At 35.0% G+C, this 56509-nt stretch carries 60 protein-coding genes and 2 pseudogenes (2 of these 62 cut by a window edge); 41 read left to right on the top strand and 21 right to left on the bottom strand.

Translation table 11 applies throughout. The features are described 5' to 3' along the window. The 3 genes in view from secF to yajC are tightly spaced (each overlapping or abutting the next) and all read right to left on the bottom strand, a layout consistent with a single transcriptional unit that may run on beyond the window. Nucleotides 1-222, bottom strand: the 5' portion of a protein-coding gene (gene secF / locus CQA38_RS01425) for a protein translocase subunit SecF (RefSeq protein ID WP_137632224.1). The gene continues 750 nt to the left of window position 1, outside the view; only the first 222 of its 972 coding nucleotides appear in the window; it begins with the start codon at nucleotides 220-222; the stop codon falls past the left edge of the window. After that, nucleotides 222-1805: a protein translocase subunit SecD gene (gene secD / locus CQA38_RS01420; protein WP_137632223.1), complete on the bottom strand. Its 1584-nt coding sequence runs from the start codon at nucleotides 1803-1805 to the stop codon at nucleotides 222-224. The genes secF and secD overlap by 1 nt, the downstream gene beginning before the upstream one ends. Continuing rightward, on the bottom strand, nucleotides 1798-2070 hold the full coding sequence (gene yajC, locus CQA38_RS01415) for a preprotein translocase subunit YajC (RefSeq protein ID WP_137632222.1): 273 nt from the start codon (nucleotides 2068-2070) through the stop codon (nucleotides 1798-1800). The genes secD and yajC overlap by 8 nt, the downstream gene beginning before the upstream one ends. On the opposite strand from yajC, the pseudogene CQA38_RS01410 reads away from it, so the two are divergent. Beyond that, a pseudogene (locus CQA38_RS01410) lies at nucleotides 2043-3323 on the top strand (apolipoprotein N-acyltransferase); the annotation flags it as partial. The gene yajC and the pseudogene CQA38_RS01410 overlap by 28 nt on opposite strands. Before the next feature lie 241 nt (nucleotides 3324-3564). Here CQA38_RS01410 and rsfS read toward each other — a convergent pair. Beyond that, nucleotides 3565-3891, bottom strand: a complete 327-nt coding sequence (rsfS, locus tag CQA38_RS09350; protein ID WP_260604831.1) for a ribosome silencing factor — start codon at nucleotides 3889-3891, stop codon at nucleotides 3565-3567. Nucleotides 3892-3918: 27 nt separating this feature from the next. Further along, nucleotides 3919-4449: pseudogene (gene nadD, locus CQA38_RS09345) on the bottom strand (nicotinate (nicotinamide) nucleotide adenylyltransferase); the annotation flags it as partial. A gap of 59 nt (nucleotides 4450-4508) precedes the next feature. On the opposite strand from nadD, the gene gap reads away from it, so the two are divergent. Genes gap through CQA38_RS01370 form a run of 7 tightly spaced genes read left to right on the top strand, consistent with a single transcriptional unit; the run spans nucleotide 4509 to nucleotide 9707 of the window. Then, on the top strand, nucleotides 4509-5504 hold the full coding sequence (gene gap, locus CQA38_RS01400) for a type I glyceraldehyde-3-phosphate dehydrogenase (protein ID WP_137632219.1): 996 nt from the start codon (nucleotides 4509-4511) through the stop codon (nucleotides 5502-5504). Nucleotides 5505-5506: 2 nt separating this feature from the next. Beyond that, on the top strand, nucleotides 5507-6718 hold the full coding sequence (locus tag CQA38_RS01395; RefSeq protein WP_137632218.1) for a phosphoglycerate kinase: 1212 nt from the start codon (nucleotides 5507-5509) through the stop codon (nucleotides 6716-6718). Further along, a complete protein-coding gene (locus tag CQA38_RS01390) occupies nucleotides 6715-7392 on the top strand; it encodes a triose-phosphate isomerase (RefSeq protein ID WP_137632217.1) in 678 nt (225 codons plus the stop codon). The genes CQA38_RS01395 and CQA38_RS01390 overlap by 4 nt, the downstream gene beginning before the upstream one ends. A 3-nt stretch (nucleotides 7393-7395) precedes the next feature. Further along, a complete protein-coding gene (gene fabI / locus CQA38_RS01385) occupies nucleotides 7396-8217 on the top strand; it encodes an enoyl-ACP reductase FabI (RefSeq protein WP_137632216.1) in 822 nt (273 codons plus the stop codon). Nucleotides 8218-8222: 5 nt separating this feature from the next. Further along, a complete protein-coding gene (gene ribE / locus CQA38_RS01380) occupies nucleotides 8223-8849 on the top strand; it encodes a riboflavin synthase (protein ID WP_137632215.1) in 627 nt (208 codons plus the stop codon). Then, entirely contained in the window at nucleotides 8813-9490 is a 678-nt protein-coding gene (locus CQA38_RS01375) for a polyphenol oxidase family protein (protein WP_137632214.1), read from the top strand. The genes ribE and CQA38_RS01375 overlap by 37 nt, the downstream gene beginning before the upstream one ends. Nucleotides 9491-9497: 7 nt before the next feature. Further along, the gene (locus tag CQA38_RS01370) at nucleotides 9498-9707 is read left to right on the top strand and encodes a hypothetical protein (RefSeq protein WP_137632213.1); all 210 of its coding nucleotides are present in this window, start codon (nucleotides 9498-9500) and stop codon (nucleotides 9705-9707) included. A 37-nt stretch (nucleotides 9708-9744) separates the two neighbouring features. Here CQA38_RS01370 and CQA38_RS01365 read toward each other — a convergent pair whose 3' ends face one another. Both CQA38_RS01365 and CQA38_RS01360 read right to left on the bottom strand, forming a co-directional pair. After that, nucleotides 9745-10965: a HAMP domain-containing sensor histidine kinase gene (locus CQA38_RS01365; RefSeq protein ID WP_137632212.1), complete on the bottom strand. Its 1221-nt coding sequence runs from the start codon at nucleotides 10963-10965 to the stop codon at nucleotides 9745-9747. Continuing rightward, the gene (locus CQA38_RS01360) at nucleotides 10952-11623 is read right to left on the bottom strand and encodes a response regulator transcription factor (RefSeq protein ID WP_137632211.1); all 672 of its coding nucleotides are present in this window, start codon (nucleotides 11621-11623) and stop codon (nucleotides 10952-10954) included. The genes CQA38_RS01365 and CQA38_RS01360 overlap by 14 nt, the downstream gene beginning before the upstream one ends. A 122-nt stretch (nucleotides 11624-11745) precedes the next feature. On the opposite strand from CQA38_RS01360, the gene CQA38_RS01355 reads away from it, so the two are divergent. Continuing rightward, nucleotides 11746-12345, top strand: a complete 600-nt coding sequence (locus CQA38_RS01355) for a bacteriohemerythrin (protein WP_137632210.1) — start codon at nucleotides 11746-11748, stop codon at nucleotides 12343-12345. Nucleotides 12346-12354: 9 nt separating this feature from the next. After that, nucleotides 12355-12612, top strand: a complete 258-nt coding sequence (locus tag CQA38_RS01350) for a ribbon-helix-helix domain-containing protein (RefSeq protein ID WP_137632209.1) — start codon at nucleotides 12355-12357, stop codon at nucleotides 12610-12612. On the opposite strand, the gene CQA38_RS01345 is transcribed toward CQA38_RS01350, so the two are convergent. Further along, a complete protein-coding gene (locus tag CQA38_RS01345) occupies nucleotides 12613-12963 on the bottom strand; it encodes a transcriptional repressor (RefSeq protein WP_137632208.1) in 351 nt (116 codons plus the stop codon). A 193-nt stretch (nucleotides 12964-13156) separates the two neighbouring features. Here CQA38_RS01345 and CQA38_RS01340 point away from each other — a divergent pair, with 193 nt between their 5' ends. From CQA38_RS01340 to hisIE, 13 genes are all read left to right on the top strand, one after another. After that, on the top strand, nucleotides 13157-14551 hold the full coding sequence (locus tag CQA38_RS01340) for a ZinT/AdcA family metal-binding protein (RefSeq protein ID WP_137632207.1): 1395 nt from the start codon (nucleotides 13157-13159) through the stop codon (nucleotides 14549-14551). A gap of 9 nt (nucleotides 14552-14560) precedes the next feature. Then, a complete protein-coding gene (locus CQA38_RS01335; protein ID WP_137632206.1) occupies nucleotides 14561-15919 on the top strand; it encodes a DUF1007 family protein in 1359 nt (452 codons plus the stop codon). Then, a complete protein-coding gene (locus CQA38_RS01330; RefSeq protein WP_137632205.1) occupies nucleotides 15919-16674 on the top strand; it encodes an ABC transporter ATP-binding protein in 756 nt (251 codons plus the stop codon). Before CQA38_RS01335 ends, CQA38_RS01330 begins: the two co-directional genes overlap by 1 nt. Next, nucleotides 16667-17470, top strand: coding sequence for a metal ABC transporter permease (locus tag CQA38_RS01325; protein WP_137632204.1), 804 nt, complete (start codon nucleotides 16667-16669; stop codon nucleotides 17468-17470). The genes CQA38_RS01330 and CQA38_RS01325 overlap by 8 nt, the downstream gene beginning before the upstream one ends. Nucleotides 17471-17574: 104 nt before the next feature. Next, on the top strand, nucleotides 17575-18474 hold the full coding sequence (gene hisG / locus CQA38_RS01320) for an ATP phosphoribosyltransferase (protein ID WP_137632203.1): 900 nt from the start codon (nucleotides 17575-17577) through the stop codon (nucleotides 18472-18474). An 11-nt stretch (nucleotides 18475-18485) separates the two neighbouring features. Continuing rightward, a complete protein-coding gene (hisD, locus tag CQA38_RS01315; RefSeq protein WP_137632305.1) occupies nucleotides 18486-19772 on the top strand; it encodes a histidinol dehydrogenase in 1287 nt (428 codons plus the stop codon). Continuing rightward, nucleotides 19769-20833, top strand: coding sequence for a bifunctional histidinol-phosphatase/imidazoleglycerol-phosphate dehydratase HisB (gene hisB, locus CQA38_RS01310; RefSeq protein ID WP_137632202.1), 1065 nt, complete (start codon nucleotides 19769-19771; stop codon nucleotides 20831-20833). Before hisD ends, hisB begins: the two co-directional genes overlap by 4 nt. Before the next feature lie 289 nt (nucleotides 20834-21122). Continuing rightward, nucleotides 21123-21647, top strand: a complete 525-nt coding sequence (locus tag CQA38_RS01305; RefSeq protein WP_137632201.1) for a hypothetical protein — start codon at nucleotides 21123-21125, stop codon at nucleotides 21645-21647. Nucleotides 21648-21987: 340 nt separating this feature from the next. After that, nucleotides 21988-23721 (top strand): lactate permease LctP family transporter, encoded by a 1734-nt coding sequence (locus CQA38_RS01300; protein ID WP_137632200.1) that lies wholly within the window; start codon nucleotides 21988-21990, stop codon nucleotides 23719-23721. 102 nt (nucleotides 23722-23823) lie between these two features. Then, nucleotides 23824-24405: an imidazole glycerol phosphate synthase subunit HisH gene (gene hisH / locus CQA38_RS01295; RefSeq protein ID WP_137632199.1), complete on the top strand. Its 582-nt coding sequence runs from the start codon at nucleotides 23824-23826 to the stop codon at nucleotides 24403-24405. A gap of 29 nt (nucleotides 24406-24434) precedes the next feature. After that, nucleotides 24435-25178 (top strand): 1-(5-phosphoribosyl)-5-[(5-phosphoribosylamino)methylideneamino]imidazole-4-carboxamide isomerase, encoded by a 744-nt coding sequence (gene hisA, locus CQA38_RS01290; RefSeq protein ID WP_137632304.1) that lies wholly within the window; start codon nucleotides 24435-24437, stop codon nucleotides 25176-25178. After that, on the top strand, nucleotides 25160-25927 hold the full coding sequence (hisF, locus tag CQA38_RS01285) for an imidazole glycerol phosphate synthase subunit HisF (protein ID WP_137632198.1): 768 nt from the start codon (nucleotides 25160-25162) through the stop codon (nucleotides 25925-25927). The genes hisA and hisF overlap by 19 nt, the downstream gene beginning before the upstream one ends. 2 nt (nucleotides 25928-25929) lie before the next feature. Then, nucleotides 25930-26550 carry a bifunctional phosphoribosyl-AMP cyclohydrolase/phosphoribosyl-ATP diphosphatase HisIE gene (hisIE, locus tag CQA38_RS01280; protein WP_137632197.1) on the top strand — a complete coding sequence of 207 codons (621 nt, stop codon included), beginning with the start codon at nucleotides 25930-25932 and terminating at the stop codon, nucleotides 26548-26550. 64 nt (nucleotides 26551-26614) lie between these two features. Here the strand turns inward: hisIE and metK are convergent, their stop codons facing one another. The 10 genes from metK to CQA38_RS09175 all read right to left on the bottom strand — a co-directional run bounded on the left by metK (nucleotide 26615) and on the right by CQA38_RS09175 (nucleotide 37446). Next, nucleotides 26615-27814: a methionine adenosyltransferase gene (metK, locus tag CQA38_RS01275; protein WP_137632196.1), complete on the bottom strand. Its 1200-nt coding sequence runs from the start codon at nucleotides 27812-27814 to the stop codon at nucleotides 26615-26617. 72 nt (nucleotides 27815-27886) lie between these two features. Next, entirely contained in the window at nucleotides 27887-29287 is a 1401-nt protein-coding gene (locus CQA38_RS01270) for a DUF2972 domain-containing protein (protein WP_137632195.1), read from the bottom strand. 12 nt (nucleotides 29288-29299) lie between these two features. After that, nucleotides 29300-29827 carry an adenylyl-sulfate kinase gene (locus tag CQA38_RS01265; RefSeq protein WP_137632194.1) on the bottom strand — a complete coding sequence of 176 codons (528 nt, stop codon included), beginning with the start codon at nucleotides 29825-29827 and terminating at the stop codon, nucleotides 29300-29302. Then, complete coding sequence (locus CQA38_RS01260) at nucleotides 29821-30594, bottom strand: phosphocholine cytidylyltransferase family protein (protein WP_137632193.1); 774 nt, start codon at nucleotides 30592-30594, stop codon at nucleotides 29821-29823. The genes CQA38_RS01265 and CQA38_RS01260 overlap by 7 nt, the downstream gene beginning before the upstream one ends. Nucleotides 30595-30613: 19 nt before the next feature. Next, complete coding sequence (locus CQA38_RS01255; protein WP_137632192.1) at nucleotides 30614-31231, bottom strand: gamma-glutamyl-CDP-amidate hydrolase; 618 nt, start codon at nucleotides 31229-31231, stop codon at nucleotides 30614-30616. Beyond that, a complete protein-coding gene (locus CQA38_RS01250; RefSeq protein ID WP_137632303.1) occupies nucleotides 31222-33558 on the bottom strand; it encodes a PEP-utilizing enzyme in 2337 nt (778 codons plus the stop codon). The genes CQA38_RS01255 and CQA38_RS01250 overlap by 10 nt, the downstream gene beginning before the upstream one ends. 35 nt (nucleotides 33559-33593) lie before the next feature. Next, nucleotides 33594-34364, bottom strand: a complete 771-nt coding sequence (locus CQA38_RS01245) for a class I SAM-dependent methyltransferase (RefSeq protein WP_137632191.1) — start codon at nucleotides 34362-34364, stop codon at nucleotides 33594-33596. A 64-nt stretch (nucleotides 34365-34428) separates the two neighbouring features. Continuing rightward, nucleotides 34429-35205, bottom strand: coding sequence for a class I SAM-dependent methyltransferase (locus CQA38_RS01240; RefSeq protein WP_137632190.1), 777 nt, complete (start codon nucleotides 35203-35205; stop codon nucleotides 34429-34431). Between the two features lie 134 nt (nucleotides 35206-35339). Continuing rightward, nucleotides 35340-37058: a DUF2972 domain-containing protein gene (locus CQA38_RS01235; protein WP_137632189.1), complete on the bottom strand. Its 1719-nt coding sequence runs from the start codon at nucleotides 37056-37058 to the stop codon at nucleotides 35340-35342. 235 nt (nucleotides 37059-37293) lie between these two features. Next, entirely contained in the window at nucleotides 37294-37446 is a 153-nt protein-coding gene (locus tag CQA38_RS09175) for a hypothetical protein (protein WP_170999456.1), read from the bottom strand. A 256-nt stretch (nucleotides 37447-37702) separates the two neighbouring features. On the opposite strand from CQA38_RS09175, the gene sstT reads away from it, so the two are divergent. Genes sstT through aat form a run of 13 tightly spaced genes read left to right on the top strand, consistent with a single transcriptional unit; the run spans nucleotide 37703 to nucleotide 49928 of the window. Beyond that, nucleotides 37703-38923 (top strand): serine/threonine transporter SstT, encoded by a 1221-nt coding sequence (sstT, locus tag CQA38_RS01230; protein ID WP_137632188.1) that lies wholly within the window; start codon nucleotides 37703-37705, stop codon nucleotides 38921-38923. 8 nt (nucleotides 38924-38931) lie between these two features. After that, nucleotides 38932-39813 (top strand): aspartate carbamoyltransferase catalytic subunit, encoded by an 882-nt coding sequence (locus tag CQA38_RS01225; RefSeq protein WP_137632187.1) that lies wholly within the window; start codon nucleotides 38932-38934, stop codon nucleotides 39811-39813. Between the two features lie 11 nt (nucleotides 39814-39824). Beyond that, the gene (locus tag CQA38_RS01220) at nucleotides 39825-41543 is read left to right on the top strand and encodes a M3 family oligoendopeptidase (protein ID WP_137632186.1); all 1719 of its coding nucleotides are present in this window, start codon (nucleotides 39825-39827) and stop codon (nucleotides 41541-41543) included. Beyond that, nucleotides 41540-41986: a hypothetical protein gene (locus tag CQA38_RS01215; RefSeq protein ID WP_170999455.1), complete on the top strand. Its 447-nt coding sequence runs from the start codon at nucleotides 41540-41542 to the stop codon at nucleotides 41984-41986. The genes CQA38_RS01220 and CQA38_RS01215 overlap by 4 nt, the downstream gene beginning before the upstream one ends. Then, nucleotides 41983-44055 (top strand): UvrD-helicase domain-containing protein, encoded by a 2073-nt coding sequence (locus CQA38_RS01210; protein WP_137632185.1) that lies wholly within the window; start codon nucleotides 41983-41985, stop codon nucleotides 44053-44055. The genes CQA38_RS01215 and CQA38_RS01210 overlap by 4 nt, the downstream gene beginning before the upstream one ends. Beyond that, entirely contained in the window at nucleotides 44052-44864 is an 813-nt protein-coding gene (truB, locus tag CQA38_RS01205) for a tRNA pseudouridine(55) synthase TruB (RefSeq protein ID WP_137632184.1), read from the top strand. Before CQA38_RS01210 ends, truB begins: the two co-directional genes overlap by 4 nt. Next, on the top strand, nucleotides 44858-45091 hold the full coding sequence (gene csrA / locus CQA38_RS01200; RefSeq protein ID WP_137632183.1) for a carbon storage regulator CsrA: 234 nt from the start codon (nucleotides 44858-44860) through the stop codon (nucleotides 45089-45091). Before truB ends, csrA begins: the two co-directional genes overlap by 7 nt. Then, nucleotides 45088-45846 carry a 4-(cytidine 5'-diphospho)-2-C-methyl-D-erythritol kinase gene (locus tag CQA38_RS01195; RefSeq protein ID WP_137632182.1) on the top strand — a complete coding sequence of 253 codons (759 nt, stop codon included), beginning with the start codon at nucleotides 45088-45090 and terminating at the stop codon, nucleotides 45844-45846. The genes csrA and CQA38_RS01195 overlap by 4 nt, the downstream gene beginning before the upstream one ends. Beyond that, a complete protein-coding gene (smpB, locus tag CQA38_RS01190) occupies nucleotides 45846-46295 on the top strand; it encodes an SsrA-binding protein SmpB (protein WP_137632181.1) in 450 nt (149 codons plus the stop codon). The genes CQA38_RS01195 and smpB overlap by 1 nt, the downstream gene beginning before the upstream one ends. Nucleotides 46296-46297: 2 nt before the next feature. Further along, the gene (locus tag CQA38_RS01185) at nucleotides 46298-46915 is read left to right on the top strand and encodes a TlpA disulfide reductase family protein (RefSeq protein ID WP_137632180.1); all 618 of its coding nucleotides are present in this window, start codon (nucleotides 46298-46300) and stop codon (nucleotides 46913-46915) included. Beyond that, on the top strand, nucleotides 46902-47192 hold the full coding sequence (locus CQA38_RS01180) for an ATP-dependent Clp protease adaptor ClpS (protein ID WP_137632179.1): 291 nt from the start codon (nucleotides 46902-46904) through the stop codon (nucleotides 47190-47192). Before CQA38_RS01185 ends, CQA38_RS01180 begins: the two co-directional genes overlap by 14 nt. Continuing rightward, on the top strand, nucleotides 47189-49309 hold the full coding sequence (locus CQA38_RS01175) for an AAA family ATPase (protein ID WP_137632178.1): 2121 nt from the start codon (nucleotides 47189-47191) through the stop codon (nucleotides 49307-49309). The genes CQA38_RS01180 and CQA38_RS01175 overlap by 4 nt, the downstream gene beginning before the upstream one ends. Continuing rightward, nucleotides 49284-49928 carry a leucyl/phenylalanyl-tRNA--protein transferase gene (gene aat / locus CQA38_RS01170; RefSeq protein ID WP_137632177.1) on the top strand — a complete coding sequence of 215 codons (645 nt, stop codon included), beginning with the start codon at nucleotides 49284-49286 and terminating at the stop codon, nucleotides 49926-49928. The genes CQA38_RS01175 and aat overlap by 26 nt, the downstream gene beginning before the upstream one ends. Before the next feature lie 120 nt (nucleotides 49929-50048). Here the strand turns inward: aat and CQA38_RS01165 are convergent, their stop codons facing one another. Then, on the bottom strand, nucleotides 50049-51716 hold the full coding sequence (locus tag CQA38_RS01165; protein WP_137632176.1) for a hydrogenase small subunit: 1668 nt from the start codon (nucleotides 51714-51716) through the stop codon (nucleotides 50049-50051). 621 nt (nucleotides 51717-52337) lie between these two features. On the opposite strand from CQA38_RS01165, the gene CQA38_RS01160 reads away from it, so the two are divergent. The 5 genes from CQA38_RS01160 (at nucleotide 52338) to CQA38_RS01140 (ending at nucleotide 55630) form a co-directional block, all read left to right on the top strand. After that, nucleotides 52338-53486, top strand: a complete 1149-nt coding sequence (locus CQA38_RS01160) for a DUF697 domain-containing protein (protein ID WP_137632175.1) — start codon at nucleotides 52338-52340, stop codon at nucleotides 53484-53486. A gap of 54 nt (nucleotides 53487-53540) precedes the next feature. After that, a complete protein-coding gene (locus tag CQA38_RS01155) occupies nucleotides 53541-53885 on the top strand; it encodes a hypothetical protein (protein WP_137632174.1) in 345 nt (114 codons plus the stop codon). A gap of 2 nt (nucleotides 53886-53887) precedes the next feature. Beyond that, nucleotides 53888-54208 carry a hypothetical protein gene (locus tag CQA38_RS01150; RefSeq protein WP_137632173.1) on the top strand — a complete coding sequence of 107 codons (321 nt, stop codon included), beginning with the start codon at nucleotides 53888-53890 and terminating at the stop codon, nucleotides 54206-54208. 1 nt (nucleotide 54209) lies between these two features. Beyond that, complete coding sequence (locus CQA38_RS01145; RefSeq protein WP_137632172.1) at nucleotides 54210-54422, top strand: hypothetical protein; 213 nt, start codon at nucleotides 54210-54212, stop codon at nucleotides 54420-54422. 101 nt (nucleotides 54423-54523) lie between these two features. Next, nucleotides 54524-55630, top strand: a complete 1107-nt coding sequence (locus CQA38_RS01140) for an HP0729 family protein (protein ID WP_137632171.1) — start codon at nucleotides 54524-54526, stop codon at nucleotides 55628-55630. A gap of 29 nt (nucleotides 55631-55659) precedes the next feature. Here CQA38_RS01140 and CQA38_RS01135 read toward each other — a convergent pair whose 3' ends face one another. Beyond that, the gene (locus tag CQA38_RS01135; RefSeq protein WP_137632170.1) at nucleotides 55660-56298 is read right to left on the bottom strand and encodes a uroporphyrinogen-III synthase; all 639 of its coding nucleotides are present in this window, start codon (nucleotides 56296-56298) and stop codon (nucleotides 55660-55662) included. Continuing rightward, nucleotides 56292-56509: the 3' portion of a thiamine-binding protein gene (locus CQA38_RS01130; RefSeq protein ID WP_137632169.1), read on the bottom strand. Its footprint extends 73 nt past the window's final position; only the last 218 of its 291 coding nucleotides appear in the window; its start codon lies beyond the right edge, outside the window; its stop codon occupies nucleotides 56292-56294. Before CQA38_RS01130 ends, CQA38_RS01135 begins: the two co-directional genes overlap by 7 nt.

Raw genomic sequence — 56509 nt, 5'->3', positions numbered from 1 at the left:
AAAATCTCCACCGGCCTCAAGTTTAGCCCTAATATCTGCAATGGGCGCTTTTTGTTCGTATTTAAGCTGTATGAGTGTGCCCCCACTAAAATCAATGCCATATTGTAAGCCTCTATCAAATAAAAGCCAAAGTGAGCCAAGCACCAAAAAACCAGATAAAAAATAAGCACCAAAGCGCATACGCATAAAATCATAAATTTTCTTTTCGCTAAAAAACTGCATTATTTTTTTCTCCTATATCCAAACCAAAGCCTTGTATTATTGCTTTTTTCCATTTGTTTCATAAACAAATCAAACATACCATGCGTGCCAATGATAGCTGTAATCATACTGACTAAAATACCTATACCAGTAGTTACAGCAAAGCCTTTAACCGGACCAGTGCCATAAGCGTATAAAGCAATTGAAGTAACTAAAGAAGTGATATTTGAGTCCATGATCGCACTCATAGCGTGTTTATACCCATCTTCTACACTTTTTTTGATACTTGCTCCCTCACGCAAAAGCTCTCGTATGCGTTCATTGATAATCACATTTGCATCAACTGCCATACCCACAGTTAAAACCAATCCAGCCATACCAGGCAGGGTTAAAGTCGCTCCAAAAATCGCCATCACAGCCACAACCACAAGTATATTAGCAATCAAAGCAATATTTGCAAAAACTCCAGCTATACCATAATACGCCATCATAAATACCACTATAGCAATACTTGCACCGATTAAAGCTATCATTGACATTTGTATGCTATCACTTCCTAAAGATGGACCTATACTTCTTTGTTCTAAAACCTTAACAGGAGCAAGCAAAGCCCCACTTCTTAAAGCCACAGCCACATCTCTAGCCTCTTCTTGAGTGAAATTTCCGCTAATTTGCCCGCTCCCTCCGCCTATACGCTCATTAATCACAGGGGCTGAATACACTTTATTATCAAGCACTATAGCAAGACGTTTTCCAACACTTTTTTCAGTATAATCAGCAAAGATTCTCGCTCCTTGTGAATTTAAGGTAAAATTAATAATAGGAGCATTTGAATCTTGAGAAAAGCCTACCCTTGCATCAGTTAAGGTTGATCCATCAAGCACAGGGATAGCTTTTAAGGCGTATTTAATATTTTCATTTTTAGCATCAGCTAGGACAATATCACCATAACTTGCCGCTTCATTTTCGCTCAAAAGATGAGCTTGGGGCATTCTTGCATCATCTACTTCCATGAGTTGTAAATGAGCTGCTGTGGTGATTCGCTCTTTTGCTCTTTGTTCATCCTCGCTTGTCTTAATGCCAGCAAGTTCAACTAAAATCTGATCCTCGCCTTGCTTAGCAACGGTTGGTTCAGCCAAACCAAACTCATCAAGGCGGTTTCGTATGGTTTCAACTGCTTGAAGCAAAGCATAATCAAGGGTTGATTGAATTTCTTCAGCACTTAAGCTTAAGGTGTAGTGCATATTTGCAAAGCTTACATTTAAGCCAGCAATATCCTTTAAAATCGCATCAATTTTAGCCACATCGCCTTCATCATAAAGCTTAAACTCGATACTGGTATCATTTATTTTTATATCATCACTAATGATATTTTGTTTGTTAATCTCATAACTTAAAGCCGAAGCTATACTTTTAATCTTTGATTTTACGGCTTCTTCACTATCCACGCCCAAAAGCAAATAAAGTCCGCCTTGCAAATCAAGCCCTAAATTGATCTTTGCTCCCTTTTGACTTTGCAAAAAAGAAGGCAAGGAAAACGCTATACCAAAAAGCAATACTGCTACAAAAATAAAAAGCTTATAATTGACTTTTGAATTAGACATCAATTTTCTTTGCTATAAATTCTTTTGAAATTTTTGCAATAGTGTTCTCATCATTAAGCTTAACTTTGATAAAATCATCTTCTGGTTTTATCACTTCGCAGATCAAGCCACCATTTGTGATGATTTTATCGCCTTTAGCAAGCTCTGAAATCATTTGTTTATGGGCTTTTGCTTGTTTTTGCTGAGGGCGGATAACCAAAAAATAAAAAATCGCAAAAAGCACGAGTAGAGGTAACAATGAAGTTAGCAAAGAGTTTTGTTCCATATTATTTTCCTTTTGTGAAAAAATTAAATCCTAATTCTAGCATTTTAAAAATAATAAAATCCTTTTTTATTGCAATTTTACTTTCAAATTCAATCTACTTATCTTTTTTTGAAAGCTTGGCTCTTGAAATTTTTTCTCCATTTTTGGCTATTTATGGACTTGTTTTGCTTTTGCGATCTGATAAAATTGGCTATTTTTGGGCTGGATTTTTTCTTGGAATTTTATGGTTTTTTTGGCTTTCTTTTTCTTCTATTTATTTTGGACTAAGTTATTTAATCCCTTTTGAAATTCTTGGTATTGGCTTGTTTTATGGGATTTTGTTTCGAATTTGTTTTATACTTAAATTTGACTTTTTGAGGTTGTGTGGGGTATTTTTAATCAGCTTTATCCACCCTTTAGGCTTTGACTGGCTGAATTGGGGCGTTTTAAGCGTATATGGTTTTTTTGAAAGCTCGACAAAAGGCGTAATTTGTATGTTTTTAATCGCGTATTTTTACTATGAAAGATACATTTCAAGGTATTACAAAATCGCCATTATTTTAGCTTTATTTTTTATAGGTATGCAGTATAAGGATACTGAATTTAAAAGCTTAAATACAAATATTGCTTTGATACAAACACATATCTCTCAAGATCAAAAATACCTCAGCGAAAATCAAGCCAATGAAGCAGAAAGACTCATCAATGAAATATTTCAGGCTATAGAAGCTAAAAAAGAAGTCGTTGTTTTGCCAGAAAGTGCTTTTGCTTTTGAGCTTAAGCAGGCTTTTTCAGGGCTTTATTATGAGCTTTTAAAAGAATTATCTAAAGATATTGTTATCATTGCAGGAGCCTTTAATGAAGAAAATAAAGGCTTTTATAATAGCACCTATGTTTTTCAAAATGGCGAGGTAAAAATCCTTAACAAGCATTATCTTGTACCTTTTGGCGAAGAATTACCTATCTTTAAAGAATTTGTGCGAACATATCTTTTGCCAGATATGGGCGAGTTTTCAAGAGGCGAAAAGCTTAATCACTATGAACTTTTTGGAGAAAAAATCACAAATGCGATTTGTTATGAAGCCACAAAAGAAGCCTTATACAAAGAAAGTAAGATCATCATCGCCATATCAAACAACGCTTGGTTTGATGGCTTTATAGAACCAAGCTTGCAAAGACTTTTAATCAAATTTTATGCAAGCAAATACGGCGTAAGCGTATATCATGCAACAAATGGAGAAATTACAACCATCATCACACCAAAAAAATCGCTTTTTGCCTATCTTAAAAATGAGCTTTTTGCGTATTTTGATCAGTTTAAAAATATAGAAAAAGTAAAAAATAAAACAACCAAAGATGAAAATTCAAGCAAAAAAGAACCCGCAAAAGACAATGTGCTTGATGATAACAACTTAACTCAAGATAATAATCTTAGCCAAACGCAAGAATAAGTCGATGTATCAATTTTTATCATTGAGCTTAAGTCGTTTTAAACTTTGATCCCTAAAATCAAACTTAAGCTTTTTGTTTGCCAAGCTCTTTTAAAAACTCTTCTAAATTGTATTTTGCCCTATAATCCTCGCTTAAAAGATGAATGAGTATATCGCCTAAATCAAGCACACTCCAATCCTCAGAGCTTTCTATACCCAAAAACTGCTCCCCTTTTTCTTTAAGCTTTATTTTAAGCTCATCGATGAGTGAAAGGGCATGCCTTTGCCCTAAAGTGCTTGCAAGCACCACAAAGCTTACAAAATAATCCTTATCTCGCATATCAAAAACTTCGATTTGCTCGGCTTTTTTATCATCTAAAATATCCGTAATAGCTTTGATTCTTTCTTGCATTTTTATCCTTTGAGTTTTACTTATAAATTTAGCATAATATTCTTTAACTTCATCTTTTATGCTCTCACAAACCTCGCTGACATCTAAAGTATCGCGGATAAATGATGAGGCTATATCAAAATCAATGTCAAGCTTTTTAAATTCCTTTGGTATGGTAATTTTAAGCCTACTTGCAACGACAAATTCAACCATTTTATTTAAGGTATCAAATTCATGCCAAGAGTGCAAACTCGCTAAATGATCAGCCCCTATGATAAGATAAATTTTACTTGGCTTAAAACGTTTTTGAAGGTATAAAACGCTTTCTATGCTCGGCACAGGTCTTTCTTGCTTGATCTCAAAATCACAAATTTCAACCTTTTCTAAGTTTCCCCATAGTTTTTTCGCCCATAAAAATCTTTGCTCTTTACTTGCCACAAAGCCTTGTTTAAAGGGGTTTATAAAGGTTGGCATAATGATAAGCTTATCTATATCAAGTGTGTTTAAAGCTGCTTTTACCACAGCATCGTGTCCTAAGTGTGGCGGATCAAAACTTCCGCCAAAAAATGCAATTTTCATTAAACTTTTAACCTTTTTTTTGTAGAATTCTAGCATTTTATTTTGCAAAAGGAAATTAAATGGCGATTAAAATTGCGATAAATGGCTTTGGGCGTATTGGAAGGTGTGTTGCGCGTATCGCGTTAAAACGCGATGATGTGGAGCTTGTAGCGATTAATGATACTTCTGATTTGGAGATCACAAAATACCTTTTTAAATATGACAGCGTGCATAGAACCTATGAAGGCGAAGTTTCAAGCCAAGATGATATGCTTATCATTGATGGCAAAAAAATTAAAGTCTTTAAAAGTCGTGATATCAAAGAACTTGACTTTGCAAAATACGGCGCTGATGTCGTGCTTGAATGCACAGGAGCGCATTTAACTCAAGAAAAATGCCAAGCTTTTTTAGAGCAAGGCATACAAAAAGTGATTATGTCAGCCCCTGCAAAAGATGATACTCCTACTTTTGTAATGGGTGTAAATTCTCATCTTTATAAAGGCGAAAAGATTATCTCAAATGCAAGCTGCACCACTAACTGCTTAGGTCCAGTATGTAGGGTCTTGCAAGATGAATTTGGCATAGAAAAAGGACTGATGACAACCATACATGCTTATACAAACGGACAAAGTATCATCGATGCAAAGACAAAGGATAAAAGAAGAAGCAGAGCAGCAGCGCAAAACATTATCCCAACTTCAACAGGAGCAGCAAAGGCTATGAAGCTTATTATGCCAGAACTTGATGGGCGTTTGCACGGACAAAGTATGCGTGTGCCAGTGATTGATGTTTCAAGTGTGGATTTAACCGCGCAATTAGCTAAAAAAACAAGCAAAGAAGAGCTAAATAACGCCTTTAAAAAGGCTGCGACTTCAAATTTAAAAGGCTTTTTGGCTGTTGATGAAGATGAGAGGGTTTCAAGTGATTTTATAGGCTCAAGTTATGGAGCAATAGTAGCTGCTGATCTTACTCAAGTCATACAAGATGATTTTGTGAAAATCGTAGCTTGGTATGATAATGAATGGGGCTATTCAAGTCGTTTGCTTGATATGGCTGTGTTGGTAATGAAAGGCTAAGAATGCAAAGTGCTGATATAATTTCTGTTAAAGAACTTGATTTAAGTGGCAAGAGAGTGTTTATAAGATGCGATTTTAATGTCCCTCAAGATGAGTTTTTAAATATCACTGATGATAGACGCATTCGTTCAGCTATCCCTACGATAAGGTATTGTTTAGATAATGGTTGTAGCGTGATTTTAGCTTCTCATCTAGGGCGTCCAAAAGAAATCAGCACAAAGTATTCGCTTGATCCTGTAGCAAAGAGGCTTGGTAGGCTTTTAAATAAAGAAGTCATCATGGCAAAAGATATTATCGGAGAGGATGCCAAAAGCAAAGCAGCTAATTTAGCAGCTGGTGAAATTTTAATGCTTGAAAATTTGCGTTTTGAAAAGGGTGAAACTAAAAATGATGAAAATCTAGCCAAAGAGCTAGCCAGCATGGCTGATGTGTATGTCAATGATGCCTTTGGGGTGTGTCACAGAGCACATGCCAGTGTTGAAGCGATTACAAATTTCTTTGATGACGAGCATAAGGGTGCAGGCTTTTTGCTCTTAAAAGAGATCAATTTTGCAAACAACCTCTTAAAACACCCAGCCCGCCCTTTTGTAGCTGTGGTAGGTGGCTCAAAAGTAAGTGGCAAGCTTCAAGCCTTAAGAAATCTTATCAACAAAGTCGATAAACTCATCATCGGCGGAGGTATGGCTTTTACTTTCTTAAAAGCTCTTGATTTTGATATAGGCAATTCACTCTTAGAAGAAGAACTTATCGATGAAGCAAAGGCGATCTTAGCAAGAGGTAAAGAACTTGGTGTTAAAATTTACTTACCTGTTGATGTGGCTGTGGCACAACTTTGTTCGAGTGAAGCAAGTATGAGTTATGTGCCAACTCAAGAAATCCCAAGTGGTTTTATGGGGCTTGATATAGGACCAGCCAGTGGCAAGCTCTTTCGCGAGGCTTTAGAAGATGCACAAACTATATGGTGGAATGGACCTATGGGCGTTTTTGAGATTGATAAATTCGCCAAAGGCTCGCTTAAAATGGCACATTTTATAGGCGATAGCCACGCTACTACTATCATCGGCGGAGGCGATACAGCTGATGTTGTGGCGCGATCAGGTGAAGCTGATGAGATGACTTTTATCTCCACAGGTGGAGGAGCAAGCCTTGAACTTATCGAAGGCAAAGAACTTCCCGGAGTTAAGCCTTTACGCGTTAAAGAAGGCGAATTATGATATATGCGGCGAATTTAAAGTGCCATCATTCAAGAGCTTCTTTTGCTTTGTATGCTCAAAAGCTTGATGAAGCTTTAAAAATACATAAAAAAGATGAGATTTTTGTCTTTCCGCCAAGCTCGTGTTTTCATGCAAATATCAAGCATTTTACTCAAGGAGCACAGAACTTTTATCCTTGCGTGCAAGGAGCATTTACCGGCGAGATAGGCAAAGAACAGCTTGATGAATTTGGCATAAACTCTGTTTTAATAGGACATTCAGAGCGAAGAACCTTAGGCGATAATGAAAGTCTCATCAAAGCTAAATTTGACTTTGCAAAAGAGCATGCTTATACGATCATCTTTTGCATAGGAGAGGATTTAGCATGCAAAAAAGCTGACAAAACGAAGGATTTTTTACACAAGCAGCTTGAAAATATAGATTTAAATTATAAAAAACTCATCATCGCTTATGAACCAATCTACTCCATAGGCACAGGGGTAAGTGCTGAATTTAAAGATATAGAAGAAGTTTTACTTTTTTTAAGTGGCTTAAGTAAAGCAAAACTTTTGTATGGCGGAAGTGTCAATGAAGAAAATATCAAAGCTATTTTAGATATAAAGCATTGCAACGGAGTTTTAATAGGCTCAGCAAGCTTAAAAGTAGAAAATTTCATCTCTCTTATAAAAGGATAAACAATGTTAATGAAGGGCAAAAAAGGACTTATAGTTGGTGTAGCCAATAACAAATCAATCGCTTATGGTATAGCTAAAGCGTGTGCGGCTCAAGGAGCAGAGCTGGCTTTTACTTACTTAAACGAAGCCTTACAAAAACGTGTCGAACCCATCGCAGCTGAGTTTAACTCAAAGGCTGTGTATGAACTTGATGTGAATAACGAGGAGCATTTAAACGCTCTTGCAAGCAAGGTAGAAAAAGACTTTGGTAAGCTGGATTTTGTAGTGCATGCTGTAGCTTATGCTCCAAAAGAGGCTTTAGAAGGCGCTTTTATCAACACCACAAAAGAAGCTTTTAATATAGCTCTTGGCACTTCAGCTTACTCTTTAGTAGCTTTAACGCGCGCGGTGCTTCCTATCTTAAATGATAATGCTTCAGTGCTAACTCTTAGCTATCTTGGTGGGGTAAAATATGTGCCACATTATAATGTCATGGGTGTAGCTAAGGCTGCTCTTGAAAGCTCTGTGCGTTATCTTGCAAGGGATTTAGGTGTAAGGGGCATAAGGGTAAATGCTATCTCAGCAGGACCTATTAAAACCCTTGCAGCAAGCGGGATAGGCGATTTTAGAATGATCTTAAAATACAATGAAATCAACGCTCCATTAAAGAAAAATGTAAGCACTGAAGAGGTGGGAAATTCAGCTATGTATTTGCTTAGTGATTTAGCAAGCGGGGTAAGTGGGGAAATTCACTATGTTGATGCGGGCTATAATATCATGGGAATGGGCGATGTGTGCGAAGATGAAGAAGGCAAAACCATACTTTGCTGGGATAAGGAAAAATAATAACAATGTTTAATGGGCTTATAAGAGAAATTGCTGAGGTTAAAGCTTATAAGAACAATATCTTAAGCCTTAAAGCCTCTTATAAACCCGAACTTGGCGATAGTATAGCTGTAAATGGAGCATGTTTAAGCGTCATTAAACTAGCACAAGATGGCTTTGATGTCGAGCTTTCAAAGGAAAGTAGAAGCCACCTTGCCCTTGAAAACTACAAAGACAAAGTGCATATAGAACCAGCTCTAAGGCTTAGCGATAGGATAGATGGACACTTAATGCAAGGGCATATCGATTTTATCGCCACCTTAGAAAAAATCGAAAAAATCGAAAATGGAGTGGATTTTTATCTTAAACTTCCAACCAAAGCCATGCCCTTAATGAGCGAAAAAGGCAGCATAGGCGTTGATGGCGTAAGTCTTACCATCAATGAAGTTTTTACAAATTCCATACGCTTAACCATTATCCCTATAAGCTTTAAAGAAACTTTATTTCACAGCTATAAAATAGGACGCAAGATCAATATAGAAAGTGATTTGCTCGCTCGTTATGCTTTAAGATGGCTTGAGTGTAAAAATGCAAAAACAGATCAAAAGGAACTTTCTTGGGAACACATAGATCGGATTTCTTTTCTTTACTAGATAATGAAAAAGCTGGGGCTTTTATGGCTTATAATGCTGATTTTATGGGTTTTAGAGCTCAAATTTTAAATAAAAATATTTTCGCACATCACGCACCAACTATAAAAAAATGTGTTTTTATGGAACAAGTGCATTCAAACAAGGTTGAACTTTTTGATGAAAATAAAAGTATTTATACTTGCGATGGTTTAATCACAGATAAAAAAAATATCGCCCTTTGCGTTTTAAGTGCGGATTGTTTGCCTTTGCTTTTATGGCATGAAAAAGGCTATATAGGTGCTTTACATTCTGGACGAAAGGGCTGTTTTTCAAATATCTTAAATGAAGCCATACAAAAGATGAGAGCAAGCTTTGACGCAAATTTAGATTTAGCGCAAATGCACCTTTTTATCGGTGCATCAATTTGCAAGCAAAACTATGAAATAAATGGCGAGGTTTTAGCCGATGCTAAGGCTCATTTCAAAGACTTTGTAGATGAAAATAAGCTTGATTTAAAAGCCTTAGTTAAAGCCCAAGCCAAAAAACTTCATATCGCTCATATTTATGATAGTGAAATTTGTAGCTTTGAAGACAAACGCTTTTTTTCTTACCGACGCGATAAGAGCGAGCAACGTTTTGTAAGCGTAATTTATCTTAAGTGAGTAAAAAATGTATATGCAAAATAAAAACTTAAGGGTGCTTAAGATCATTCAAAAAGCAAGGGAGTTTTCAGACTTTGAGCTTTCAAATGAACAACTTGTCAGTGATTTAATCAAGACTGAGTTAGCAACTTTAAACATAGAGCAAAAAGAGCAAATCGCTTCTTTTTTAAATGAGCTCATAGAAAGCAAAAACAAAGCTTTACTCAGTAACAAATAAACTTAGCTCAAGACAATTTTACGCAAGAAAACAAAGCTCACCAGCTCAGCACAAATTCCGTGCCCTCGCGCAGCTTTGAATTGCATTTTATGGTGATTTTATACTCCTTGCAAATATCTTGCACAAGGCTTAAGCCTATGCCAAAACCGCCTTGATCTTTGTTAAAACGAGCATAACGATCAAAAATCTTTTTCACATTCTCTTCATCAATCCCACACCCACTATCTTTGATTGAAAGGGTATTGTCTTTGAGTTTTACTTGTATAAAGCCGCCTTTTTTATTGTATTTAATAGCATTGTTTAAAAGATTATCAAACATTTTATTGATCTTGCTTTTACTCGCCACTAAAAAGTTGTTTGCTTCAAGATCTACACTTAAATCCAACTTTTTTTGCTCAAAAAAGAGCTTAAAATACTCAAGCCTTTCACTTACAAGCTCTTTCATATCAATCTTTTCTTCTTCATTTGAAATCGTATCTGGAAAAGTATAAAAAATCAAATCCGAATACGTCTGGCTTAAGGTTTTTGCAGCAAGTTTCATACGTTTAAACTTAACCTCATCAAGGACATTTTTTTGCTGTTCAAGCCTTTCGATACTAAGTAAAATCACGCTTAAAGGTGTATTAATCTCATGCGTAAAGTCTTTAATAAAGCTGTTTAAGGTTTTAATCTTATTTTCAAGCGGTTTTATAGCAATTTTTACCAAAAAATAAGAAACTAAAGCGATAAGTAAAAAAGAAAACAAAGCACCTGCAAGAACTTTTGATCTAATAAGCACCAAATCCTCCCCCACATCCTCACCCACGATAAAAGTCCTCAAAGCCCCATCTTGTATGCTCTCTCGCTCAAAATCTTCTTTTCTATCATCGCCTTTTTGAAGATAATAACTCGTTGAATCCATAGCGGCTATATAAAAGGCTTTGTTTTTATAAATTCCTCTTGTGCGAACGCTTACATTAAGATCTTTTGGCGTAAAATCCAAACTTGAGCAAAGAATTTGCTTTTCATCAAGTATAGCAAATTTAAGACTTGAAACACTGCTTATATCTTTGCATGCTTGAGTAATTGGGGTGTATTTGGAGTTTATCACGCTTAAAACTATAGTTCTGTGAGCATCTTTTAAGCCTGAAGTTTTTACATTAACAAGTTCTTCATAAAGCTTTTGATACCACAAAACAAAAAAGATAAGCAAGAAAATGCCTGTTGTTACAAGATAAAGGCTAAGAATTGATCTAATTACCCATTTAGCCTCTGTCATAGCAATATCCTCTGCCGCGTTGGTTGATGATAGAATCCTTACCAAGAATTTTTCTTAAATTTTTCACATAAGCTCTTAAACTCAGCTCGCTTGGCTCTTCATCATAATCCCAAAGCTCTTCAAAAATCTGCTCCACACTCACAAAGCGATTTTTGTGCTTTAAAAGCAAAGACAAAAGCTTGATTTCCTTACTTGGTAGAGTAAGGGCTTTATCATCTTTGTATAAAATTTGAGAAGAAAGAGAGAATTTGTAATTATCACCCAAATCCTCATAATTTTCATTTTTATGAGCAAAAGAACGTTTTAATATACTTTCAACACGTAAAGCAAGTTCAACAAGCTCAAAAGGCTTTTTAATATAATCATCACAACCTGCATCAAAGCCTTCTTTTAAATCACTAGCCGTATTTAAAGAAGTAAGAAAAATGGCTGGCGTGTTTTTGCCTGCTTGTCTGAGTTCTTTAAGCAAAGAAAAACCATCGCCCAAAGGCACTTTAACATCTAAAATCCACAGATCAAAATGTTTTTCATAGGCAAGATTTAAAGCCGCTTCAGCATCATTTACCAAGCTTACTTCATACCCCTCATCAATAAGAAATTCCTCAACAAGCTCACTCAGATTAATATCATCTTCAAGTAAAAGAATCTTCGCTGCCATTTCTTTACCTTTGTTTATTTTTAAAACATTAAATTTTTATTATATTTTATCGCATAAAAATTAATTTTTATGCTATTTTGTGCTATAATGAAAGGAAAAATTCATACTTTAAGGACAATATTATGCTCCCAAGGTGGGATAATTCTTACAGCGTATATAACGCTAAAGTCGATGAGCAGCACAAAAAGCTTTTCGAGCTTGCAGCTGAAGTTGAGCGAATCTCAGATAGACCTGTAAGCAAAGCAGAGGTGAAAGACTTACTAGCTGGCTTTTTTAACTATATGAAAGAACATTTTCACGATGAAGAAAAATACATGCAAACTATAGGTTTTCCAGACCTTGAACCTCATAAAAAAATTCACAAAGATATCATTCAAATGATGATTGATCTCATCAAAGATATTCGTAGCACAAATGATTTAAAAGAAAAACTCTATGTAGCAGCTAAAAAATGGCTTTTAGAGCATATTTTGTTTGAAGATATGAAAGTCGCCGAATACAGAAAATCCCTTCTTTCTTCAGAAGATGGCAGTGATGTTAGCTTTGAAGCAAATGATGAGGATGATAGCGATACACAAGTGCATAGTTATTTTTATACCTGTGCTTGTGAAGGAAAAATTCACGATGTGCCTTTTAGCATTCATCAAAAAATCCAAAAAAATAAAAAGAAATTCAACTGCAAAACCTGCAAACAAGCAATCAAATTTTACAAAACCACTTAAAGGAAAACAATGAAAAAAAAAGAAGTTAAAGCGTGTTATTTTAGACTACCAGCAAAATTAAAACAAAGACTTGATGATCTTAGCAAAAAAACGCAAAATCCCAAGTCAAAACTTATCGTAGAAGCTCTTGAAGCTTATCTTGAAAACTATGATAATGATGGAGAAGATTTTTCATTTGCCATTGATGCTTTAGAAGAACTAAAAGATGGAAACTACAACAAGGCAAGTAAGAAAATCGATAAAGCAGTAAAAAAACTACAAAAATAATCAAGCCTCTTCATCGCACTGATCGCACACTCCTTTGGCGATCACGCTTTTAACTTTACCTTTGATTTTTGGCATTTGAAAATCCGTGATTTTATGACACACATCACAGACAAAATGAGCTTTTGCACCCAAAGCAAGCTCGTAAAAACTCTTTCTTTCAAGCGTACTTTTACTCACTATACCCTTTTCTTCAAAAAGCTGAATATTGCGGTAAAATGTGGTTTTGTTCGCCTCTAAATGAAAGTCATCAAAACTCAAAGGCTCATTGGCATTGGCTAAAATTTCAAGCATTTCAAGTCTTAAATCAGTAAGAGCGATCCCTTGTTCTCTAAGAAGTTCGACTGCGTTCATTATTTTGCTTTCTTTTATTAATTTTTGTATATATTTTAGCAAATTTTTAGCTAAAATTTGCTTTTTTGCAAATCAAATTTTATTTTGCAACTTTAATTTTTAAAAACAACTTATTTTTTAAGTTGCAACTAAGTTGCATTTGTTATAATTCGCTCAACTTTTTGCAAAAAGTATTCAAAAAAAGGAAATTTCAATGAAAAAAATTCTCACAAGCCTCATCTTTGCTTTGCCTCTTTTTGCAAAGCCAATTATTAGCGTTAGCATACCACCACAAAGCTATTTCGTGCAAAAAATAGCAGGAGATAGCGTAGAAATCAATGAAGTCATACCGCCAAATACAGACGAGCATAATTTTGACTTTAAACCCTCAACCATGCAAAAGCTTGAGCAAAGCGATATTTATTTTACCATAGGACTTGAGTTTGAAAAGCCTATGATATATAAATTTAAAGACACTTTTAAAAATCTTAAGATCATAGACACTAGAAAAGATATAAAGCCACTTTACACCACTTTTGAGCATGCTCATCATCAAGAAAGCGAGCATGAAACGCATTTTGAGCACAAGCACGCTCCAGCAGTGTTTAAAGATAGTGAGGTAAAAGATAGGAGCATGAATGATTATCAAGGCGAGTTTTACTCAGTGTATCCGCTCTTGCTTGATGATAGTTTAGATGAGGTGTTTTATCTTAAAGCACTAAACAACAAGCAAAGTAAAGATGAGATTAAAGCTTATTATAAAGAAGGCTATAAAAGCGATATTGATAAGATCATCATCGCTCAAAACACCATAACCTTTTATAAGAAAAATGAAGTTTTAAAAGGTACTTATGCGTATAAGGGCTTTGTAATTTTTACTTATGAAAGTGGCAAGAAAGGCGTGCGTTATCAGTTTGAAAATACTGATACAACAAGCAAAGCCCCTAAATTCGTGCAATTTAGTGATCATCAAATCAATCCAACAAAAAGCAATCATTTTCATATCTTTATGGGTGATTTAAGCTTTGAAGCACTTAACAAGGAAATGCATAACTGGCCTACTTTTTACTCAAGTTTGCTTTCTAAAGAACAAATCATAGAAGATCAAATCGCTCATATCGAGCTAGGAAATGATCCACATATCTGGCTTGATCCGCTTTTAGTAAAAACACAAGCGCGCACCATAGCGCAAGCTTTAAGTAAAGAGTATCCGCGCAACAAAGCCCTTTATGAAAAAAATCTAGCTCATTTTGAAAAAGAACTTGACGCCTTAGATAGCAAGATAAAAAGCCTTTTAAAGGATAAAAAAGGCAAGAAATTTATAGTCTATCATCCAAGCTGGGCGTATTTTGCAGCAAGGTATGATCTCGTGCAAGTGCCAGTTGAAATTGAAGGCAAAGAGCCAAAACTTAAAGACTTAAAAGCCTTAATAGAACTTGCTAAAAAAGAAAAGATACAAACTATCTTCGTGCAAAAGGGTTTTGCTCAAAACGTAGCAAGGCTTTTAGCTAAAGAATGCGGTGCTGATATAGCAGAGATCGATCACCTCTCAAGAGACTGGGAAAATGAGCTTTTAAACTCAGCTCAAAAACTTGGTGGCATTAAGTAAGAAGTATTGATGAAAAAAATTCTTTTATTTTGCATTTTATTTTTTTCAAGTGAGCTTTTAGCTTGTGCTTTATGTGCTGCTTATACGCCTAAAACACACATTAGCATTGAGTTTATACATGAAAATAGCACGCTAAAAGGAGCAAAACTTGTGTGGAGTTTTAGCAAGGAATTTAAAACCGTGCTTTTACAAAGCTATGATATGAATTATAATGAAAAATTTGACAAAAAAGAGCTTGAAATCATCGAAGCAGCAATGCTTGATTATCTTAAGCCGCGTCATTTTTTAACGCATATTAACACCTATGAAAATAATGCAAAAAAAGAATTACCCTTTCAAGCTAAGTCCTTAGGCTTTAGTGAAGAAAATGATGAGCTCATATATACATATGAGCTTGATTTTAAGCTCAAACTTGAGCCTTTGAGTGTTTTTTCTTTGCATACTGAAGATAAAGAAGGTTTTTTTGATCTTGCTTTTTTACCCTTTTCGCCCATAAAATTTGATGAAAATCTCATCTTGCAAGCCAATGAAAACACTAATGTGATCTTTTTTGAACTTACTTTTTTAAATGCCAAAACACAAAATCATCAAAAAACACTCAATTTAAGTGATGAAAAAGGCTTTTTAGACAGCTTATTACAAAAGGCTAGGGATTTAAATTTTACGCTTTTAAACTTCATCAAAGAAGGCATTAAAGAACAGCAAAGTATAACTAGTGTGCTCATTTTTATCCTGCTTTCATTTGGTTATGGCGTGTTTCACGCAGCTGCTCCAGGGCATTCTAAACTTTTGGCGAGTTCGTATTTTTTAAGCCATAAAAGCTCATATCTTAAAGCATTAAGCTTTGCTTTAAAAGTAGCACTCATTCATATCATCAGTGCTTTTTTGCTCGTAAGCATAGGGCTTTTTATACTCAAAACCTTTGTTACGCGTTTTGCAAGTGAGGCTAGCTTTATCATCACGCAATTTTCAAGTGTGTTAATCATTTTTATAGCCTTAGTTTTACTGAGTAAAAAAATCCTTCATTCAAAGCATGAAAAACACTGCTCTTGTGCAACTTGCACGCATTCAAATGCTAAATTAAGCGATTTTAGCGTCATTTTGGCTGCTTCTATTTTGCCTTGTCCTACTATGGTGCTTGTTTTTGTATTAGGCTTTGAATTTAGCTTTTTTTATGCCCTTATAAGTGCTGTTTTTATCGCACTTGGCATGGCTTTGGTTGTGTTTTTTGCCGCAGCTTTTGCTCATAAAATTCATCAAAAAACAAGCCATGAGACTCTAAGAAAAAGCCTTGAATACCTTGCTTTGATCGTTATGATCTTGCTTGGCTTTTTTATCTTTTTTAACGCAAAATCTGGAGTATTTTAATGAAACTTTTTGAACTTTCAAAGCTAAATTATGCTTATGATAAAGAAATGGTGCTTAAAGATATCAATTTAAGCTATGATACAAAGGACTTTTTGGCTATCATTGGACCAAATGGAGGCGGTAAATCAACGCTTATAAAGCTTATCTTAGGACTTTTACCCTGCACTAATTTTGAATTTAAGGCTGTAAAAACAAGTGAGATTGGCTATGTGCCTCAAAACACGCTCGTGAATGAAAATTTCAGCATAAATACACTTGAGCTTGTATTAATGGGACGCATCAATGAAAAAATCTTTGGTTTTTATAGCAAAAAAGATAGAGCCAAAGCCCTAGAAGCCCTTGAAAAAGTTGGTTTAAAAGAGTTTGCATATAAAAATATCAAAGATTTAAGCGGAGGACAAAGACAAAGAGCTTATATCGCAAGGGCTTTGATAAGTTCATGCAAGCTTTTAATCCTTGATGAACCAAGTGCTAGCCTTGATAGCAAAAGTGCTTTAAATATCTTTGAGCTTTTAAGTTCTTTGCACGAGCAAGGCATAGGCATTATCAGCATTTGCCATGATATTAATATAGTGCTAGCCTTTGCAAATAAAATCGCTTATCTTAACAAAGAACTTATCTTGCATGATAATGATAAACATAAAGCAAAGCTGCTTACTCATCTTAAAAGCCACCAGCATTTTTGTGCGGTAGAAATGAGCTTTGATGAATGTTTAAGTTGCGAGCATACGCATAAAAGGAGCGAAAATGTTTGATATGTTTGAATTTTCTTTTTTCCAAAATGCTCTTTTAGCCTCTGTTCTTATCAGTTTAGCCTGTGGGATAATTGGCTCTTTAGTGATGATAAATCGCCTTTTTTCAATGGCTGGAGGCATTACTCATGGAGCATTTGGGGGCATAGGTTTGGCGTTTTATTTTTCTTTGCCCTTGCTTTTATGCACCTCAGTTTTTACGCTTTTTTTAGCCTTAATCGTCGCTTTTTTATCCAAACGTTTTCCTCATAGAAGTGATAATTTCATCGCTGTTATTTGGGCATTTGGAATGGCTTTGGGCTTGATTTTGATTGATTTAAGTGCTGGATATAAGAGTGATTTAATGGCGTATTTATTTGGCTCGATTTTAGCCATTTCAAGTGCTGATTTATGGCTTATGTTTGGTGCTAATTGTCTTTTTATAGTGTTTGTACTTGCTTTTTATCGTCAATTTGTCGCCATAAGTTTTGATCAAGAATTTGCCTTGCTTCGCGGTGTAAATACAAGCTTTTTTTATTATTTACTCATTTGTATGATCGCTTTTTGTATAGTCATTTGTATGCGTTGTGTGGGATTGATTTTAATCATTGCTTTGCTTAGCATTCCTTGTTTTATCGCTGAATATTTTACTCAAAAACTTTTAAAAATGATGGCTTTAGCTTCGCTTTTAAGCTTTATTTTTTGCTTTTTAGGGCTTGTTTTAAGTTTTGTGTTTAATCTTAGCAGCAGTGCAAGTATCATCATGATAGCCTGTCTAGCCTTTGTGCTTGTGTTTGCAGTAAAAAGAAGAAAAAGCTAAACGAGCAAAATATCAAAAATTTACTTCTTTTTCAACACAAAATTCAGGCAGTTTGTTAGATTTTATGATAAAATAAGGCTTTTAAAAACTAAGGTTAAAAAGCTATGCAAGAAAATTCTCGTTTAAAAATTGCGATTCAAAAATCAGGTCGCTTAAGCAAAAACTGCTTTGAGCTTTTAGAGCTCATCGGTGTTAAAGCTCATATCCACGAACAAAGCCTCATCGCTTTTGCGACAAATTTAGAGCTTGACATTTTACGCGTTAGAGATGATGATATACCAGGACTTATTTTTGATGGAGTGGTTGATCTTGGCATAATAGGGGAAAATGTGCTTGAAGAAAACGCCTTAGAGCGAGCTTTAGCTAAAGAAAGCTGTGAATACACCTTGCTTAAAAAGCTTGATTTTGGGCATTGTCGTTTATCTTTAGCCTTGCCTCAAGATAGCGAATATAAAGGCTTAAAAAGCTTTGAAAGCTTAAGGATAGCAAGTTCATATCCTCAGCTTTTAAAACGTTTTATGTATGAAAAAGGCATAAACTATAAGCACTGCACGCTCACAGGCTCAGTTGAAGTAGCCCCAAGGGCAAATTTAGCAGACGCAATTTGTGATCTAGTCTCAAGCGGGGCGACTTTACAGGCTAATGGACTTAAAGAAGTTGAGGTAATCTACACTTCAAAAGCGTGTTTGATCCAGAAAAAGGAAAGCTTAAGTGAGAAAAATCAAGCCCTAGTGGATAAGCTTTTACTACGAATTCAAGGTGTATTGCAAGCTAGAGAAAGCAAATACATCATGCTTCATGCTCCAAAAGATAAGCTTGAACGCATCATCTCTTTGCTTCCGGGCATTGAAAATCCAACCATCTTGCCTTTGGCTCATGATGAAAAAAAGGTGGCTTTACACATGGTAAGTCAAGAAAATCTCTTTTGGGAAACTATGGAAAGGCTTAAAACGGAAGGTGCAAGCTCGATTTTAGTTTTGCCTATAGAAAAAATGCTTAAATGAAAGAAGAAAATATGCAAATTTTACATTTTAACACACTTACTCAAGAAGAACAAAAAAAAGCCCTTAAACGTCCAGCTATAGAGCGTAAAGATGAGCTTTCAAGCTTAGTAAAAGGCATTATTGATGAGGTTAAAACTAAAGGCGATGAAGCTTTGATAGCTCAAGCTTTGCGTTTTGATAAGGCTGAAATTTCAAGCATAAAACTTACGTATGATGAGATTAACTTAGCTTGTCAAAGAGTTGATGAAAGCCTAAAAAAAGCCATTATCACAGCTTATGAAAATATCAAAAAATTCCACGAAGCTCAAATTTTTAAGCCCCTAGAAATTCAAACGACTAAGGGCGTAAAATGTGAGCTAGTAAGTCGTGCTATAGAAAAAGTTGGACTTTATATACCAGGAGGCTTGGCTCCACTTTTTTCAACAGCTTTAATGCTGGCTATTCCAGCAAAAATCGCAGGTTGTAAAAAAGTGGTTTTAGCAAGTCCAGCTAAGATTAATGATGCTGTGCTTTTTTGTGCCAAGCTTTGTGAGGTAGATGAAGTATATCAAATGGGCGGAGCTGGAGCCATAGCCGCGCTAGCTTATGGCACGCAAAGTGTAACTAAAGTAGATAAAATTTATGGACCAGGAAATGCCTTTGTAACTGAGGCTAAAGCTCAAGTAAGTGCTGATATAAATGGGGCTGATATAGACATGCAAGCTGGACCAAGTGAGGTTTTAGTCATCGCTGATGAGGCTGCAAATGCTGAGTTTGTGGCTAGTGATTTGCTTTCTCAGGCTGAGCATGGGGCGGATTCTCAAGTGATTTTAGTGTGCTTAAGTGAAAGTTTTGCTCAAAAAGTAAACAAAGAGCTTACTTTTCAGCTTGAAAACTTAGCGCGAAAAGAGCTTGCTTCAAAGAGTCTAAGCCATTCAAAAATCATCATAGCTAGCGATTTAAATGAAGCAGTAGAAATTTCAAATGCTTATGCTCCAGAGCATTTAATAATCCAAACTCAAGCTCCAAGAAGCTTGCTTGATAAGGTGCAAAATGCTGGCTCAGTCTTTTTAGGCGCCTTTTCTCCTGAATCAATGGGCGATTATGCAAGTGGGACAAATCATGTTTTGCCAACTTATGGGCTAACAAGAACACATTCAAGCTTGAATTTAAGCGACTTTAGTAAAAAAATGACTGTTCAAGAATTAAGCTACGAGGGCTTTAAAAAGCTTGCAAAAAGCGTTGAGATCATGGCTGAGGCTGAGCATTTAGACGCACATAAAAATGCTGTAAGTTTAAGGCTAAAGACTTTATCATGAGTGCAAAAGTCTTATTTATCGATAGAGATGGCACTATCATTGAAGAGCCAAAAAGTGATTTGCAAGTTGATAGCCTTGAAAAACTTCGCTTTGAAAAAGGTGCTATCCCTGCCTTGCTTAAGCTTAAGAATTTTAATTTTAAATTCGTGCTTGTAAGCAATCAAGACGGACTTGGCACAAGCTCTTTTCCCCAAAAAGACTTTGAGCTAGCACAAAATAAAATGCTGGATATTTTAAAATCTTGCGGGATTGAGTTTGAGGACATTTTCATTTGTCCGCATTTTGAACATGAAAATTGTGCATGTAGAAAGCCAAAAACCGCTCTTTTAAAGGACTATATCACCCACCAGCTTTATGATAAAAATCAAAGTTTTGTCATAGGTGATAGAAAAACTGATATGATTTTAGCTCAAAACTTAGGCATACAAGGCTTACTTTATGAGCCAAAAAAGAACACTTGGGAAGACATTTGCAATACCATTTTAAGCTCTTTTAGAACAGCCTTTGTTCAAAGAAATACTAAAGAAACACAAATCAGCGTCAAAGTATGCTTAAATGGGGGCAAAAGTCAAATTCAAACAGGAATAGGCTTTTTTGATCATATGCTTGATCAAATAGCAGTGCATGCTGGCATAGCCCTTGAAATTCATTGCAAAGGTGACTTAGAAATAGATGAACATCACAGCGTTGAAGATGTGGCTCTAGCCCTTGGAGAAGCCCTTAAAAAAGCCATAGGCGATAAGATAGGCATAGCAAGATATGGTTTTTGTTTACCAATGGATGAAAGTTTAGCACGTTGTGTGTTAGACTTTTCAAATCGCCCTGTTTTAGTCTATAAGGCTAAATTTAAGAAAAAAAAGCTAGGCGAGCTTAGCACTGAAATGATAGAGCATTTTTTCTACTCCCTAAGCTACGCACTTGGCATAAGCTTACACCTTAAAGTAAAAGGAAAAAACGATCACCACAAAGCCGAAGGACTTTTCAAAGCCTTTGCAAAAGCTTTGAAAATGGCGATAAAAATAGAAAATGAAAGCCTTGCTAGCTCAAAGGGTGTGTTGTGAGTTGCTTAAAGAAAGTCAAAATAATTTTTTACAAAAAAACACATATATGGAAAATTCTTAATAATTTACTAAACATCTACTTTTACAAGCAAAAAAAGCTTATGCAATACTTTAAAAAAATAGAGTATAATTCAATCTATATAAAGAGGTATACATAAATGAACAAATCAGTAAATCTTGACTTCTTTAATCTGATTGCACAAGAGCAAAATTTTGTTGGATACTTATACGAAATAGATTATCAAAATGGCTTTTTATCAAAGACGGCTCATTAGCTCTTTTTAATGCTGTGAAAAGTTTTTCTTATAACACTATTCGCCCATTTTTGCAATATTGCTATGAGGAATCAATAAAAGATAATACTAGCTACTTTAATTTCATTGGATTAGAAAAAAATGGAACTTTTACTTGGCATTTAAGGAATGTAATTAATATTATTCCGTCGCAAACGATTGTTTTACCAAACCAAGATTATATTAAGCATTTTATAGCTGACAATACAAATATATATGGAAAAGATACATATTTTGGAATAAAAATGTTTGCAAAAAAAGATAAAAATATATCTTTTGTCTTAGATGTAGCTCTGCCTTTTGGAATCCGCGTAAAATATGAAGACTATATCAAAAATCCTTCATTTGATGACTTTTTATGTTTAAAAGAGATTTTAGAAGTATTATTCCAACTTGAGTGTAATTTATATAAGAATTCTTTTATCCCAACAACAATGATAAATAGATTTGTTTCATTATCAAATATTCCAGGCAAAAAAATTTTAACAATGTTTTCAAAGGCATTGATGAATCATGTTTAAACTAAAAAAATATAATTTAAACCTAATTTGTTTAAAATTTCTTAAAAAATTTCTCACTTTAAGTTTAATTTTAATTATATTTTCTAACAAAACTAAAAAATTATTAAAACTACTTTAATTCCTTTTTATACTTAAATTTAAAAGTCTTTTAAGTTGGTATTTTATTTAAAAAATATTAAAATAATAAGCTTTTTAAAACAAAAGAAACTTACTCCGCTTAAGATTATTTTCAAATTCTATCTGTATAATCAACGCCGTTATTTTAACTCTTTAAAGCATAAATTTTTATCTTTTCTTTTAAAGAGTTAAAAAATCATTTCTTTAAAATGAAGGATTTTTTATGGATACAAATGCTCTCATTAGACTAAGTGAAAATGTCTGGCAGCAAAACTACGATCCTTTTAATAATATCTTCTTAAGTGCGGTAGTTTCGGCTTTGCCTATAGTGTTTTTCTTTGTATGTCTCATCGTTTTTAAGCTTAAAGGCTACACAGCAGCTTTTTTATCTGTAGTGTTGGTAAGCTTGGTAGCAATTTTTGCTTATGATATGCCGATTTTAAAGGTATTTTATAGTCTTGTTTATGGGGTGCTTTTTGGGCTATATCCTATAGGTTGGATCATTATCGCGGCGATTTTTTTATACAAACTTTCAGTAAAATCAGGCTATTTTGATATCTTGCGAGAGTCTATAGTCAAAATCACTCCTGATATGCGTTTGCAAGTGATTTTAATCGCCTTTTGTTTTGGAGCTTTTTTAGAAGGAACCATAGGCTTTGGCGGACCAGTGGCGATCACTGCGGCTTTACTTGTAGGTATGGGTATAAAGCCCATTCAAGCAGCTGCGCTTTGTCTTATAGCAAACCTCCCACCTGCAACCTTTGGCGCTGTAGGTATCCCTATAACAGCCCTTGCAAATTTAGTCCAAGTTGATGCGATAAAAATCTCAACAATGTCAGCTATAATGCTTGCACCTTTTTCATTTTGCATTCCTTTCTTGCTCGTGTTTTTACTTAGCGGATTTAAAGGGGTAAAAGAAACCTTGCCAGCTTGCTTTGTAGCAGGTTTTAGCTTTATCTTAACAAAGATCATCACAGCTTCTTTTTTAGGACCACAACTTCCAGACATTACCGCCGGAGTTATCTCTATAGCAGCGCTTGGCTCTTTTTTAAAGCTGTGGAAACCAAAAAATATCATGCTAAGCGAGGATCAAAACATCACAGCACAAAATTCTCAAATCGCACAAAACTCACTTGATTCTAAGGTGCAAAAAGAAGCATTAAACGCCTCAAAACCTCAAACTATCAACGTTAAGCAAACTTTACTGAGTGGCACACCTTTTGCGATTTTAATCTTTATCATCATCATTTGGACTCAAGACAACTTTAACGCACTTTTTGCAAATGGTGGAGCGCTAAATTTTTTAACCTTAAGCTTTAATTTTAAAGAACTCAGCGAAATTCAGCAAATCGCTCCCATAGTCAAAGAAACAAAAGCTGTAAAGTCACTCTTTGAAATCCCACTTATCAACAGCGTTGGAACGGCGATTTTTCTTGCTGCGCTTTGCACTATAGTCATCTTAAAAATCAAAATACGCACAGCCATAAGTGCTTTTAGTGAAACTTGTAAGGAAATGTATCTTGCTATCGTTACGATCTGCCTTGTGCTTGCTTTTGCTTATCTTTCTAATTACAGCGGAATTTCAGCAACTTTAGCCCTTGCTCTTTCAAAAACAGGCGAAAGCTTTGTCTTTTTCTCCCCTATCGTTGGCTGGCTTGGGGTAGTGCTTACAGGAAGCGTTACAAGCTCAAATGTGCTTTTTGGCTCCTTGCAACAACTCACCGCCTCGCAACTTGGTATCAATGAAGTGCTTTTACTCTCAGCAAATGCCGTTGGCGGTGCGGCGGGAAAAATGATCTCTTTACAAAGCATAGCTGTAGCTGCTTCTGTGGTGGGACTCATGGGCAAAGAAGCACAAGTGCTTAGGCTTACACTTAAATATTCTCTTATCTTAGCACTTGGAAGTGGCGTAGTCTGCTTTATGACAGCTTCATTTTTTCCTTGGATAGTGCCTTAAAGACTTGAAAAATACACAAAATTTAAAGCAAGGGTTAAAATAAACAAAATTATAGTGTTTTTCAGCTATAATTTTGTTTTCAAATACAACTCAAGGCAGAAAATGAAACTAGCCATCATTGATACAGCTTGTGCGAATTTAGCTTCTTTGGAATTTGCGCTTCATAGACTTGGCTTTACTTGTGTGATCTCAAAAGATATAAAAGAGCTTGAAAAAGCCGATAAACTCTTTTTACCCGGCGTTGGAACAGCGCAAAGTGCTATGCTTCATTTACATCAATTTAAGCTTATAGAATTTTTACAAACCACTAAAAAGCCACTTTTAGGCATTTGCTTAGGTATGCAAATCCTTGGGGATTTTAGCGAGGAGCTTCATCAACATACTCTAGGTATTATGCCTTTTAAAACTGAAAAATTTAAACCTAGCACTAATTTTACTTTGCCGCATATGGGCTGGAATGATGTAAAAAGCAAGCACACTCTTTTTAAGGGATTAAATGGGGCATTTTTTTATTTTGTGCATAGTTATTGTGTGGCTATAGAAACTGAGACGATCGCAGTTTGTGAATACTCTCAAAGCTTTAGTGCAGCTGTAGCAAAGGATAATTTTTATGGCGTGCAGTTTCACCCAGAGCGAAGCGGAGAAGCTGGAGAGCTTTTGCTACGCAATTTTATCACTTTATAAGTGTTATTATCAAAAAAGGAAAAATCATGATAACCCAACTTATTCCAGCTTTAGATTTGCTTGATGGCAAGGTGGTTCGCCTTTTTAAGGGGGATTACGCTCAGCAAAAAAGCTATCATTTTGAACCTTTAGAAAAATTTAGACAATATGAAGAAGCAGGAGCAAAATGGCTTCATTTAGTGGATCTGCAAGGCGCAAAAAACCCACAAAATAGACAAATCAAGCTTTTAGAAAAATTAAGCAATGAAGTGGTAGTAAATCTTCAAGTTGGAGGCGGGGTAAGAAATGAAGCAGATATCAAGGCTTTACTTGAAGCAGGAGCAAAACGCGTTGTCATAGGTTCTTTAGCGGTAAAAGATCCAGAATTTACTAGCAAAATGTTAAAAGAATTTGGCGCCGAACAAATCACACTCGCCCTTGATGCCCTGCCAAATGCTGATGGAAGCGATTATTTAATCGCTATTAATGCCTGGCAAGAGCAAAGTGGTAAAAGACTTTTAGAAGTGCTTGATTTTTATGCCGAGCTAGGGCTTAAGCACCTTTTATGCACAGATATCTCAAGGGACGGCACGATGAGTGGGGCAAATATTGAGCTTTACACTCTCATACATAGGATTTTTCCACAAATTGAAATTCAAGCCTCAGGTGGAGTAAGTAGCCTTGAGGATTTAAGACTTTTAAAGGGCGTTTGTAGCGGAGTTATAGTAGGTAAGGCTTTGTTAGATAATAAATTTAGTGTTAAGGAGGCTTTAGCATGCTTACAAAACGCATAATTGCTTGCCTTGATGTAAAAGATGGACGCGTAGTTAAAGGCGTGCAGTTTAAAAACCACCAAGATATGGGCGACATTATAGAACTTGCAAAGTTTTATTCAAATGAGGGTATAGATGAGCTTGTGTTTTATGATATTGCAGCAAGTGCTAGAAAAGAGCGAATTTCAAGGGCTTGGGTAAGCAAAGTCGCTCAAAATATCAATATCCCATTTTGCGTAGCTGGAGGCATAAAAAGCGAAGATGACGCAAGAGAGCTTTTAGCCAATGGAGCAGATAAAATTTCTATCAATTCTCCAGCCTTAAATGATCCAAGCCTCATTGAAAGGCTAGCAAAAAGCTTTGGGGTGCAATGCGTGGTAGTAGGCATTGATAGCTTTAAAGATAAAAATGGAAATTTAAAAGTATATCAATACACAGGCGATGAAAGCACAAGCAAGCAAAGTGGTAAAAATACGCTTGAATGGGTAAAAGAGGCTCAGCAACGTGGAGCTGGTGAAATAGTGCTTAATATGATGAATCAAGATGGTATGAAAAAAGGCTATGATCTAGCTCAGCTTAAAGCAGTGCGTGAAATTTGCGCCATTCCTCTTATAGCAAGTGGTGGAGCTGGCGAGGCAAGACATTTTTTAGAAGCTTTTAAGCTTGGCGTTGATGGTTGCTTAGCTGCGAGCATTTTTCATCAAAAAGTCGTTGATATAAAAGAGCTTAAAGCCTATCTAAAGGCTCAAGGCTTAGATATAAGGATATAAATATGCAAGAAGAACTTATCTCACAAATAAATTGGCAAAAGGTAAATAATCTTTTACCTGTTATCATTCAAGATCACAAAAGTGCTGAAGTGCTTATGCTTGGCTATATGAATGAGGAAGCTTTAAGGCAAAGTTTGAAGCTTAAACGAGTGGTATTTTTCTCACGCACCAAAAATAGACTTTGGCTTAAGGGCGAGGAAAGTGGGAATTTTTTAGATATTATCGAACTTGGGCTTGATTGCGATAATGACACGCTTTTGATCTTGGCTAAACCTTGCGGAGCAACTTGTCATACGGGAAGCATTTCTTGCTTTGAACAAATTTCTAAAAAAGCTGATATGGTCTTTCTAGCAAGACTTGAAAAGCTTATCAACACACGCAAAAATGCTTTAGCTGAAAACTCCTACACAGCAAAACTTTTTCAAAGTGGCACAAAAAGAATAGCCCAAAAAGTCGGTGAAGAAGGTGTAGAAAGTGCCCTAGCAGCTGTAGCTGGCGATAATACAGAACTTTGTAATGAAAGTGCGGATCTACTCTTTCACCTCAGCGTGCTTTTAGCTGATCAAAATTTAAGCCTAAGCGATGTTATAGCCGTACTTAAAGAGAGAAATAAAAGCAAATAATCAATCTAAAACAAAAAAATAAAAGGCTCATCGCAAGACAAGCCTTTTATTTGATTATGCGATCTTAACCTTTCAAAGCCTTAAAATCAGACACAGCATCAAGTTTTTCCCAAGGATAATCCTTTTGTCCAACTTGCCCACGAGCGGCTACATCAGCATAGCTAAAATGTCCGGCTTTTGGCTTATCAAGCTCAAATTTATTTTTGATCCAATTTGGCGTTAAAGCATAATTTTTCATCACAAATTCGCTTAATTTATTATCATCAACGCCCTCATTTGTCCCCATACAATCAACGCTTACTGAGGTTGGCTCAGCCACTCCTATAGCGTAACTTAGCTGCACCACACATTTTTTAGCTAGACCTGCTGCGACTATGTTTTTAGCAAGCCATCTTGCTGCGTAAAGTCCGCTTCTATCAACCTTAGTATAATCCTTGCTTGATTGTGCGCCTCCGCCAATTGGCGAGTATCCTCCAAAGCTATCAACGATGAGCTTGCGTCCGGTTAAACCACTATCGTGTAAGGAGGAGTGATTGACATATTTTCCTGTAGGATTGATTAAAATACGCGTTTTTTCTGGGTGAAAAAGCTCTTTTGGTAAATTTGAATCCAAAATAAGCTCTTTAATCAAAGCCCTCACCTCATCAATGTGTAAATTCTCTACACTTGGGGCTGAAACAACTATGGTGTGTATACTTTGAGGCTTGCAGTTTTCAAAATTGCTTTTATTTCCATAGTCTATAGTCACTTGGGTTTTTATATCAACACCAAGCTTGTTTGGATTTGCCTTTGCGTAGTTATATACCTTATCGCAAAGCATTCTGGCATAAGAAATGGCTGCTGGCATATACTCATCAGCTTCACAACTTGCAAAGCCAAACATTATGCCTTGATCGCCTGCGCCTATTTCTCCGCTTTCTTGATCTACGCCTTGATTAATATCAGGGCTTTGTTCGTTTAAAAACACAAGGGTTTCTACCTCATCAGGATGCAAGCATTGAGCCTTTGTAAAATAGCCCTTGCCATCATAACCTATCTTAGCAAGCGCATTTTTGACTAAGTCTTCATAGTCTTTGAAGCTTAACTTGTGTTTTGACTTGACTTCTCCGCCGATGACAACCTTGTTGCCTGCGACAAAGACTTCACTCGCCACTCTTGAGTCTTTGTCATGACTTAAGAGTATATCCACTATAGTATCAGCGATAATGTCCGCACACTTATCAGGGTGTCCCGGACTAACAACTTCAGAAGTGAATAGATACATTGTTTTCCTTTTGGATTTATTTGTCTAAAAGACAAGAGCGATTATAGCGAAAAATTATTCTTTTAAACTTAATTATGAATCTAAGTCTTTGCAAAGCTTTTCAAAGCTTGCGTAATACTTCCAAGAAGCAAGGATATGAGGGCAGGCTTTTTTGATGAGTTTTAAGTCTTCATCAAGGAGTTTTTTAAATTCTTTTCTTTGGCTTTCATTGTGTTTTAAAAAGTCTAAAAGCTCTTCTTCTTTAAGTAAGTTTTGCTCTGTTTCATCAACTACTTCTTGTAAAGCTTTGCAAAACTCGCCTAGATAAGCTTTTGTGGCTTTAAAAAGCTCTTTACTTGCTTTTAAATGCTCAAACTCAGCCTGAGTTGTATAAATTCCCATGTGCTTGTTAAGCTCGCCTTCATAAAATTCATTCATGATATTTATCATATCTTGATGATCAAAAAGCTGGGAAAAGAGTAATACAAGGCTATTTTCTTTGTTGATAGTGCTGTTTTTGGTATTATTTGGCTTTTTAAGGCTAAACACTTGCTTTATATCTTTTTCATTCACAAAGAGTTTTAGGGGGAATAAATATCTTATATAGCCTTTAAATTCTTTCATTTTAAAAAGTGCTCTTTTGCTTTCATCAGGCTGTGCAAAATCAAATTTCAAGGCTAAATTTTTCATAGTTTCTTCAGCCTTATCAAAATCAAGCTCACTCATATCCATAAAATGAATTTTGGCTAAATTAAAATGAGGCAGCAAGGCATGAGCTAAAAAGCTACTATTTCTAAGCTCGTTAAAATTGATATGAAGCTCTGGCTTTTTATGCCTTAAAAATTCCAAATACGCTCTAAAATCAAAACTTAAATCAAACTCAGGCACAAAATTCCTTGCAACCTTGCTCCAATCCCTACCAACGCAGTGTTTAAGCAAGCTTATAGGATCACGCAAGGCATAGATAATATTTGCATTTTGATCAAGCAGGGCAAGGAATTTATCAAAATCCTTGACATTAAGCTCAGAAAGATTTAAGGCTAAATTTTTAAATCCCCCCCCCCCAGCACTTAAATGCATAAAATGAAAGATATATCTTTCATTTGAATCAAAAGGTAGCACCCAAGAAGCTGCACAAAAGACTCCACAGCATTGATTTAAAAACCTCAAAAAAGCCGCCGCTCCACTCCCATGTGGGGAGATATAAATAAATTTATAATGTTTTGGCAAAGGCAAATTTAAATCCCATGCTAGCTGTGCACAATGCCTACTTGAATCAGTATCAACAAAATTAGGATTTAAAAGCGGAGGATAAGCTAAATGAGCGTAATTTTGAGTAAATTCACTTGAGTTAAGCCAAGCGATGATGTGCTCTAAATTCTCAAGCACAAAGCTAAAAAATTCCTCTCTTTGTGAGTTTTTAAGTGCGCTTAAGAGTAAATTTGCTCCTTGAGGGCTTAGTCTTTGATTTAAGGTTGTAAGAAACTCTTGCAAATATTTTCCTTTTTAAAGCAAATGAAAAGCCTTGTTAAAGCTTGAAATTATGCTTTGCACCTTCGTTTCAAGCTCGTTTAGCTTAGTATTATCAAGCACTAAATGAGGCTTTGGCTCATCAAATTTTATATCAACGCCGACTACATCTTGCATCTCTCCGCTTAAAGCCTTGCTATAAAGGGCTTTTTTATCGCGTCTTTTAAGCTCTTCAAAATCACATTTTACATAAACTTCAAAATAATTTTGCAAATTCTTGCGGTTATAAGCATAAATTTCATTCCACATAGAAATGGCACTGACTACAACTATCATGCCTTGTTTGCTTAAAAAAGAGGCAAAAGCACTTCTTTTTAAGGACACTTCAAGGCGGGATTTTTTATCGTAGCCAAAATGCCCCAAAAGCTCTCTTAGCTCATCTCCATCTAAATAAATCACATTTGATTTGTCTTTGCGTAAAGCCTCGCAAAGTGCCAAAGCTATATAGCTTTTACCACTCCCAGCTAAACCTGTTAGCCAAATGACTGCTCCTTGAGTTAGCATAAAAAGTCCTTTAAGTCAAGCTCTAAATCGCTTTTAAAATCAATCTCACACCAATTGCCCTTTAATTTTACTGCCTTAGCGTTGTTAAATTTATCAATCAAGCCTTGCAAAAAGCTTGTCATGTAGATATTATTATAATTTTGCGCGTCATACAAGGCATTTTTATCTAAGCTATCAAAAAAATCTATAAAAGAAGGTAAAAAGCCATGAGAAATTTTAAAAAGCCCCATGTATTGAGCCTCTATATCAGCTAAGCTCTTGGGCTTTTTGCCAAGCTCTTTGATGAACTCTCCTTCAAATTTTAAAGTCTCAGCATCGCTTAAAATATCATCAAACCTAGCCTCCCAAAGTTTTTGCCAGTTTAAATCCACGCATATACAAAGCTCGCCACTAGCCTGCTTTAAAGCCTCGATACTATCTTTAAAATACACTATATCAGCATAAGAAATGATTAAGTCCTTTTTTTCATCTATACAGCTTTGCAAAAACTCCCTTGCACTAAAAAGTGAATGCAGCATATTCGTGCTGGCATAATTTTTATTTTCAAAAAAAGTATTAAGCTTAAATTTTTTGCGGATAAAGTCTTTTAAAACCTCAAATTTATAGCCTCCAACCACAGCTATTTCATCTATGCCAGCTTCTTTTAGGGCTGTGATTTCATACTCAATCAAGCTTTTATTTTTGTATTCAACCATAGTTTTTGGCTTATCTTTAGTTAAAGGCATGAGCCTTGAGCCAAAGCCTGCTGCTAGGATTAATGCTTTCACTTTTTTCCTTTTTTTAAAATCAAGCCTTGTTTAAGCTTTTTTTAAACTCATCTAAAACTTGGGTATTTTCAAGTCCGCCAGCTCTTTCTATATGCCACATTGTAGCATAAATATTAAGTTTTTTATGCCTAAAAGCTTCTATACTCTCATCATCAGCCTTAAACAAAGCTTGCAAATCCTGCCCCAAAGCATAAATGCTAAAATTATGAAAAGAATTTACTTCAAAGCTCAGTTTTTCTTGCATATCTTTTACCTCGTGCTTGCCTACATGATCTTGACATTGTTTTAGGCTTGAGCCAAAAAAATGCGCGATAAGCTGGGCACCTCTGCAAATGCCTAAAACTGGCTTATTTTTAAGCATGCAAGTTTTTAAAAGCTTGTTTTCATAAATATCTCGCCTTTTGCAAAGCTCATTTTCATTAAATACGCTTAAATCATTGCCCCCACTTAAGATCACCCCAGCTAAAAAAGGCTCGTATAAAGCAAAATCAAGCTCATAGCTTAAAGGCAGGGGTAAAAAGCCTTGAAAATGCTCTTTAAAAAACACTCCCCATTCTAAACTTAAAGCTTCTCTTAGCTCAAAATAGCTTTCATTTTGCACCAATCTTTGAGTAATGCCAATAAATTTTAAAGACAAAATATCAACTCGCTTTCACATTCTAAACGCAATTTTTTTGCACTTAAATATTTTTTAAAATTTTCCTCTCCAACGCCTATTACAGCAGGTAAGCCAAGCTCGCTTGCTCTAATTGCCATGTGTGAGTTTGCCCCTCCATAACAAGTGATAAAACCAGCTATATTTTTAGAAAATAAATAATCATAACCCGGATCAGCTGCATAAATTAAAACTATCTTGCCCTCAAGCTCTTTTTCATGTTCTAAGGCTGTATAGGCTACAAGGCTTTTTTGGGTGATGAAATTTGGAGCTAAACTAGGGGCAAAAAAGCTAAAAATTTGCTCCTTATGAGTGATGAGGCTTGGTAATTTTAAAGCTTGGGTGAGCTCGTATTCGGCTTTGTTGATAGAAATTTGACTTAAAAGCCTTTTTTTAGGGCTTTTTGAGTATAAGGAGGAATAAAGATTTAAAAGCTCTTTGATGTCTAGGTGTGCTAAGTCCTCTTTGTCTATCTCATAATGCCTGCCAAGTTCTTCGATGAGTTTTAAGACTAAGGAAAGCAGCTTTGAAAACTCAAATTTAAGCTCTTCTCTGCCCTCGATCGCTGTTTTTAAGAAGGCAAAAAATTCTTTTGCATTAACGATAAGCCCATTTTCTTTCAGCAAAATATCAAGCTCTTTAAGCCTTTTAGCACTGAGCTTAAAGGGCTTTTCTTGATGTAGTGGGGTTTTGTTTTGTTTTTCATCAAAATAAAGCTCAAAAGCTTCATCATAGCGAGGTGAGAGTATATTATAAGTGCCTGCTCTTAGGTGCCCAAAATGAGCTAAAAAGGCTTCTTTGTTAGAAGAGTCTAAATTGCAACTTGCAAGGCTTAGTTTTTTACTAATGGTTTGGAGTGAGTTTAAAAACAAAGCCCTTTCTTCCTTGCTTAAAAAGCCTATTTCTACAAGAGAATTAAGCATTTGCATAGCTACAAAAGCAGCCCTTGCTACGCCTGCAAAAGGTAGTGTCCCATACCTCTTACAATCTTCTATAGCCCAATAAATCTTATCTATGAGTGAAATTTTACTTTTTTCTAGCTCTTTAAAGCTAGTTTGTAGTTTTTTGCATTTTTCTATATCTTTAAGATAAAGCCCATTTTTTGGATCGATGATGGAATTTGTAAGATTTAAGAGGCTAAATTCTATGCGTTTAAGCTCATTTTCATTAAAGCCTTCTTGTAAAAGTGGAGCAAGTTTTTGAGAAAGATCAAAATCATAGCTTGAAAAGACTATATCAAATTCTATCTTATCATGCAAATAAGGATTTTTCTCAAGCTTAGCAAGATAATAATTAGCAAGCTTATTAGCAATGCTAGCTTCTAAATCTTTTGGGATAAAAGAATTAAAAGAAAGCCTCACATCTATATAAGCAATGCCTAAAAATGAGTGCATTAAAGGATGAGAGCGTAAATTTTTATAGCCATAATTATCCCTTTGATACGCCCAAATATTATCTGTTACAATCTCTTTATAAAGGCTAAGAGCTAGACGTTTTGGCTTTAAGCCTATGATTTCAGCTGGATTCCAATCAGGCATAACCCCAAAAATAGCTTTTTTACCATAGACTTCAAGCCTTGAGTTTTGCAAGGATTCAAAGCGTTTAGAAAGCCTAGTTAAAGCCTCTTTTGGTAGGGCTTTGAAAAGATTAAGCTTGTTTTTACTCACTAAAGGACGCACCTGCAAGCAAAAAAGCTCTTCCTCGCCCTTAAATTCAGCAAAAGCAAACTCAATATCCAAAAAAGCACTGCCAAAAAGCCTTTCAAGCTCTTTAATGAGTGTGATAATCCTTGCTAAACGCTTATGCTTAGGTAAAGGGGCATTTCTATAATGAAAAAAGCTCGTAAGCTCTTTAGCACTGCCATCAGTTATGCTTGCATTTGAGCCAGATTTATCATACTGGATACAAAAATAAGGGCTAAGATTATCCTTATCTACGCTAAAAGCTACCCCACAAAGCTTGATTTGAGTAAGCATGGCTTGAATGAGAATTTCATCATCTTCATGAGGCATAGAAGAACCTACTTCTTGCAGGGCTTTAAGCAAGGCTGACTCATCACTAGCTTTAATATTTGCAAGGCTTAAAAAAGCGCCTGCATTTGAGCTAGCCTCGCTATCTTCACTTTTTGAAGAACTTCTTATGATGAGGGTGTTAGCATGCAAAGACTTGATCTTTTTTAATTCGCCTTGTTGATCTTTTTTAAGCTTACTTAAAGAAGTGATGACACAAGGTAAAACCTTAGCTGATTTTAAAACACTTTGTAAAGCAAGTAAATTCCTTGCCTTGCTTTGAAAGTTTAGTTTTTGCATGCTTTGTTTCATTTACTTTTTCCTTAAATTTAAGCCTATTGCTTTTTTGCACTCCAGCTTCTGGTGGTGTATTTTATCTTAAATTCGCTTGGAAGTTTCTTTTTAAACTCTTCACAAATGGCTTCAAAAAGCTTTTTGCCCTCATTTGTATCTAAGTCCCAGTAAGGATTTTTCACACTTTGCCATGCTAAAATATAATTTTGCAAGCTTTGATGAAAATAAAAATCCTCTTCTAAATACACTATGGTGTCAAAAAGTTCTTTATGCTTTTCTATAAAGCTTCTTTGCTCTTCCCTGCGAACACCTCTTTCATAACTTGGCACAAAATGCGTGATGATAGCCTCAGCTTCTTTTTGCACCGCATCATTTAAATCCCTATGATTCCACATGCATGAAAAATACGCTCCTTTTTTAAGCACTCTATAGGCTTCTTTTAAGGCTAGGTTTCTATCCATGACATTAAAACTGCTCCCAAAGGTAAGCCAGTCAAAGCTTTCATTTTCAAGTCCAGATTCAAGCCCTGTAGCGCGTATCCATTCTATATCTTGTCCCTTTGTTCTATCAATGCCAATTTCTCTCATCGCATCATTTGGCTCAACAGCTACTACTTTGCAGCCTCTTTCAAGTAACATTATACTTAAATTTCCTGTGCCAGCTCCTATGTCAGCTACCCTTAAGGCATTTTGATTTGCTCCTTTTGCTAGGCATAAAAGCATGTCTATACTCTTTGGTGCGTAGTTTGGGCGGTATTCATAAAATTTAGCGTGCTTGGTATAATCCCAATTTTGTTCAACAAGTTTTTGCATTTTTTCCTCTTTTTTTTGCGTGAAAACTCAAGCCTAAAAAGAGAAAAATTTGCTAAAACTTATCTTATTTATCAGCCTTTCTAGCCGTCCAGGCACGAATTTTATAAGGCACGATAAGTTCATCAAAACAAGAAATTTTTGCCTCAATCATGGCTAAAATTTCTTGCCATCTTTTCTCTCCTGCTTGAGCTTGTATATCATTTACAGAGTGCCAAGCTCCTAAATATCGCTCTTTGCTCCATTTTTCACTATAATCACACTCCATAAAAAAGCAGTCTGTAAAATCCCCAGTTGAAATGAGAACTTCTTCCCATTTTTTGGTGTTTTGCACCCCTGAACTCACACGAGTAAGCTCTGGAACAATATTCTTAATTTCCTTTTCGATCTCATCAAAGACTGAGCCTTCTATGATATGACGTGGATTGTAGATGATGGAAAGGTAAGCCCCCCCCCCCAGCACTCTGGCAAACTCTGGCAAGGACTTTTGCGGATCAGTCCAGTGAAAAGAACTTGCCATTATAAGCCAATCAGCCGAGTTTGAAGGCAAATTCGTTTGCTCTCCGCTACCTTTTAGCCAAGTAATATCAAGCCCTTTAGTATCAAGCTCACCCTCAGCTCTCATCGCATCATTTGGCTCAACAGCACTTACCTTAAGCTTTAAATCCTCACAAAGCATACGCGTAAGCTTACCAGTGCCAGCTCCAACCTCAGCCACTCTAAGCTCATTTCTTGGCTTTTGTGTGTCATTAATGCAAGCAAGCAACTTTTCAAGCAAAAAAGCACTATAAGCAGGGCGGTTGTGATAATGTTTAGCAACCTGAGTAAAATCCCCTTGTTTCATTCTTTCTCCTTTTTTTAGTATAAAATTTTCTTAATTTTTTAAAGCAAAATACAAAAAGCAATTATAGCTTAAATTCGATAAAACCTTTTTTTGTTCTTTAAATCTTGTTTATTTTAAACATTTTTTAACTTTAATTAATCTTTTCCATCTAATTCCTCACACATTTTTTCAAATTCATTGTAGTATTTCCAAGAAGCGATGATATCAGGGCGAGTTTGTTTGATATCTATTAGTTCTTTTTTTAAATGAAAATAAAGTTCTTTCTTTAAATTTTCTCTATCATTGTAATATTGTAAAATTTGCTCTTTGCTTATTTGAATAGCTTTTTGTCTTTTTATCTCATTTTTTAAAGCTGGCATAAAACCTTGCAAGTATTTTTTAACAGCTTGAAATAGTTTTTTATTCTCTTTAAGGCGTTGCCAATCTTCATGATTGATAAAAATCCCACATTCTTTAAAAAGATTATTATTTTCGTGCCACTTCTCATAGTCTGGATAAAGATTTTCGCTCACTTCTTTATTAAATTTGCTTTGAAATTTGATAAGTCTCAAGGCGACAGCAAATTGCACCCCATCTTCTTTTTTCTTTAAACTTTCTAAATTTTCAGGACTTGTCTTACCCTCAAAATAAACATTATCCATGTCATCATTGTGAGCTAAGATTATACAAGGTAGCATTCCATAACAAGGGGAATTATGCTTGCAAGCAAATTTTTCTTTTGCTTCTAGTCGAGGCTTTGAAAAATTAAAAATACTAGCTAATTTACAAAATGTATCATAACATCTATCTTGAGCTAAATCTTCAATATCAAGATAGTAAATTTTATCTTGCTTAAAATATTTTGTAATGGTATGAAAATAAAAATCACTTAATGCCATTATATGTTGATTGCAAAATCTATCAAGAGTAGGTTCTGATGCCCCATTACAAAAATAGCGAACAGTATCGATGCTCTTTTTGAAAGGAGTGCTTAAATTTATATTAGCAAAAATTTTACCTGAGGTATGCTCTCCCATATAAATCCAATCGATGTGATTAATAGCAGAGCCCATTCTTCCAAAAGGATCACGAGTATTGAAAATAATTTTTTTATCTTGATAATAGGCTAAGATGGCACAAATTTTTTCTATGCATTGTTCATATCCGTAGCATATAAAATCAAGTAAATTATAATTTTCTTGGGTATGAAGCAATTTTTCATAAGATTGTTTATAAAAGCTTTCACTATTTTGCCCATTACCAAAGCCATTTACATAACGAATTTTACATTCTGGAAATATAACATAATACATCATGGCATGCCCACTTACTGCTTTCACAATAGCCATAAAATCAAACTTATCAGGCAAAGCTAAATTCAACTCCCAAGCCACTTCAGCTGGTATATCATTATAAGATAAAGTTTCATTTGCATCAAACTCATCTTCATTGGCATTATTTTCACTAGTTTTATCAAACTTATTTTTATTTATATTTTCTTGATTTATATTAAAGGCTTTATTTTTATTTACTTTCTCATTCTCTACACTCTTTTGCTCTTTCTCTAAATTTGCTTGCAACACATCACAATCAAGCAAGGCTGGATAAGAATGCTTAGTATCAAGGTATTTTTCTTTAAATTTATCTGAAGCTAACCAAGTTTGTATAGTATCTATATGAGTAAGTATAAAGTCTAAACTTTTAAAATTTAAATCTTTAAAAGAAAAAGAAGCTTGATGAAAAAGCTTGGGATTAAGTTTTTGAGCTTGAGTAAAATAAAAGCTTTCATCTTCTTTAAGTAAGCTTAGTATATGACCTTTATTTATATGAAGTTCTTGTATAGTGTCTTTAAGGTGTAAAAAGTTCTTATGCATAAGCTTAGCTTCTTTGATGTATTCAAAGAGTTTTAAATACCCTCCCTTATACCAAGATTTATCAGCTTTAATAAAAGCTTGTCCTAAAAGATAAGCTAGATGAAATTGACATATTACAGCTTCATGATAATCACTTAAGCTTTCAAGCTTTGCTCTTTGAAGTTCTGGAAATATTTTTATGATTTGTTTGTAAAGTTTAAGTTCTTTGTAGTGTTGCTTTTTTATATGATAGAGTTTATAGACTAAAGAAAGGTAAGCCCCCCCCCCCTAGAGTGAATTTAACAAGAGCATTTTTTTCTTTGAGTTTTTTATCAGTGTTTATAAGTTCTAAGCCTATTTTATAAGAAAGAGTATTTTTAATCCTTTGTGAAGCTGTGAGTTTATGCATTTGTGTTTTTTCTCCTTAATTGGACTTAATTTTTAATGTATTTTAGTGATACATCATTTGTGGTTGTTTGTTGTTGTTTTAAATTTATTCTTTTTAAAAATGAAAAAGTATTATATCAAAAAAAAAAAAAACGAAAGGGGGAGTTTGGGGGTTTTTTGGAAAATTTGGGAAAATATAAATAAATTTGAAAAAGTTTTGAATTTAAGCTTGATTTTGATAGAATTTATAAATTTTTTACACAAAAGAAAGGCTTTGCATGCTTTCAAACCTAATTTGCAAATATAAAAACGGCAATTTAATCTTACAAATCTTCATCGGTATCATTGCTGGTGTTCTTCTTGGAGCATTCTTGCCTGAGTTTGTACCTTATGTCAGTATTTTGGGCGATTTATTTATAGGAGCTTTAAAGGCTATCGCGCCTATTTTAGTATTTATACTCATAGCAACCTCTCTTTGCACCAAAGACTTTTCTCAAAGCAATCACAAAATGAAAAATATCATCTTTTTATATATCATCGGCACTTTTTTAGCTTCAGCAAGCGCTGTTGTTATAAGCTTTGCATTCCCTGTTGAGCTTGTTTTAAACGGAGTTGAAAAGGCGAGTAATTCTTCGCCTGAAAGCATAGGTATGGTTTTTAAAGACTTGCTTTTTAAGATCGTTGATAATCCTATCAATGCCCTTGCAAATGGCAACTACATAGGCATTTTAACTTGGGCTATAGCCTTTGGTATGGCGATGAAACATTGCTCAGCTCACGCTAAAGAGCTATTTGTTGATATCAATCATGGCGTTTTAAAGATCGTTAAATTCATCGTCAAACTTGCTCCTTTTGGTATCTTTGCTTTAGTAGCTCATTCTATCGCAAGCACTGGCGCAGCTGGCTTAATCAGCTACTTAAAGCTACTTGTGGTGCTTGTTTTGACTATGTTTTTTGTGGCTTTTATCATCAATGCTCTCATCGTTTTTATCGTTACGAAAAAAAATCCTTATCCGCTCATCTTTATCTGCCTTAAGCAAAGTGCGGTTTTTGCCTTTTTCACACGAAGTTCAGCTGCAAATATCCCTGTAAATATGGCACTTTGTGAAAAGCTTGGCGTGGATAAAAACTTATATGGAGTTTCTATCCCCTTAGGAGCTACGATAAATATGGCTGGAGCAGCTGTAACCATAGCCGTTTTAAGCCTTGCAGCAGCTCATACTTTGGGCATACATATCAGCCTTTTTGAAGCTATACTTTTAAGTATAATCGCTACTTTTGCAGCGTGTGGAGCAAGTGGAGTAGCTGGAGGCTCTTTGCTTCTTATCCCTCTGGCTTGCTCTTTGCTTAATATTGACTATGATATCGCTATGCAAGTGGTGGCTGTAGGCTTTGTTATAGGCGTGATACAAGATAGCGTTGAAACAGCCTTAAATAGCTCAACTGATGTGCTTTTTACGGCGATTTGTTCTCAAAATGAGCTGAATTTAAAGATATAGGAGAAGCTATGAGACACCTCATCACGACAAGGGATTTTAGTAAGGACGAGGTTTTAGAGCTTTTTAAACAAGCAAGTGAGTATTTAGATGAAAAGCCTAGAGCTACGCTTAAAGGCAAGAGTATCACGACTATCTTTTTTGAAAACTCTACGCGCACACTTTCTTCTTTTGAAACAGCTGCAAAAAGACTTGACGCTAAAGTTTTGCGTCTTGATGTTTCAAGATCAAGTTCAAGCAAGGGCGAAACTCTCTTTGATACAGCTGCAAATTTAGACGCGATGAATCCAAGTGCCATAGTGGTGCGTCATCAGCACTCTGGAGTGCCTGCTTCTTTGGCAAAATATGTGCATTGTCCTGTTTTAAATGGGGGCGATGGCAAGCACGCTCACCCTACTCAAGCCCTGCTTGATCTTTTTACTATCATGAAAGCATATAATGGCGAGGTAGAAAATAAAACTATCATTATCGTTGGAGATATCAAAAACTCAAGAGTAGCTGCTTCAAATATAGAGCTTTTGAGTCGTTTTGGCTTAAAGATCATCTTAGTTGCCCCACCTCATTTTATGCCAAATATCAAGCTTGAAAAAACCTATAAGCTCAAAGACGCCATAGAACAAGCTGATATTATCATGAGTTTAAGAACGCAAACTGAAAGACACCAAAAGCAAATGTATGGCTCTTTAAAAGATTATGCAAATGATTTTTGTATCACTAAAGAACGCATTAAAGATAAAAAAGTCATCATCTTACACCCTGGTCCAGTGCATAGAAATATAGACATTAGCGATGAAGTATTAGCCGATCCTCGTTCTTTGGTTTTAAAGCAAGTCAAACACGGTGTAGCCATTAGAATGGCGGCTTTAAAAAAACTTATCTTAGAAAATGAATAAAGGAAAAAATGATGAAAGAAAATTGGAATTTAAAAGATTTATTTGAAACTGAAAATGAGCTTGAAAGAACTATACAAGAGACACAAAAACAAAGTAAAGCTTTTAAGCAAAGCTATGAAAACAAGCTTGAAACGCTTTCTTATCAAGACTTTGAAAAAGCCATAAAAGAGTATGAAAGCCTTTTAATCAAGCTTGGTAAGATCATGACTTATGCATATTTGAACTTTGCAAGCGATACAAGCAAGGGTAGCTTTTTAGCAAAATGTGAAAATGAATGCAAGCAAAGTGAGGAAAATTTACTCTTTTTTGAACTTGAGTTTTGCGAACTAAATGAGGCAAAAAGCAAAGAATTTGCAGCTCACTTAAAAGAATATAGCTTTTATCTAAACAATCTTTTAAAAAACAAAAAACACAAACTCAGCCAAAAAGAAGAGCGAATCATCTTAAATCTTTCTAACACTGGAGCACAAGCCTTTTCAAGACTCTTTGATGAAAGCCTAGCAAGACTTAAAATCCCTTTTGAAAACGAGCTTTTAAGCGAAGAAGAAATACTTTCTAAAATGTCAAATGCGGATAGAAAAGTGCGTAAAAAGGCTGCAAAAGCCTTTAGCAAAGTGCTTGAAAAAAATGCCCCACTTTTAACTTATATCTACAATATGATAAAAACTGAAAGGGCAAGCATTTGCAAGCTAAGAGGCTTTAAAAACGCCGAAGAATCAAGACATCTAAGCAATCAAATTTCACAAAATAGCGTTGATGCGCTTATAAACTGCACAGAAAAAAACTTTGATCTAGTGAGTCAATTTTATAAAAAGAAAAAGCAAATTTTGGGCTTTAAAACATTAAAAGATTATGATAGATACGCTCCTATTGGCAAGGATATTAGCATGGAGTTTAGCGAGGCAAAAAGCATAGTTTTAAAAGCTTTTAAAAATTTTAGCCCTACTTTTTTTGACATAGCTAATGAAGCTTTTGAAAAAGAATGGATTGATATTTACCCAAAAGAAGGCAAAAGAGGCGGGGCATTTTCTCACTCAGCTACGCCAGATACGCACCCTTATGTTTTGCTTAATTATACCAAAAAAAGACGCGATCTTTTTACTCTTGCTCATGAGCTTGGACACACCATACATCAAAAACTTTCTTATAATGTAAGCTATCTTAATCAAGACACACCCTTAACTACAGCTGAAACAGCCTCAGTTTTTGCTGAAATGCTTGTTTTTGATCTCTTAAAAAAAGAGCTGAAAAAAGATGAGCTTATAGGGCTTTATGCAGCAAAGATTGAAGACATTTTTGCCACGCTTTATAGACAGATCAATTTTACCACCTTTGAACGCAGGATTCACGCCCACGAGGATGAACTTAGCACAGAAAAGATCAATGAAATTTGGATGCAAGAAAGCAAAAAAATGTTTCAAGATAGTGTGATTTTAGGAAAAAGATATGCTTCTTGGTGGTCTTATATCCCACATTTTATTCATAGTCCATTTTATTGCTATGCTTATGCTTACGCACAGCTTCTGGTTTTAGCTTTATATGGACTTTATAAGAGCAAGAAATGTGAAAATTTCACCCAGCTTTATATCAAAATGCTATCTTTAGGAGGTAGCAAAGATCCAAAAGAGCTTATTGGCATGTTTGGCTTTGATATAGAAGATAAGCATTTTTGGGATATAGGCATAAAAGAGATAAAAAAACTTGTTGATGAATTTATGGAGCTTGAATGAAAATAGAAAATTTCCTTGCTAATGCTGATTTTGTAAAGCTTATGCAAAAACATTGCTTTGAGATTATCAAAAGCTTAATGGCTCAAAAAAGTGAATTTGGCGTAGTTGCAAAGACAAAATTTATCGATTTTGATCCACCTTTGCCCGAGCATTTAGACCTTAAAAAAAACCCTTATGCTTTATTTGCTTTGGCTGGCTATACCTTTGAAAGTATTGAGCTTAATGAAGAGCAAATCACCTTTCACGCTGGTTTTGGACTTGATGACTTTGCTACTTTTGTAAGTATTGATCTAGGAGCGATCACGCAAATTCAGATCGAAAATGATGTTGTTTTTGTGAATTTTTCTCATTATGAAAGAAAAAAAGACGATAAAGAACTCACTCAAAACTCGATCAATATCTTTCTTAAAAATCCAAAAAACAAAGCCAGCCTTAAAAAATGAAACTCTTTGAAGGGCTAAATGAAAGCCAAAAAGAAGCTGCAAGCCATCTTGAAGGAGCTATGCTTATCCTAGCTGGAGCAGGCTCTGGAAAAACTAAAACTATCACCACTCGCCTAGCTTATCTAATCGATGAAGTAGGCATTGACGCAAGCCAAAGCCTAACTTTAACCTTCACAAACAAAGCTGCAAATGTGATGAAAAGCAGAGCCTTAGCACTCATTCAAAAACAAAAGCTTGCTAGTCCCTTGCTTTGCACTTTTCATAAATTTGGGCTTTTATTTTTAAGGCTTCATATAGAAAAACTTGGACGCAAGAATGATTTTTTAATCATTGATAGTGAGGATAAAAAACGCATTGTAAAAGAACTGGTTAATGAAGATAAAAAGCTTTCAAGCACAACTTTGAGTGCATATATCTCAAAGCTTAAAAACGAAGCTACAAGCGTGGAGGATTTTTTCAAAGACTTAGAACTTCTTAAAAACCAAAATCCAAACCCAGCCGCTCTTGAAGAACTCGCGCGGGTGTATAAACTCTATGAGGCTTTTTTACTGCAAAATAATCTTGTGGATTTTGATGATTTATTGCTTTTAACAAGTCAAATTTTAAATGCTGATGAAGTTTTTAAAAAAGAGCAAAGTAGGCATTATCAATACATAATGGTCGATGAGTATCAAGATACAAATGCCTTACAATACACCATCTTACAAAGTCTTTGCGCAACACATCAAAATATAGTCGTTGTGGGCGATGATGATCAAAGCATTTATGCGTGGCGTGGAGCAAGGATAGAAAATATTTTAAATTTCCAAAAGCAGTTTGATAAGGTTAAGCTTGTTAAACTAGAGCATAATTACCGCTCAAGTTCTCAAATTCTAAAAGCTGCAAACACCTTGATAGCCAACAATGAAACAAGGCTAGGAAAAATACTCATCAGCACTAAAGATGAGGGCGAAGAAGTGCAAATCATAGAAAATTTTGATGAAAAAGCCGAAGCTAGTTATATCGCTTCAAAGATCAAAAAACTTCTCTTACAAGGCATAAAAGCAAGCGAAATCGCCCTACTTTACAGGGTAAATGCCCTTTCTCGCTCACTTGAAGAAGCTTTTATGCGCGAGAAAATCCCTTTTAAGATACTTAGCGGAATTCGTTTTTATGAAAGAGCTGAGATTAAAGATATGATCTCTTATCTTAGACTTATTCACAATCCTCACGATGATTTTTCGTTTAAACGCATTATCAACCGCCCAAAACGAGGCTTTGGCAACAAGGCTTTAGAAAAACTTGAAAATTTAGCCAAAACTCAAAAAATCTCGCTTTTTCAAGCCTTGCAAAGCACACTTGATACGAATTTTTTCAGTGCAAAGCTCAATGAAGAATTAAAAAAATTTGCAAATGAACTTCAAAACTTGCGTGAATTAAGCCAAAACACAGATTTAAAGACTTTATTTGCAAGTTTTGAAAAAAGCTTTGGCTTAAAGGAGTATTATGAAAACCTCATTGATGGCGAGGATAGAGTGCAAAATATGGACGAGTTTTTTGCTAGCCTTAAAGAAAAAGCAAGAGATTATGAAAGCCTAGATGATATACTCAATGAAATTTCTTTGCTTAGCGATCAAGATGATTTGGAAGGTGAAAGTGTTTTTTTGATGAGCATACACGCAAGCAAGGGGCTTGAGTTTGATTACGTTTTTATCATAGGGCTTGAGGAAGGCTTTTTTCCTTTACAAAATGACATAAATGAGCTTGAAGAAGAGCGAAGGCTTGCGTATGTAGCCATCACAAGAGCTAAAAAAGGCTTGTTTTTAAGCTATACTCACTCAAGATTTTTTAGAGGCTCAAGAGCACAAATTCACAAAAGTAGATTTTTAGATGAAATCACAAATGAAAACAAAGATAAAAAAGAAGAGCCAAAAAATGCCGAATTTAAAAAAGGCGATTTAATCAAACACAAAATTTTTGGCATAGGCAGGGTTATAAGCGTATCAAATAAAGGCGAATTAAAACTTAGTATAAATTTTGGCGGTATAGAACGCACTTTACTTGCTTCTTTTGTGGAAAAAATTTCATGAACAAACTTTTTGTAGCATATAAACCAGCAAATATCAGCTCAAACGCCTTTTTAGGCACCTTAAAGAAAAAATACAAAGTCAAAAAAGCAGGCTTTTCAGGCACGCTTGATCCCTTCGCAAAAGGTGTTTTAATCATCGCTTTTAACCAATACACCAAACTCTTCCGCTTTTTAGACAAAACACCCAAGCGCTACAAAGCGACAATCTGGCTAGGAGCAAGCTCAAAAAGTCTTGATAAACACAATATCACAGAATTAAGCTTGCCTTTAGCCTTTAGCAAAGAACAGATCAAAAACACACTTATCAAAGGCGAGCTTGAGTTTATCCCACCGCAATTTAGCGCAAAAAGAGTGCAAGGAAAAAGAGCTTATGAGCTTGCCAAAAGAGGTGAAAAAGCTGAGCTTAAAACATGCAAAATGTATATTTATGAGTGTAAAATACTGCATTATATGCACCCTTTTTTAAGCATAGAACTTAGCGTTAGTGAGGGTGCGTATGTGCGTTCATATTGTGAGATTATCGCTTCAAGGCTTGGCGTAAAAGCTACTTTAAGCGCACTTGAAAGGCTAAGTGAGGGAAAATTTGTATATAATGATGAAAAAAGCTTAAATGTGCTAGAATACTTAAATTTAAAACAAAACTCGCTTTTGGATATAAATAAGCTTGAAAATGGCACAAAAATCAGTCTTGATGAGCTTGAAATTCAAGATGAAGGCGAGTATTTTATCGAGGATAAAGATTTTTTTAGTGTGATTGCTATCAAGGATAAAAAGGTAAAATATCTTTTAAATAAGGTGGAAAAATGTTGATTTTATCAAGAAAAGAAAATGAAAGCGTGCAAATTGGCGAGGATATAGAAATTAAAATCATTCAAGTAAGCAAGGGCTATGTTAAGATAGGCATAGAAGCACCAAAGTCTTTAATGATACTAAGAAAAGAGCTTATCGCACAGATTAAAGATGAAAACCTACACTCTATCATCAGCTCTGATATCAAACTTGATGATCTGAGTCAAAAGCTAAAGCAAAGCAAATGAAAGCATACGCTAAAGCAAATCTTTTTTTAAAACTTATTGGACTTGATGAGAGAAACTATCATCTTTTGCACTCTCGTTTTATCTTGCTTGAAGATTTTTTTGATGAGCTTTTTTTAAGCACTGAAAAATCAAAAACCGGCTTTGAGCTTATCAGTGATTTTTACTGCGAGGATAATATCATTTTTAAAGCTTTTAACGCCCTTTGCAAGGCTGGCTTTAAAAATGAGCTTGAAGAATGCTTTAGCAAATACAGCCTCAAACTCATCAAAAATATCCCTCAAGGTGGGGGACTTGGTGGAGGAAGTAGTGATGCAGCTTGTTTTTTAATGCTGATGAATGAAACTTTGAATTTAAAAATTCCTCAAGAAAAACTTATGCAAATTGGCTTTTCTTTAGGTTCTGATGTGCCGTTTTTTTTAAGTCAGTATAAATGCGCTCATGTCAGTGGCACGGGGCAGTTTATCACGGAGTTTGAAGATGATTTGCCAAAACTTGAGTTTATTTTTCCAGCTATAGAGTGCAAAACGCCTTTGATTTATCAAGAATTTGATCACAATCCACATGATTATAAAGCCAATGAAAAGCTTGCCTTAAAGCTTCTTACGCTTAAAAATCATGAGCTTTTTGAGTATAAAAATACAGAGCTTAATGATTTATTTACTCCTTGTATAAATTTGTATCCTAAAATGCTTTCTTTTATGCAAGAAAACTTTTTTTTAAGTGGTAGTGGAAGTAGCGTATTTAAGGTGGTTTGATGAAGATTATTGCGCGCAATAAAAAGGCTTTATTTGATTATGCCATACTTGAACGTTTTGAAGCTGGAGTGGTACTTAAAGGAAGTGAAGTTGTGGCTTTAAGGGCTGGCAGAGCGAATTTAAAAGATTCTTTTGTAAGAGTGATTAAAGGCGAGCTTTTTTTACTTAATGCTCACATTGCTCATCTAAGCACAACAAATTCACATTTTAAACACGAAGAAAGAGGAGCAAGAAAGCTTTTAATGCATAGAAAACAAATCGACAAACTTTTTGGCAAGGTCTCACAAGATGGCTTAACCTTAGTCGTTTTAGAGCTATATTTTAACGCTAAAAACAAGGTCAAAGCAAGCCTAGCCTTAGCTAAGGGCAAAACCTTGCATGATAAAAGAGAAGTTTTAAAGAAAAAACAAGCTGATCTTGAAGCAAGAGCAGCTTTGAAAGGGATATAAATTTGAAAGCATCTTATGTAAAAGCCTTATTTTTAGGCATATTAAGCCTTTTTTTCATCGCCTGTGACAATCAAGAACAAGTGCAAAATGACTTTTTGTTTGATGAGTATCAAAAAGGCGATGAGATCACCTTACAAAGTGTTAATGGAGGCAGTAAAACTCTTGTAAGAACTCAAAATGGCTTTGTTATCAAGGGCGAAGAAGAAAAGATTGTCATGCTTGATTTTTTTGGCACTTTTTGTGCGCCGTGCAAAGAAGAAGCAAGCCACTTAACGCAGCTTTGGAAAAACAATGCTAAGAATTTTGTTCTCATTGGCTTGACGCATTTTGAAAGCGTGAGTGATGAAGCTGTAAGGCAGTTTGCTCATGATTTTGGAGCCTTTTATTTTTTAAGCAATTCAGATCAAAACGCAAGGATTATCGCTCAAGCCTTAAAAGATATAAATTATCAAAATATGGAACAACTTCCTTTTAAAGTCGTGCTTCAAAACGGAGAGTATCAAGACTTAAGCGATTATTATAACAATGCTAAAAGTGTGAAATTTTATCTTGGTAAGGTTCCAACCGAACTTATGCAAGAGGATTTAAACACAATCAAGGAAAAAAATGCCAAAAACTGAAAGTCTTGAAAAGCTAGAACTTAGCCAGCCAAAGATGTTTAAGCTTTTGCTTTTAAATGATGAAGTTACGACTATGGACTTTGTGATCGAAATTTTAATGGATATTTTTCATTTTGATTTAGACGCCGCAAATCGCCTTATGCTTGAAATTCATTATCAAGGAAGCGGAGTGTGTGGAGTATATACTGAAGAAATCGCCCTTTCAAAACAAAAACAAGTTGAACAGGCTGCAAAAATAGCTAATTTTCCACTTCAAACAAGGATAGAAGAAGAATGAAATACCAAGAAGATTTGAAAAAATACCTTGCTAATGCTAAGCACCTCAGTGCGATTAACCGCCATGAGTTCGTAACTTGCGAGCATTTGCTTTTTGCTCTTTTAAAGCTAAGTCCGGATTTTAAAGAAATTTTTGAAGAATTTGCAGATGCGGATTTTGACGCCCTAGAAAATGAGCTAAAAAACCATATAGCCCAAAAAAATCAAATCCTAAACAAAGACATAGAACCCATAAATTCAGTTGTCTTAGATGATATCTTACACAAGCTTGACACAGAGCCAAAAATTATAGACTTCCTTGAAGAACTTAGCAAAGATGAACGCACTTATTCTAAATTTTTGCTTGAAAAACACGCTTTAAATTTAAACAAAATCGAAGAATTAAAAACTCAAAGCGAGCTTGAAAATCTTAAAAACTTCACCACAGACTTAACCGAACTTGCTACTAAAGGCAAGCTTGATCCACTCATCGGCAGAAGCTTTGAGCTAGAAAGAATGGTGCAAATCCTCTCGCGTCGCAAGAAAAACAACCCTATCTTAGTAGGCGAAGCAGGCGTTGGTAAAACAGCTATCGTTGATGGTTTAGCCTTAGCCATCACTCAAAAAAAAGTTCCACAAAACTTAGCAAATGCAAGGATTTTTAGCCTTGATATCAGCTCTTTACTTTCTGGCACCAAATACAGAGGCGATTTTGAAAAACGTCTTAAAGATATAGTAAGCGAACTTCAAAAAATAGACAACGCCATCTTGTTTATCGATGAAATTCACACTATGGTTGGTGCTGGAGCAGCAAATGAAAGTCATACTGATATGTCAAATTTACTTAAACCTGCTCTAAGTAACGGCACATTAAAATGTATCGGCGCAACAACTTTTATGGAGTATAAAAACTCTTTTGATAAAAACAAGGCTTTAAGCAGACGCTTTGCAAAGATTGATGTTGATGAGCCAAGCAAAGAAGAATGCCTGCAAATCCTAAAAGGCTTAAGAAGCACTTATGAAAAATACCACGGCGTGAAATTTGATGATGAGGTGCTACAAGCTTGTGTAGAGCTTGGAAAGAAGTTTTTTACAGATAAGTTTTTACCTGATTGTGCGATTGATTTGCTTGATGAGCTTGGGGCTTCTTTTAAGCTTGAAAAACGCAAAGCTAGCAAAGCAAGCCTAAAAGACCTTGAAAACACACTTGCTAAAATGACTCATTCACACAAGGTTTTTGAGCTTGATAAAGCAAAATTGCTTAAAAATTTAAGCACTAATCTCAAAAAAGAAATTTTTGGACAAGATGAGGCTATAAGCTCACTTTGTGCGACTTTAAAACAAAGCTATGCTGGCTTAAAAAACGCTCATTCCCCAAAAGGTGTATTTTTATTTACCGGCTCAAGTGGGGTTGGAAAAACTGAGCTTTGCAAGGCTTTGGCAAAAAACTTAGGGTTACATTTAGAACGTTTTGACATGAGTGAATATGCTGAAAAACACGCTATTTCAAGGCTTATTGGAGCTCCTGCTGGTTATGTGGGTTATGAAGATGGTGGGCTTTTAAGCAATGCGGTGCGAAAAAATCCTTTTAGCGTGATCTTATTTGATGAGATTGAAAAAGCTCATCCTGATCTTAGCAATACCTTTTTGCAAATCTTTGATAATGCAAGTTTAACTGATAGTAGTGGCTTAAGGGCTGATTTTCAAAACACCATCATCGTCATGACTTCAAATTTAGGCTTAAAAGAAAGCAATGAACTTGGCTTTTTAAGCAAGCTTGAAGAAAAAAGCTCAAAGGCTGTGAAAGACTTTTTTGCGCCAGAGTTTTTAAACAGGATCGATAAGATCATTCATTTTAATGATTTAGATGATAGTGTGCTTGAAAAGATAGTGCAAAAAGAGCTTGATGAGATCAGTAAAAATCTCAAAAATATTAGCATAAAAGCAGATAAAAAGCTTAAAATTTATCTCGCTAAAAAAGCCTATAAAAAAGAATTTGGCGTGCGTCTTTTAAAACGCGTTATTGCTGAAGAAATAGGCGAAAAACTCAGCGATGAGCTTTTATTTGGCAAGCTTAAAAACGGCGGTTTAGTTGAGCTAAGGCTTGGCAAAAATGACACAATCGAGTTTGTATTCTAAGCTTTTAAACGCCCCTAGTGATGCGCCGGTGTTTTTAACTCCGCACTTAGAAAGTGATTTTTTGCTTAAAGCTTACCGCTTTGGGCTTTTTCCTTGGACGAGTAATCCCACAACTTGGTGGTGTCCTGATCCTAGAATGACGCTTTTTCCAGCTGATATTTATAAACAAAAAAGCCTCAGACGTTTTTTTAAACACTATGAGTTTAAGCTTGATGAAGCCTCTTTAAGGCTAATCAAACTATGTGCAAGCACAAGAAAACGCACTTGGATTGATGACAATTTTTTAAAAGCCTATGAAGAGCTTTTAAAACAAGGCTTTTTGCACTCCCTAGAAGTCTATGAAAAAGACGAACTAGTGGGTGGAATTTACGGACTTATCATAGGCAAGGTGTTTTTTGGTGAAAGTATGGTAAGTCTTCAAAAAAATGTCTCAAAACTAGCCATGATAAAGCTTTGTGAGCTTTTAGAACCTTTTGAGTTTATCATTGATTGTCAAGTGCATAATCCACACCTAGAGTTCATGGGTGCAAAAAAGCTTACAAGAAAAGACTTTCTTAGCCTTTTAAAAGAAAAAGTAGAACAAGAAAGTGGTTTTGAAAGCTTTAAAGAGTTGCTTTAGTTTTCTTTTTAATTTAAAATAACATAAGCTTAATTTTAGAGTTTGCAAAAGTAAAATGAAATAAATCCAAGCTACTCAAATTTTATCACACAAACTCTACAAAACCTATCAAATAAGCTTTTAATCAAGCCTTGCAAGCTGACTTTGAAAAAAGGCGTGATCGTAGCTTTGAGGGAAGTTAAAGGCTATAGCTTTGTTTTGTTTTTGACTTAAATGCTTTAATGCTTGATTAAGATTTTTAAACATAAGCTCACAGGCACTAAAAGCCAAAGCCTCTATCTCAAGCCCACCGCTAAGATAAATCAAAGGCATTCTAAAACTCTTACTTACATCAAGCTTAGCTTCAGTATCATTTAAGCTTAGCTTGATATCTAAAGGGCTGATATGCTTGAATTTATAGCTTGCTGCCAAGTCCAAAAAAGTCTTCATATCTGGCAAAAATGCCCCACGAGCTAAAACATAAGCATATTCAAAAAACTTAAATATATCTGAGCTAGGGCGCGACGTATCATCGTAATTTGCCTCGATAAAAGCATAATTTTTAGCAAATTCTTTCTTGTATGTTTCAAGCAAGGAAGCTCCAAGCTTGTTTTTAGCGATATTTGCAAGCACAAGCTTAACATTGCTTTCAAACTCAAATTTCAAAAAATCACAAGGCTCATCATCAAGTCCCTTATACAAAAGCCTTGTCTCATTATCAAAACTTAAAATCACTCTCTTATCATCAAGCGTGCTTTGAATTTGTGCTTTATCAAGACTTGCAGAGCCTTTTTTATCGCTATTTGCAAAAGAAAAATCCACATAAGAAGTAAGATTTTTCATCGGCTCTTCATAAAAACCAAATTCGTCCCAAAAATTCGCCTCAGAACAAGCCATACAACCATGTCCGCCTTGCACAGGCCACGAAGTTTTAGCATTAAATTTCACTTTTGGGCAGTTATTATAAGTATAAGGTCCTTTGCAACCCACCTTAAACAAACATGCCCCGCTTTTTGCAAGATCATCATCAAATTTTTGAGCAAAAACTCCAGCTTCAAATTTTGCCTTTCTTTCACACATATCGTGCAAACACTTGCCATACGCCCATTTTGGACGATCTTTTTCATCTAAATTTGGTAGAGTTTGAAAAAGTGCATAAAAACATAAATTCGCAACGATATTAATATCACTTGGCGGACAGCCCGGCACTTGCACGATTTTTTGTTGCAAAACCTCAGCTATGCCACATATCTTACTTGGGTTAGGAGCAGCAGCTTGAATACCCCCATAACTTGAACAAGTCCCCATAGCAAAGATGGCTTTTGCTTTATTAGCTACCTTTTGAAGTATCTCATAACCGCTCTCGCCATTTGCTCCTATGGTTAAAAAATAAGTATCTATGGGAGCTACTCCGCCTTCAACGGCTAAAATGAAGTCTTTATTGCTCTTTAAAAGTTCATCTATATTGTGCTCAGCCTGCCAGCCAGCCGAAGCCATAATGGTTTCGTGATATTCTAAGGAGATAAAATCAAACACAAGTTCAGCCAAATCAGGAGTTGAAGCTCTCAAAAGGCTTTCAGAACAGCCGGTGCACTCAGCTAAATGTAGCCATACCACGCTTGTGCGAGGGGCTAATTCAAATACCTTTTGTGCTAAAGGTGCAAAATCATTTGGCAAAGCAAGGGTTTTGATCAAAGCCTGCACGCTTTCTGGGTTGATCACTTTTTCTTCTTTTGTATCTGAGTTTTCAAGCTCTGCGATGCGTTTTTCAAGCAAGGCTTTCAACTCTTCATTACTCAAATCAGCCACTTTGAAGCTCCTTTTGTTTGTGTTGGGTGGATTATAGCATTTTAGTGTTTACAATTAGTTTAAAATTTGCTCTTAAATTTTGCATTTTTTGAAAATTTCAAAACATAAACGCTATCAAAAATGAAAAATCACTTTAAACTAGACTTTATGAAACTTTACCTATAATATATAGTTTTAATTTTATTTAAGGTTAAGCTATGACTCAAGTGGCGAAAATACGATTTGTTGAAGGTTTTACTTCTTCTGTTTTGATTTTTGATATAAAGCTGTTAAAAACTCTAGGGGGGGGGGCTTTAATTTTTACAAGCCTTTTATAAGGCTTTTGACTTTTCTTTTTGCTCTTATTTCTTCAAATCTTTTTTCTTTAATATCTAAACTCATTTTTACTGAGTGTTTATGTTTATTCTCTTGGCAAAGTTCTTATTTTTCTAAGATTTTATACAAAATCAAAATCTTGCAATTTTTTCTTAAAAATTCTAAAAAAATGACACAAGCTGTCAAAAGCACATGATATATTTTTGCAAAGTTAAATTTTTTAACAAAGATAAAAGGAGTTAAAAATAAGTTTATACCTTGTTTCTTAGGAAGCAAGATTTAAATTTATTTCTTAAAGGAGAAAAAATGGCAAATATCGATCAGGCTCACAAAGAAATTGATCTAACAGGGGCATTTGAAAAAGTGCAAAAATTGCTTAAAGATAGCGGAATAAATGCTAAGCTCAATGTGCTTATAGCAGGTGCCGCAGGAGTGGGTAAAAGCACACTTATCAATGCTATATTTGGTAAAGAAACAGCACAAACAGGGCAAGGATCGGCAGTAACTCAAGAAACTAAAGAATATATCATCAATGAAAACTTTAGTATTTTTGATACTAAGGGCTTAGAAGCAGACGATTTTCAAAACACTATGGCAAAAATTGAAAATTTCCTTGCTGAAAAGCAAAAAGAAAAGACAGATGAACAAATTCATATAGCTTGGCTTTGCATAAGCGAACCGAGTAGAAGAACTGAAAATGGTGAAAAACCTCTGGTTAGGCTTTTAAAAAAATACAATATCTCTACTTTAATTGTTATCACAAAGGCTGAACAAGACAAAGATGAAAAGGGTGAAAAATTTTCTGATAAGGTTAAAAAAATCTTTGCTGAATATGGAACAAAAGAAGATGAGGTAATAAGAGTGAGAGCCATATCGATTGAAGATGATGATGGTCATATAAAACCGGTAATGGGCATTGATGAGCTTTTAAAGAAAACCTATGAACTTTTACCAAAAGCACAACAACAAGCTCTTATAAGAGAACAAAAAGCAGACAAAGAACTTAAGAAAAAAGAAGCTACAAAATGGGTAAATTACCACTCAGGAATAGCTGGTGCTATTGCGGCTAATCCCATACCATTTTCTGACATAGCCCTACTTTTGCCACAACAACTTGCAATGATGTATCAACTAAGCAGAATTTATAATATAGAGCTTTCAAAAGAAAATGCTACTCAGCTCATCACAGCATTTGGAGCGACTATAGCTACTGGTTTTGCTGCAAGAGTTGTAGCTGGTGCTTTAAAACTTATACCAGGCGTTGGCACTATAGCAGGTGGTGCAATAGGAGCTGGGGTGGCTTCAACTACAACAAAACTTATGGGACAAGCTTATATCAGCTATCTTGATGCAAATTTCAAAGAAATAGCACAAGGGGTATTTAAACCAAGCGAGGAAGGTTATAAAAAATATCTTGATAAAAAAGAAATTCAAGCTCAAATTGAAAAAGCTTAAAATATTTTAAGGCTAGAACTCTAGCCTTAAAAGCTAAATTTTAAAGGATATATTATGCTTTTAGAAAAACTTGAGAACATGTCAGAAAAAGAGCTTCAAAGCCTTATAGCAAGTCTTTTAGAATGTACCTTGCCCCTAAAAGAGCTTTTAGAGCCAAAAAAGCTTACAAGGCTTTTAAAGCTTGTTGTAGCCTTGCAAAAGCAAAGCAAAGGCTTGCAAAATGAGGCTTTGAGTGCAAAAATGCCTTATATCGTAGGATGTATAGATTTGATAACTGAGTATAAAAGAAACAATGCTAGTGAATTTGAGCTTTTATTTAGCTTGCTTGAAAAGCTTGCTAGAACTTATAAAAATGATAATGCTTTAGCTTCAAATCTTGCTTTTTTGCTTAAGGTGTAGCTATGTCTGGTATTTGCGACACTTTAAAACTGCTTGCTGAGCTTGATTATGCTGATCGTCGTAAGCCTTGGCATTGGGCTAAACTCAACCGCCTTAGAGTGCTTAAAGCAAAGCTTGATAAGCATTTTGAAGTGATAAAAAATACAAAGGATTTAAAACTAAAGCTTGATTGTATAGCTGAGTGCGTTTGTATTATCAGTGAATTTAAGAACAACAATGTTGAGGATTTTGAGGATTTATTTACCAGCCTTGAAAAACTCACTCAAAAATACAAAAATGATAAAGATTTTGTTTCAAAACTAAACAATTTAATAGGAGATTAAAATGATAAATGTACTTTTATGTATCATTATGCTTGGCTTAGGTTTAGCTCTTATAGCTTTTTATACGGCTATTGCTATGATTGTGATTTGGTTTGTGCTTTTATTTGCTGTGGGGCATTATTTTGGCGGTGTTGGAGTGGTGATTTATATAGTGCTTAGTGTAATCATAGCTTATAATATCTACAAGGCAGATAAAGAAGCAGAAAATGAGTAAGTTTTCAGCATCAATATCAAGCTTTTTCTTAAACTAAGACTCTTAAAAGGCGAGTTTTGCTGGACTTTAAGCTTTAAAATAATTTAAAAAAAGGAAAATGCATGAACTGCCTTCTTATCTTATATAATCCCTACTATCAAAAAGATGTTATAGAACAACACCTTAAAATTCTTTTACAAAAAGGCGAAGTAGCCTTTGGTAAGCTTGATAAGCTAAGCACTATGAAGCAGGACTTTGAAGAGGATTTGAAGGCAATTTATGAAAGCACCAGCGAGGAAAATCCTTTGCAGCTTTTTTTGAGTGATTATGCGAATTTATTTGTAGCAAAGGTAAGCAAAATAAGCACTGAGGACTTATCAAAGCTTGCACCAAGTTATTATAAACAAAAAAAGCTTAAGGTAAAAGATTGGTTTCTCATCAAGGACTTAAGAGAATTAGTAAGAGATGATTTTAAACTAATTAGGGATAATTTTTTAGCTAATTTTTTAGTTCCAAGTACTGAGAATTCAACTTTTGCTTTATATGGCAATAATTATGTCTATCCTCTTATCATCAAGCAAAAACAAGAGGAGAATTATTTTTTAGGTGAGAAAAAGCATTATTTAGAAGTCTTTCAAAACGAGGAATATTTAAAGATAAAGCAAGAACTTAGCTTTTTTGGCTTTGAACAAAAAGATATTAACACTATGCTTGCAGATACCTTGCATAATATCATTTCAGCAGAGCTTGATTTTAGAGCAAATAAGGACAATCCTTTGTATGATTTAAGCTCAGCCATAATTAAATACTCAAAAAGCTTAGAGCAAGAGATGAGGATAGTCATGAGCCTACTTGTGCGCTTCTTAGCTCGTTTTGATCAAAACATTTTACAAATACGCCTTTTTGCTGGCGCAAAATTTGTGGTTGGTAATTTAGAAAAGACAACAGCAAGTTATGCAGCCTATAAACAGATACTTTCAAAGGGTGATATCGAAAGTCTCATTCAAAGCAAACTGAGTGGAAACATGAAAAGATACTTTTCATATATCATGTTCGAGCATATAGACGCCATACAAAAAATTCGCAATCACAGCGCTCATGCAGGGGCTCCAAAACATGAAGATTTTAAAAAGTTAAGAAAACATATCTTAGGTATAGGTAAAGAAAGCATAGTTATAGAGCTAATGCGCGTTAAGCAGAAATTATTTGACTTGCTTAAAAAACTTTAAAAAATTAAATTCTAAACCCTGCCCCACTCTTACTTTGCTAGCCTTTTAGCTAGACCAACACAAGCTTCTAAGCTTTGTTCTTGGCTAATATAAATTTTATTTTTAAGCCCTTTTGGTAAGGCTTTTGCTGTGCTTTGTCCTAGACAAATGATAATATCTTTTTCATTAAAGCTATAAAAACGCAAGAAATTTTCTAAGGCTGAATAAGCATTAAAGATAAAAATAGCTGGTTGTATTAAGCTTATATCAGGCTTTAAAGGCTTATTTTCATAGGCTATGCATTCACTTAAATAAACGCCCAAACTTAAAAGTTCTTTGTCTAAATTTGAACGCACTTCTTTGGCTCTTAGATAAAGGCATTTTTTGCCCCTAAGCTCATTTTTAAACTCAGCTACAAGCTCACTTGCATAGGCTTTTTGAGGAAATTTTACCTCCTTAAAACCATAGTCTAAAGCCGTTTTAGCTGTTTTAGCCCCTACTGCATATACACTCAAATCTTTAATAGCCTTGATATGAAGTCGTTTAAGAGCTTTTATGGCATTTTTTGAAGTGATGATAAGAGCCTCAAATTCACTTAAATCAAGACTAAAATCAAAAAAGCAAATTTCATTTAAAACGAGATTTTGCACCCCTTCAAAATGAGCCTTTCCAACAAGATAAATCATAATTTTTCTTCAACTGCCTTAAGCTTGCTTTTTAAAGCCCCTTGCCTACCCTCATAACAATCAAATTTAGCGGTGATATAAAAACGCTGAGCATCAAAACACTTTGAAGCCATTTTAAGCACTTTTAAAGCTTTTTTCATGGATTTGCATTCAACGCAAGTTCCCATAGCATTGAGCTCATAAGCTATATTTTTACGCTTTAGTTTTTTTAGCA

Source organism: Campylobacter sp. MIT 12-5580 (assembly GCF_005406235.1).
Taxonomy (GTDB): domain Bacteria; phylum Campylobacterota; class Campylobacteria; order Campylobacterales; family Campylobacteraceae; genus Campylobacter_D.
Note: the sequence above shows the minus strand (reverse complement) of the source record. Positions and strands in the feature narration are given on the sequence as shown.

What these genes read in the sequence shown, in the direction of transcription:
- secD (WP_137632223.1), bottom strand. Translation starts at nt 1,805, where the DNA reads ATGTCTAATTCAAAAGTCAATTATAAGCTTTTTATTTTTGTAGCAGTA.
- yajC (WP_137632222.1), bottom strand. Translation starts at nt 2,070, where the DNA reads ATGGAACAAAACTCTTTGCTAACTTCATTGTTACCTCTACTCGTGCTT.
- rsfS (WP_260604831.1), bottom strand. Translation starts at nt 3,891, where the DNA reads ATGCAAGAAAGAATCAAAGCTATTACGGATATTTTAGATGATAAAAAA.
- gap (WP_137632219.1), top strand. Translation starts at nt 4,509, where the DNA reads ATGGCGATTAAAATTGCGATAAATGGCTTTGGGCGTATTGGAAGGTGT.
- CQA38_RS01395 (WP_137632218.1), top strand. Translation starts at nt 5,507, where the DNA reads ATGCAAAGTGCTGATATAATTTCTGTTAAAGAACTTGATTTAAGTGGC.
- CQA38_RS01390 (WP_137632217.1), top strand. Translation starts at nt 6,715, where the DNA reads ATGATATATGCGGCGAATTTAAAGTGCCATCATTCAAGAGCTTCTTTT.
- fabI (WP_137632216.1), top strand. Translation starts at nt 7,396, where the DNA reads ATGTTAATGAAGGGCAAAAAAGGACTTATAGTTGGTGTAGCCAATAAC.
- ribE (WP_137632215.1), top strand. Translation starts at nt 8,223, where the DNA reads ATGTTTAATGGGCTTATAAGAGAAATTGCTGAGGTTAAAGCTTATAAG.
- CQA38_RS01370 (WP_137632213.1), top strand. Translation starts at nt 9,498, where the DNA reads ATGTATATGCAAAATAAAAACTTAAGGGTGCTTAAGATCATTCAAAAA.
- CQA38_RS01365 (WP_137632212.1), bottom strand. Translation starts at nt 10,965, where the DNA reads ATGACAGAGGCTAAATGGGTAATTAGATCAATTCTTAGCCTTTATCTT.
- CQA38_RS01360 (WP_137632211.1), bottom strand. Translation starts at nt 11,623, where the DNA reads ATGGCAGCGAAGATTCTTTTACTTGAAGATGATATTAATCTGAGTGAG.
- CQA38_RS01355 (WP_137632210.1), top strand. Translation starts at nt 11,746, where the DNA reads ATGCTCCCAAGGTGGGATAATTCTTACAGCGTATATAACGCTAAAGTC.
- CQA38_RS01350 (WP_137632209.1), top strand. Translation starts at nt 12,355, where the DNA reads ATGAAAAAAAAAGAAGTTAAAGCGTGTTATTTTAGACTACCAGCAAAA.
- CQA38_RS01345 (WP_137632208.1), bottom strand. Translation starts at nt 12,963, where the DNA reads ATGAACGCAGTCGAACTTCTTAGAGAACAAGGGATCGCTCTTACTGAT.
- CQA38_RS01340 (WP_137632207.1), top strand. Translation starts at nt 13,157, where the DNA reads ATGAAAAAAATTCTCACAAGCCTCATCTTTGCTTTGCCTCTTTTTGCA.
- CQA38_RS01335 (WP_137632206.1), top strand. Translation starts at nt 14,561, where the DNA reads ATGAAAAAAATTCTTTTATTTTGCATTTTATTTTTTTCAAGTGAGCTT.
- CQA38_RS01330 (WP_137632205.1), top strand. Translation starts at nt 15,919, where the DNA reads ATGAAACTTTTTGAACTTTCAAAGCTAAATTATGCTTATGATAAAGAA.
- CQA38_RS01325 (WP_137632204.1), top strand. Translation starts at nt 16,667, where the DNA reads ATGTTTGATATGTTTGAATTTTCTTTTTTCCAAAATGCTCTTTTAGCC.
- hisG (WP_137632203.1), top strand. Translation starts at nt 17,575, where the DNA reads ATGCAAGAAAATTCTCGTTTAAAAATTGCGATTCAAAAATCAGGTCGC.
- hisD (WP_137632305.1), top strand. Translation starts at nt 18,486, where the DNA reads ATGCAAATTTTACATTTTAACACACTTACTCAAGAAGAACAAAAAAAA.
- hisB (WP_137632202.1), top strand. Translation starts at nt 19,769, where the DNA reads ATGAGTGCAAAAGTCTTATTTATCGATAGAGATGGCACTATCATTGAA.
- CQA38_RS01300 (WP_137632200.1), top strand. Translation starts at nt 21,988, where the DNA reads ATGGATACAAATGCTCTCATTAGACTAAGTGAAAATGTCTGGCAGCAA.
- hisH (WP_137632199.1), top strand. Translation starts at nt 23,824, where the DNA reads ATGAAACTAGCCATCATTGATACAGCTTGTGCGAATTTAGCTTCTTTG.
- hisF (WP_137632198.1), top strand. Translation starts at nt 25,160, where the DNA reads ATGCTTACAAAACGCATAATTGCTTGCCTTGATGTAAAAGATGGACGC.
- hisIE (WP_137632197.1), top strand. Translation starts at nt 25,930, where the DNA reads ATGCAAGAAGAACTTATCTCACAAATAAATTGGCAAAAGGTAAATAAT.
- metK (WP_137632196.1), bottom strand. Translation starts at nt 27,814, where the DNA reads ATGTATCTATTCACTTCTGAAGTTGTTAGTCCGGGACACCCTGATAAG.
- CQA38_RS01265 (WP_137632194.1), bottom strand. Translation starts at nt 29,827, where the DNA reads ATGCTAACTCAAGGAGCAGTCATTTGGCTAACAGGTTTAGCTGGGAGT.
- CQA38_RS01250 (WP_137632303.1), bottom strand. Translation starts at nt 33,558, where the DNA reads ATGCAAAAACTAAACTTTCAAAGCAAGGCAAGGAATTTACTTGCTTTA.
- CQA38_RS01245 (WP_137632191.1), bottom strand. Translation starts at nt 34,364, where the DNA reads ATGCAAAAACTTGTTGAACAAAATTGGGATTATACCAAGCACGCTAAA.
- CQA38_RS01240 (WP_137632190.1), bottom strand. Translation starts at nt 35,205, where the DNA reads ATGAAACAAGGGGATTTTACTCAGGTTGCTAAACATTATCACAACCGC.
- CQA38_RS01235 (WP_137632189.1), bottom strand. Translation starts at nt 37,058, where the DNA reads ATGCATAAGAACTTTTTACACCTTAAAGACACTATACAAGAACTTCAT.
- CQA38_RS09175 (WP_170999456.1), bottom strand. Translation starts at nt 37,446, where the DNA reads ATGCATAAACTCACAGCTTCACAAAGGATTAAAAATACTCTTTCTTAT.
- sstT (WP_137632188.1), top strand. Translation starts at nt 37,703, where the DNA reads ATGCTTTCAAACCTAATTTGCAAATATAAAAACGGCAATTTAATCTTA.
- CQA38_RS01225 (WP_137632187.1), top strand. Translation starts at nt 38,932, where the DNA reads ATGAGACACCTCATCACGACAAGGGATTTTAGTAAGGACGAGGTTTTA.
- CQA38_RS01220 (WP_137632186.1), top strand. Translation starts at nt 39,825, where the DNA reads ATGAAAGAAAATTGGAATTTAAAAGATTTATTTGAAACTGAAAATGAG.
- CQA38_RS01215 (WP_170999455.1), top strand. Translation starts at nt 41,540, where the DNA reads ATGAAAATAGAAAATTTCCTTGCTAATGCTGATTTTGTAAAGCTTATG.
- CQA38_RS01210 (WP_137632185.1), top strand. Translation starts at nt 41,983, where the DNA reads ATGAAACTCTTTGAAGGGCTAAATGAAAGCCAAAAAGAAGCTGCAAGC.
- truB (WP_137632184.1), top strand. Translation starts at nt 44,052, where the DNA reads ATGAACAAACTTTTTGTAGCATATAAACCAGCAAATATCAGCTCAAAC.
- csrA (WP_137632183.1), top strand. Translation starts at nt 44,858, where the DNA reads ATGTTGATTTTATCAAGAAAAGAAAATGAAAGCGTGCAAATTGGCGAG.
- CQA38_RS01195 (WP_137632182.1), top strand. Translation starts at nt 45,088, where the DNA reads ATGAAAGCATACGCTAAAGCAAATCTTTTTTTAAAACTTATTGGACTT.
- smpB (WP_137632181.1), top strand. Translation starts at nt 45,846, where the DNA reads ATGAAGATTATTGCGCGCAATAAAAAGGCTTTATTTGATTATGCCATA.
- CQA38_RS01180 (WP_137632179.1), top strand. Translation starts at nt 46,902, where the DNA reads ATGCCAAAAACTGAAAGTCTTGAAAAGCTAGAACTTAGCCAGCCAAAG.
- CQA38_RS01175 (WP_137632178.1), top strand. Translation starts at nt 47,189, where the DNA reads ATGAAATACCAAGAAGATTTGAAAAAATACCTTGCTAATGCTAAGCAC.
- aat (WP_137632177.1), top strand. Translation starts at nt 49,284, where the DNA reads ATGACACAATCGAGTTTGTATTCTAAGCTTTTAAACGCCCCTAGTGAT.
- CQA38_RS01160 (WP_137632175.1), top strand. Translation starts at nt 52,338, where the DNA reads ATGGCAAATATCGATCAGGCTCACAAAGAAATTGATCTAACAGGGGCA.
- CQA38_RS01155 (WP_137632174.1), top strand. Translation starts at nt 53,541, where the DNA reads ATGCTTTTAGAAAAACTTGAGAACATGTCAGAAAAAGAGCTTCAAAGC.
- CQA38_RS01150 (WP_137632173.1), top strand. Translation starts at nt 53,888, where the DNA reads ATGTCTGGTATTTGCGACACTTTAAAACTGCTTGCTGAGCTTGATTAT.
- CQA38_RS01145 (WP_137632172.1), top strand. Translation starts at nt 54,210, where the DNA reads ATGATAAATGTACTTTTATGTATCATTATGCTTGGCTTAGGTTTAGCT.
- CQA38_RS01140 (WP_137632171.1), top strand. Translation starts at nt 54,524, where the DNA reads ATGAACTGCCTTCTTATCTTATATAATCCCTACTATCAAAAAGATGTT.